Origin of the sequence: Paenibacillus sp. 1001270B_150601_E10, assembly GCF_015558675.1 — a bacterium.
GTDB lineage: Bacteria > Bacillota > Bacilli > Paenibacillales > Paenibacillaceae > Paenibacillus_B.
In genome coordinates, this window is the sequence record NZ_JADMOL010000004.1 from 355,828 (window position 1) to 413,498 (window position 57,671).

The window sequence follows — 57,671 nt, forward strand, 5'->3', positions numbered from 1 at the left end:
AAAGTAAATGGAAATACAGTCATTCAAGGAAATAGCAGCCCTAAGCTCAAGCTTATTCATTCGCAATTGCAGGAACTGGTGCTAGAACAAGGAAACAAACTTGCTCATATTATCGCTGAAGGGTCTTCAGTCATTAAGCAGGTGAAGGTTCAGTCATCTGCTAAGCTGGAGGAAGTTAATGTAACGGATGATGGATTCAAGGATGTCCAACTAACGGAGGGGCTGCCGGAGTCGTCTAAAGTTACACTAAGCGGCAGCTTTGAGCAATTGGGAGTGACAGTTCGTCACATTCAACTATTGTTATCAAGCGGTAGCATTGCAAGCATGAAGGTGGATAAGAAAGGGGAAGGATTGCAGCTAACGCTTGAAGCGAATACAAAGCTCGCTTACCTTGCATTGGAAGCGGCAATTCGCGCCTATGGAGAAGGCATCATTAAGGCTGCGGAAGCCTCCCAAGCGATCAAACTTGCTTCCTCTTTTAACAAGCAGCCTGAAAAGTTTGTGATCAAAGATACTGGCGGAGGTGCTCCAGGTCCGTCTACAGGAGGGCAGCCTTCGGGTCCATCTGATCAAGATCTTGCGAATCGTGTCAGTACAAAGATTGAAGCATTGCCTGAACTCTCAGCCTTAACAATAGCGGACGCAGCTGCTGTTCGCGAAGCTGAGCAGGCTTTTCAGAAGCTGACGAAAGGTCAGCAGGAGAGAGTGAGCAAGGAGAATCAGCAGAAGCTTGCTGACGCTGTCGCCAAGATAGCGGAATTGATTGCGGCACAGGAAGCAGACCAGAAAGCCGCAAGTGCAGCAGCTGCGCTTATTCAGAAACTGCCCGAGCTCGATCAGCTATTATTAGAAGATGAAGCCCAAGTACTAGCTGCGAACGAGGCTTATCTTGCTTTGACAGATGCTCAGAAGGCTTGGGTAGAAGAGCCTTTAAAGAAAAAGCTGCAGGATGCGATGACTCGTATACAGGAAATAAAAGCGGATCAGCAGGCAGCTGATGAGGTTAGCTCTCTAATAGAGAAGCTTCCTAGTAAAGATCAAGTGAAGATAACGGATGAGCCCGTAATTAACGAGGCGAACGAGGCTTATAATAAGCTAACTGAGGCTCAGAAAGCTAGAGTAAGTACGAGCAACCAAGCTAAGCTTAAGGAAGTGCTCCAGCGATTAACAGCGATCAAAGAAGATTTAAGAAGGGTCGCAGAGGTCGAGGCCATGATTGCGGTACTTCCAGAACCAGCGGATATTACGCTGGCTGATGAGCCACAAGTGAAGGGCGCAGAAGTAGCTTTAGCCGCATTGACAGCGGAACAAGCGGCTATGATGGATCTTGTGCTTAAAGCCAAATTAGACGCTGCTCGTGTCCGAATTGTAGAGTGGCAAGGGCATAAAGCAGAAGCAGATAAGGTTATCAAGCTTATTCAGGAGCTTCCGGAACTGGCGTCGATTAAGCTTAGCGATGAGGAACAGGTGAATGGTGCCAAGGCGGCTTTTGAAGCATTGACGTTAGAACAACAGTCTTTCGTGAATGCGACTTATCAGCAGAAACTTCAGGATGCAGTTGATCGTATTTTAAAATGGAAAAATGATAAGATTCAGGCAGATGCTGTCTCAGCCTTGATTCTTGGCCTTCCTGAAGTAAATGACGTAACCCTGGAAGACGCCAACGACGTGGATGCTGCTAACGGTGCGTTTCATCTGTTGACAGTAGAGCAGAAGTCGCTTGTTCTTGAGGTACATCAAGCTAAGCTTACGGCTCTAGTGAATGAGATTCGTGACTGGAGAGCGAATAAACATATTGCAGACGGGGTTGCAGCTCAGCTTGAGGCGCTTCCTGCTGATATCAAGCTTGAACATGAGAAGGATGTTGCTGCTGCACGTGATGCTTATGCTGCCTTGACAGCAAGACAAAAAGCTCTTGTCCATCCAGCGTCTGTTGCGAAATTGGAAGCAGCTCTTTCACGAATCAACCAGTGGCAGCAGGATAAGGTTGTGGCAGACGGAATGACAGCTCGAATCAAGGCTCTACCTGATCCTTCAGTTATCGTGATTGAAGATGAAGCATCAGTGAACGAGGTCAAAGCTGCTTTCGATCAATTAACGCCAGATCAGCAATCTCTTGTTCAGCCATCTGAACAGAACAAGCTCAACGCGCTGATGAATTGGATATCGAAGTACTATGATGATAAAGCCAAAGCTGAGGCGGTATCGGCACTTATTCAGGACCTGCCAGCTCCTGAAGCGCTTGTGTTATCGGACGGCGTACGGGTTGATGCTGCGGAAGCTGCCTTTAACCAATTAACAGCAGACCAACAGCAGCTCGTATCTGATACCCATCAGCAGAAGCTTCAGGCAGCAACTGCGGCAATAAAGCTGTGGCGCGAGGATGAAGCGACGGCTAATCTCGTCATTGCAAAAATTGCGGCCATTCCAGATGAACTCAAGCCTCAGGATGAAGCCGCCATACTGGAAGCTAAGGCGGAGTATGATGCATTAACCATTCGGCAGAAGTCTCTTGTAACGAATGCATCCAAGCTGAATCATGCGATCATTCAGATCGAAGTCGTGAAGGAGAATCATGCAAAGGCAGAGCAAGTAACTGCCTTGATTCAGTTATTGCCTGATCCGACTGCACTTACTGTTGGAGACAAAGCGAAGGTTGATGAAGCGGAAACTGCCTTCCAAGCGTTGAACGATAATCAAAAGGCACTGGTCAGCACCGATGATCAAAGGAAACTTAACGATGCGGTAGCGAAAATAAAGGAACTGACCGTTCCTTACGCTATCACAAGTCTTGCTGTCACCAATCTTCATTTTGAAAACACGTATGCCACACAAGCCAAAGGTGAGAGCAAGGCGATTACGACAACCGAATTTTCAAAGAATCCTTTGCATTTTACGGTTAGTGACGGAACTCATACGATACCGATCAACTTGAACTGGGATATTCCTTTGAATGGATTTACCAAGGCGCAGGTCGTAGGCTCGGCAGTAGAGAGCTATATACAGGATTATTTTTATAGAATTGGTCAATTAGAGACTCGAACCCTTGCGGCCTATTCCTTTAGCGGTGATACCTTCTTTATCTCGACCTTTAGCACGGGGGCTAATGCTGCTGTACGGCTAGGCGGCAATTATCAAGCGCTATTCGATAATCATGAATTTGTTGGAACCGATGCTGTAACACGAAGTCGTTCCTTTACCGTAAGCGATGGGACGAAGACGGCTTCCATTGTTCTAAACCGAACATTCTCTTCCCTGACTGAACTTGTGTCTTATATCAATACAAGACTGCAGTCCGCTGCGGTCCCTGCTACTGCTGAAATGGTGGATGATACCCACTTCATGCTGAAGGCAAACGCCATAGGTGTAAAGCTCACCGTTGACGGCGCGAACAAGAATGAGTTTTTTGGTAATTAACGATAGATGAATAGACTGCAATCTTTGAATCTATCGAACCAAGACCGTCTCTTACTATAAGAGCGGTCTTTTTTATGTATATCCGTGGTAGTAACCAACTTATAAAGGCAAGGCACGAATGACAACTTCGTAGTGATTTCCGCGTTTAATGGGTATAGAGTAGTGAACGAAATGCAGTGATAGGCAGGAGGAAGTTGAAAGATATGAACGGATTAATAGGGAAAAAGAAAGGCATTGCCATTACTGCCTTAGCAGCAACAATGGCACTTACGAATGTGATTGGATCGCCCATGGTACAAGCGGCTCCGAGCGGTTTTAGCGAACAGCATATCGCCACAGGCTTTGATTTGTTGTCTAAGCACTATACAGGCAAAGGGGTCAAGGTGGCCGTTATTGATACAGGTATTGATATGGATCACCCTCTTTTTAAGGGCAATATCAAGAAGGCTTATGATTACCTTGAAAATGATGAAGTGCCTCAGGATGAGAAAGGGCACGGAACACATGTCTCGGGCATTATCATGCAGCAGGCTCCTGATGCGGATTTGCTTATTTATCGCGTGTTAAAAGGTGTTCATAACGAAACGGGATATACGCCGCTAGTGGTGAAAGCAATCAAGCAAGCTGTTGCAGACGGTGCACAAGTAATCAATCTATCACTAGGCGCAGACATCGATGCTCCTGACGAGCCTGTTGCCCAAGCGGTTGCTGAAGCAGTCAAGCAGGGGGTTGTCGTTGTGAAATCAGCTGGGAACACCGGGGATACATGGTCAATCTCTTCACCGGGCTATGGGCAAGATCCGATTGTCGTAGGAGCAACTTCCCAGGCAAGAGAAGATGTTATGTTGATTGGGGGAGACACAAAGCTTTCATTATCCCCATTATATGGAGCGAAAATGTTCCCGACATCTGGAGACGCGTCTGTCATCTATGCCAGCAAGGTGACCCCAGAGGGATTGAAGAATCCGAAGTATCGGGGGAAAAATGTTATGGTGGAGCTTAGCGATTCCGACATGACCGTAGATGAATGGTATGAAGTGGCAATGAATGAAGGTTTAAGCGGCATTATATTTGCCCTGCCTTACATTGGACTAGAGGGTTCGACGATGCAGGTAATTACGAAGCATCCTGAGCGCATGATTCCAGGGGCAGTTATACCATTGTCCGATGCGAAAAAGTTCAAAGCCAACTCTGCAACAGCATGGAAATGGGGGCGTGCAGCGGTAGAGGAACGTATGGCGAATCTAAGCTCTCATGGCCCAGCTGCAGGAACGTGGCAGCTGAAGCCAGATCTTGTGGCTCCGGGAATTCACATTTATAGCTCAAAGCCGGGTGAGCAAATGTACAGCCTGAATAGTGGTACGAGCATGGCTGCTCCTCAAGTAACGGCAGCGGCTGCTCTTCTGCTTGAAGCTCATCCGGATTGGACGCCTAGCATGATGAAGTCAGCACTGATGCAGCGTGCCAATCAACTTGTGAATGAAAAAGGAGAGCCTTATGATCGTACGGTTCAAGGCGCTGGAAGCGTAAATGTAGAGGCCGCATTGAAGGCGACGACGTTTATCGCTCCTGCGAGTTTATCATTCGGACTTGTGCAGCACGGCTCTAAGCAAGAGCAAGTCTCTAGAACGGAGGTGCTGGAGCTTAAGAATACATCCTCTGAAACCGTTGTTTATGAGCTCGGAGTGGACGGGAATTCAGACATAAGCAAGTTGAATCTCGATCTTCCGAAGCAGATCACAGCTAAGCCTAATCAAACCGTGAAGATCCCTGTGACTTGGATGATCGATCAAGCGAAGCCGGGGATATGGACAGGTACTATTGAGATCAAAGGGAATAAGCAACTGCTGAGAGTTCCTGTCGTGCTTGTTAATCAAGATGACACCTATCCTTTAGCCATGGGCTTGAATATCGGCAATAGAATGTATGCACCAAATGGGGATCAGGAACGAAGAACTTCTATTATTGATTATTACTTGACGGTTCCCTCGAAGCGCGTGTTGATTACGGCGACTCGTTTGGATAAGGAGCCCAAGGCTTTGGCGGATAAGACCTATGTGCTGTTGAATCAAGCTGATCATCAACAAGGATTATTCCAGTATGACTTTAAAGGGAAAGACCTGAATGGCAACGTGCTGCCGGACGGAAACTACAGTATAAAGGTGAAGAGCTTTGCAGAGCAGCGCCAGACAGTGCTTGAAGGTGAAAGCTTATATTTGGATACCAAAGCCCCCGTTATTACTAGTATCGATCAAAGCAAGCTCAATAAGGGGCGGATTTATGGCAAGCTTAAGGATCATATTATTCAGAACTACACTACAAGTATATCAATCAAGAAAGAATGGGAACGGCATCTGAAGGATGATTATCCACTGATTACGGTGCAGTGGCGGACTCAGGAAAGCGAAGAGTGGCATAGAGTACGTGTCAATGAGGAAGAAGGGCAATTCTTTGCTGATTTGCGTTCAGCAGACCTGACAAAAGGAGAGCATAAACTAACGCTTCGTGTACAGGATGCCTTTGGCAACCAAGTGGAATATATCATAAAGGCGATGCTGCCATAATCATTATTATTCATATAAGATAGGAGCCGCTAGATAGGGAATACTTTCGCTATCTAGCGGCTCTTTTTATCCATCGATAAAACAGCTGCAGAATCATCTGCAGCCGTCATATTTTTTATTGTGGTTTATAGTCATGTCTGACGTCGGTATATCTCTACCCAGTGCGCAATTCTAGCTTTTCTCGAACCCTTGCCGGAACTTTGTCGAGTTCAATAACATCGTATCGTCCCACAGTATGATTCCCATTCTTGTCCTTAGATCCTTTAACGAGAACAAGAAGCAATGAGTCTGGCTTTAAGCTCTTGCTCGTGCTAAATGAGATTGGTCTGGCATTGCCAGTCACGTCATAGGCAACAAGATAGTAATGATATCGGGAGTCTTTTGTTCCTCGCACCATCTCTGGGGGCTGTTGGCTGTCTGCTGTAACGCGGACATACATTTTTTTCGTACCCCAGCTTTTATTCATGTTGAATAAATCCATATCGGGTGTAACGATGACATAGATCAATACAAATGCCACAAACAGAATGGCGATGCCGGAAGCTAAAGATTTTTTCATGGTTCCACCTTTAATCCTAGTAGTGTTACCTTCATTATATAGCTCAAGGCAGGGAAAGCCACATAGTTTATGGTGACATAAAGCTTACGTTTTTGTAAGGTTCTGTTAATGAGTTGAAAAACACCGTTTTTATTCAGATGAACGACTTTTATGAGTATGCATTAAAACATGCTCATGCCAACCCCGATTCCGTAAGGAATGAGCCATAGAACCCATACAACGATACTAAATCGATGGAAGTTGTGCTGTGCATTCGCAGAGCCTTTCCATTTGACAATCGCTGCCCATACAGCATGAATAAGCATCAGAATAAGAGCGGCTGCTCCTGTTGCGGCATGAATGGCGTTGTTGCCACTGCCTGCGGCAATAGCGCTCATTAAGCTTGTTCCAGTTGTATCGCAAATTAGACCAAGCAGAAAGAAGGCTAAGTGTTTAGGTTGAAGCGTGCCGGAACGCTTTTCTCCCCATACGCCGATGGTGTAAAAGACAAGCGCCAAATTAATAAAGATTACCGCAGCTGCTAGCATGATGATCACTCCCTGTTGATATACTTGAAATGTCTGCTGTATCTTTGTGATATTTGTATCATAGGACTTCAATGTGAATGGAGTATGAACGGCTATCCCTTTCACTTACGAAAAGGGCAGCTGGTGCAAACCTCTCATCATGCTTTTTATTCCGTGTTTTTTTTATGATAAACTGTTTAATAGTTAGATGTACTTATATGTTTGTACTCGTGAGAAGAGACAAGAGAGGAGTGAGTCAGGTTTGGCATTCGTAAGCATTATCGATGAATACAAAAGGTACCAAATGGGGGAGACGACCATTGTCGCCAATGATGGGATTAACCTGGAGATAGAAAAAGGAGAATTTGCGATCATTGTTGGGCCAAGTGGCGCGGGAAAGTCGACTGTATTGAACATTCTGGGTGGCATGGATACCGCTGACGAGGGTAAGGTATTGGTTGACGGCGTGGATATTGCGAGCTTTACGAATAAGGAGCTCATCGGCTATCGTCGGAATGATGTAGGCTTTGTGTTCCAATTCTATAACCTTGTACCGAATTTGACGACTAAAGAAAACGTGGAGCTGGCTTCTCAGATCTCCCCTCATGCCCTTGATGCGGAGCAAGTGCTTCGTGATGTAGGGCTCGGCGAGCGTCTGAATAACTTCCCTGCACAGCTGTCTGGCGGTGAACAGCAGCGCGTTGCGATCGCAAGAGCGCTTGCAAAGCGGCCGAAGCTCTTGCTGTGTGACGAACCAACAGGGGCGTTGGATTACAACACGGGCAAGCAGGTGCTCAAACTGCTGCAGGACACCTGCCGCAAGACGGGGACAACCGTTATTGTCATTACACATAACTCTGCGATTGCACCAATGGCAGATCGGGTGATCGAGATTAATAACGCCAAAGTTCGTAAGATGGTGATCAATCCGAATCCAATATCTGTGGACGAGATCGAATGGTAAGGGGATCATAGCCTTGAAGAAAAAAGCATTATGGCAAGATATTTTCCGGGAAATATGGCGAACAAAAGCAAGATTCCTGTCGATCTTTTCGATCATTATGCTTGGTGTCGGATTCTTCGCAGGGATTAAGGCTACAGGGCCGGATATGCTTGATACGGCCAAACATTACTACAAAGATTATCAATTAATGGATGTCAAGGTTCTGTCATCCTATGGCCTTAACGATAAGGATATGGAGATTCTGAACACGATCCCCAATGTATCCAAGGTTCAGCCTGGATACAGTGCAGATGCATTTCTCGGAAACACGGGTGTTATAGCAAAGGTATTATCCTACGATCCAAGCGATTCACTGAATCAGTATGTGCTTGTCGAGGGAAGAATGCCTCAGGCATCCGGCGAGATGGTGATGGATGCGAGTGATCGCGGCAGCAGCTTCAAGATCGGAGATACGATCACATTAACGAATCCAGATCCAGAAGCGGAACTGGAGGATTCTTTTCATACACTCGAATATAAAATTGTAGGTACCGTAAAGAGCCCGCAATTCATTAGCAGCATGGGCCGCGGAACAAGCCGTATTGGCAAAGGAACAGCTGATGTATTTGCCGTTGTTTCGAAGGAAGACTTTAACCTTTCTGTATATACAGAAGCGTATCTTGCGTTCAAAGATACGGAGGCTCTGGATCCTTACACCGCTGCCTACGATGATCGAGTAGAGCAGCACACGAAGGCCATCGAGCAGGCTTTCGAGAAGCGCCCAGAAGAGCGCCTCGAGGAGGTTCGCAAGGAAGGCCAAGAGAAGCTTGATGATGCTAGAAGCCAGGTAGCGGATGGCAAGAAGCAGCTTCAGGATGCAGGGCAGAAGCTGGCTGATGCCAAAGCAAAGCTTGAGGATGGTGAGCGCAGCTACCAGGAAGGCGCAGATAAGCTTCAGATCGAGCTGGCTAATGGCCAGGCGAAGCTTGATCAAGCTAAGAAAGATATCGATCAAGGGAAGCAGGAGCTTGAAGCGAACCGCAAGAAGCTGACGGATGGGCAGGCCCAGCTTGAGGCCGGCGAGAAGCAGCTGGCACAACAGAAGCAGGAGCTTGAGCCCAAGCTTGCCGAAGGCAAAAAGCTGGCTGCATCCTTGAAGCAGGTATCGGCGCTGCCGCCTGATTCCATTCCAGAAGAACAGCGGCAGGCGCTCATTAGCGGCGCACAGGCTGCAGATGCTAAGCTTGGCCAAGCTGCTGCTGGATTCATGGCAGGGACAGTTGACGGGAATACGCTGAACCAAGCGGCTTCCCAGTTCGAGCAAGGTCTGAATCAGGCTTCTAAGCAGCTGCAAGCCGCAGAGCAGGAGCTAGGCAAGCAGAAGCAGCAGCTTCAAGCAGGCTTGTCGCAGTTGGTGGCGGCTGAGAAGAAGCTTGCTTCTGGTGAAGCGGAATGGAAGAAAGGTACCACGGAGCTTGCAAAGGCGAAGCAGGAAGGCGAATCCAAGCTTGCCGAAGCAAAAGCAGAGCTTGATAAGGGGAAAGCCGATTATGAAGAAGGCTTAAATACGTATAAGCAGGAAAAAGAAAAGGCAGAAAAGGATATCGCGGAAGGGGAAAAAGACATTGCGGAAGGTCAAAAGGAGCTTGATAAGCTTGAGCTTCCAAAGATCTTCGTATTCGACCGCAGTGTGAACCCAGGCTATACGGAATATAGCGATAATGCAGACCGTCTGGCCTCGATTGCGACAGCCTTCCCGGTGTTCTTCTTCCTTATTGCCGCATTGGTCAGCTTGACGACCATGACGCGCATGGTTGAGGAGCAGCGTCTGCAGATCGGAACGATGAAGGCGCTTGGCTACAGCAACAACGATATTATGAAGAAATTCTTAGTATACGCAAGTCTGGCAAGCGTCACAGCGGCTGCCTCCGGCCTGGCAATCGGCTATACGTTCCTTCCAAGAATCATTTATGACGCCTATGGGTCGCTTTATAATCTTCCTCCAGTGCGAATTAATTTCTATATGAGCTACACGTTAATTTCGCTTGGGGTGGCTGTGCTGTGTACGACATTGACCGCGATGATCGCGACCCGCGTGGAGCTTAAGAGCAATGCTTCGGTCCTTATGCGGCCTAGAGCGCCTAAGAGCGGCTCTCGTATTCTGCTGGAGCGCATTACGTTCATCTGGAAGCGGCTTGGCTTTATCGGGAAGGTTACTGCACGGAACCTATTCCGCTACAAGCAGCGGATGTTTATGACCGTGTGCGGGGTTGCAGGCTGTACAGCTCTGATCTTAACAGGCTTCGGCCTTAAGGATTCGATTGGTGATATTGCACCGCTACAATACGGAAAGATCATGAAGTACAATGCCGCAGTAGTCTTCCAAGATGACAGTACGAGCCAAGCTGTAGACGAGTATAACCAGCTTATCCAAGGCACGCCTGAGGTGACTCGAAGCTTGAATGTCGCGCAAGAGGCGATGATTGCGGTTAAGAAGGGCGTTAACAATCAAGACATTCATTTATTTGTACCAGAGTCAGATGAGCACCTTTCGGAGTTTGTCGTTATTAAATCCCGCAGCCAGCAGGAACCTGTCAATCTTCCGGATGACGGTGTCATTGTAACGGAAAAGCTTGCAAAGCTGTTTGACTTGAGTGCTGGAAGTGTGCTTACTGTTCAGGATAATGACGGGGAGAGCCATGAGCTGAAGGTCGCAGGAATCACGGAAAACTATGCGATGCACTATGTATACATGAAACCGCACTATTATGAGTCCATTTTTGGCAAACAACCGGTATTGAACACCCAACTCCTTACTTTTAAACAGGTGGATCAAGCATGGGAGGATCAGTTTGGTGAACAGCTAAATGGGAATAAGCGCGTCGCAATGGTCAGCTTTACAAGCGGGGTAAGCGATGCATTTAACGATACGATGGACAGCATGAATGTCGTTGTTGTGGTACTGATCATTTCTGCTGCTGCACTCGCATTCGTTGTGCTTTACAACCTGACGAATATCAATGTCTCGGAGCGTATTCGTGAGCTTTCTACCATCAAGGTGCTCGGCTTCTACGACAAAGAGGTCACGATGTACATTTACCGTGAGAACATGATCTTAACGGTACTTGGCATCTTTGCGGGCAGCTTCCTTGGCATTCTGCTTCATCGCTTTGTATTGCAGACGGCAGAGCTGGATGCCATGATGTTCAGCCCGACGATTCATGGACTCAGCTACCTCTATGCAGGTCTGCTGACGCTGCTGTTCTCCGGCATTGTGATGGCAACTATGCACGTGAAGCTGAAGAAGATCGATATGATTGAGGCATTAAAATCTGTTGAGTAAGTTCAAGATAAGATGAAACCTATTTATTCTCCTTATAGGACGATAAAAAGTGAAAGTGGCTAGCTCGTGATGAGCAGCCACTTTTTCCTTTAATAAGAAGCTAATCTTAATGGTTGATATTGAATCGTAGTGACTTTACTCTATGAGATCAACAACCACTAGTTAGACAGATTGGCTTCCTTCAGTACATTGCGATATTCTTCCTCCATAGCACGGAGATAGGTCTGGATGTCACTGCTGCCGGTTTGGAAGTCCTTGAATTTGTCTCTGAGAAAAGGATAGAACTTCGACTCTGGATCATGGGAGGTAAAGGCAGGCATCGGCGCATGCTCCATATACAAGCTGGCAAAGCTGTAGGTGCGGTCATCCGTAATCTTGTCTGCACCGAACTGGCCATAGAGTTCTGGCAGATCAAGAACCGTACCAGATGTATTGCGGTGAAGGATCGTCTGCATCTCCTCTGACAGTAAATATTTTAATACGATAAACGCCTCTTCCTTATGCTCGCTGTGCGGACTGATGGTGTAGGAGAAGGGATTGGCAAAGGAGCCGATATTCGGCTTATCCGGCCATGTAGGGATGCTCACGACGTCAAAATCCAGCCCTTCAATCTTGCTATAGGATTCAAAGGCATTGGCGCTCGTAATAAACATTGCGACCTGCTGGTTGCTAAACGTTGCTTCCGATTCAGGCGGGTAATTGCCCGGTATGCTAATGATCTTCTGCATCAGCTCATAGTATTGAGTAAAGGCAGGGTTATTGGCAAAGTTCACTTTCCCTTCAGGATCTACTCCTTGAGCAGACAACTGCATCAGTGGAACAGTCAATTGGAAAGAGTTGAACACCAGCCCGCGATAGGACGTTCCGTCACGCTCGCCGGTTACTTGCTTAGCAAGCTCAACGATCTCATCCCATGTCATACCATCATGCGGATAGTTCACGCCGAATGTATCAAAGATCGCTTTATTATAGAAAACTCCGTTCATGATCTCTTCCACCGGAAGCCCGAGCAATCGATTCTGCCCTTCAGGGTCCCTTGCACGTAGGAAGTCGATCGCACCGCTGCGAATCTTGCTTAGATCTAATTGATGGGACTGAACCAAGTCGTCGAGTGGATAGAGCATATCCACCTTCTTTAGGACGGCGAATCCGCGATGCGCAAGCAGGATGTCAGGTACGATCCCTTGAGCAAAGGTTTCCTGCAGTTCCTTCTCATCTACGACCTGTGGAACCAGCTCCATCGTGACATTCGGAAACTTAGCCTCTACATGGTTTTTCACACGCGAAGCAAAGCTTTCCTCATCCCAAGGGGCCATGAACGTTAGCGTTACAGGCTGATCAATCGTATCCTCATCAGGAGGAGGAGCAGGTTGTTTGTCGGAAGCGTTATCAACTTTGATCTCATCTGAGGTTGGGGAGGGCGTAGATGCGGATTCTGAGCTGGAATCGGGACTTGTGCAAGCTGTGGTAAACAAAAGCATGACGATCAACAAAAATGTTAACCACCTGCTCCTCTTGTTTCTTTGCTTATGCGCTCGCAAGTTGATACAACGGCTCTCTTGCATCCATGCCTTCCTCATCGTATTAATTGATGCCTCCTTTATAAGTTTGAATTAGACATAATGGAAAATTCTGTAGTGCATCGCCGTTCGGGATAAGTATATGATGCCGAATAGGTCCATTCGATGTTATCGATAAAATTGTTAGTCTCAGATGTAATTTCATCAGTGCATCGTGAAAATCGTCAGTCCGAATGAAGAAGTGGAAGTGGTATCTCCTCGTCATTCTTTTACAATGAGGTCAAGTCATTAGTTGCAATATCTTGAACATAAATACGAATGAGCCGGAGGGAAAGAGATGGCGCAAATGCTGAATGAAGAAGGACAAGTGAAGCAGGACGAGGAACGAATGAAGTGGTGGACGGATGCGAAGTTTGGGATGTTTATTCATTGGGGATTGTATGCCATGCCGGGCAAGGGAGAGTGGCATATGTTCGGAGCCAAAATTCCGGTTGAAGAGTATGAAAAGCTTGCTGATCAGTTTAACCCAGCAGCGTTTGATGCGAAGAAGTGGGTGCAAATTGCCAAGCAGACAGGCATGAATTACATCGTCATTACAGCAAAGCATCATGATGGATTCGCGATGTACGATTCGAAGACAGAGCCTTTTAATATTGTTCAGGCGACGCCATATAAGCGTGATCCGATGAAGGAGCTGGCGGAGGCATGCAAGGCTGAAGGAATCAAGCTGTGCTTCTACTATTCCCACGTTATTGATTGGCATCACCCGCACTCAGTCCATAACGCTGCTAATAATACGTGGGATTACAACATGGAAGAAAAGCATTTCCCGACGTATTGGAACGAGCTTGTTAAGCCTCAAATCAAAGAACTGTTAACGGAATACGGGGATATCGGCTTAATCTGGTTCGATACAGCAGGGGGGCTTTCATATGAGGATAGCCTGGATATGGTGAATCATGTTCGAAGCCTGCAGCCGAGCTGCCTGATGAACAGCCGTGTCAGTCACTTTAAAGGTCTTGGCGATTATCAATCCAAGGGAGATAACGAGACTCCGATGTATGGGGAAGATACTAGACCTTGGGAGACGCCGATGACAATGAATGAGACATGGGGCTTCAGTCCGCGAGATCAGCGGTGGAAATCCACAGACTCCTTGATTCGCAAACTCGTTAATATTGTCAGCAAGGGCGGAAATATGCTGCTGAATGTAGGACCCTCACCGGAGGGGAATATTCCACCTCAATCAGTAGAGCGGCTGCAAGAGCTTGGGGAGTGGACGATGAGAAACGCGGAAGCGATATACGGAACGAAGGCTAGCCCATTTCCTTACGAGGTCAACTGGGGGGCGATTACAATGAAGGAAGGTCGACTATTCCTTCACGTTCACAACGAGCATTGGCCTCAAGGAGAGTTCCAGGTAAATGGGATTGCAAGCAAGATCAAGCGTGTCTATCTGCTTGCGGATGCTGAACAGCAACCTCTAGTCTTCACGCAAACGATCTCTGATACTGTTAGTCAACAGGCAATTCTCCGGCTCAACCTTCCGGAGCAGCCAATCGATCGTTCCGTGTCAGTCATTGTGCTTGAGATGGAGGACTCCGTTGAAGTGGATGCCCGAATGGCATTGCTTCCTTCCAATGAGCTGAAGGTCGATATAACGGCTGGGGAAGTAACAGAAGGTCATTCTTTAGGCGAGGAATACCAGGGCACTGAAGGTATTGAAAAAAGGGAAGAGGTAAGAGCGACGGAATGGGAACTTCATTTGGATGAAGCGGGAATCTACGAGGTCCAAATCTACAGCTTCATGCGTCACGATGTAAACTTTAGTGAAGCATATGGTGAAGGAATTCGGCTTACGCTTGCAGGGCAAACACTGCAAATTGTTCCCCGAGCAGACATTGAGGTGTCAGATTCACCGGCTTGCCAGCATCCTTATACGGAGATCATCTCGATGTTGGGGGAGGTGCAGGTCAAGGAACCGGGAACCTATCCGATGATGCTGGTCTCCTCCTTGATTAAAGGACGCAATCCTAAATTCACGGAGATCTGGCAAGCCGATAAGGTGAAGCTGAGAGCGGTGAAGCTTGTAAAACGAGCTTAAAAGCAAAAGAAAGGGATACCCCAGAATCTTGATGGATTCCAAGGTATCCCTTATTAGCGATATGTTGATCTTTAACTTAACGTCTTATTTCAGTTTCCAGAGTGCTGCTACGTATGGAGGCTCCCAACCAGCAAGGGAAGTATGTGGTTGAACGCACTCGTAAGTAACGCCATTGTATGATACTACTGTGCCAGCTGTGTAAGCTACGCCAGCTGCCCATGCTGGAGCTGTGGAAGCTGCAGCTGTTGTTGCACTGATTGCGTTGCTTGCAGCAGATACGTTGCCAGCTGCATCAATTGCTTTTACTGTGAACGTGTAAGAAGTGCTTGCGTTAAGTCCTGTCACTGTGTACTCAAGTGTCGTACCGGATACTGTTGCAACAAGAGTAGATCCGTTGAATACTTGGTAGCCAGTTACGCCAACGTTGTCAGTAGATGCACTCCACATCAGGTTCACGCTAGAAGCTGTAGGCGTTCCCATAACATGAAGACCAGTTGGAGCTGTTGGTGCTTGGTTGTCTACTTGAACTGCAGATGTAGTTACATTAACTGCGTTGCTTGCTGTGGATACGTTGCCAGCAGCGTCAACTGCTTTCACAGTGAACGTATAAGCTGTGTTGGAAGTTAAACCGTTAACCGTATAGCTAAGACCAGGAACAGTAGCAACCAAAGTGCTGCCGTTGTACACGTTGTAGCCCGTTACGCCAACATTGTCAGTAGCTGCATTCCAAGACAAAGCTACGCTTGTGGAAGTGGTGTTGCCAGCTGCAAGACTAGTTGGAGCTGTAGGAGCTTGAGTGTCAGCAGGGTTGCTGCCGCCGAAGTTTACATCAATTACATTATAGAATGCGTTTGCAGTATCCGCTACTTCCCATACCGCAAGGATAACGTGGTAGCCCGTGCGGCCTGATGGAACGTTACAAGTATCGGAGTAGTCTTTTGGAGGCTTAGCGCCATTATAGTCTACAGAGCAGAACGGAGTCAGATCAAAGGAGTTACGGGACAATGGCTCGTTAGGATTCCAGTTAGGCTTAGTCAAATAGTACTTCCAGCTTGCTGTTGCATGGTTTGCAGTCAACGTCCAGTGGAACGTCACTTGGCCAGGGTTGATGTTTACTTTAGACCAACGAGTTGCGGACTGCTCGTCCAATTTAGGGAATGCGCCGCCAGCACTTGCAATCTTGCCATCAGCAGGACCTGCTTGTGGGAAGCCCTTTGGTGCTTCTAAGCTTTGTGGCTCATAAACGATTGCTCCACAATCTGTGTTTTGCCCTGTCTTACAGAGGTAAGCACGGCTTGAAGGACCATCCACATAACCGTGTGCAAGCGCTTTATCGGCAAACAGCATCATACAGATGATTGCAACTGCAGCAGCACCGAATGTTACAAGTGCTTTGTTCAGCATCGTATTGTTAAGACGCAAAGTATTCATATCATTTTCCTCCTCATAATTAGGCGTTCATTTCATAACTCAAGACATATACAAGATGACTTCATAGCAAGTGAAGCGCATGATGTGATATTGCGAGTTGTAAGGCCTGTTCCTTCCGGTAACCACCCACTTTCATACTAGTCTCTATCGTATATTAATACGATTTAATCTTTGGAGAACAAAACGGTAAAAGAAGCGCTTTCACTCTCCGCGTGGTTTATATAAATTCAATTGAACTTATATACGGCTAGTACAAACACAAAAAGTGACACAGGATGTTGGATCTAGAGGTCGGCTTGTCAGAAATATTCGGATATTGTATTCGCTGAGGTGTCGTCATGTAAGCGGTTAAAATCTTAGAGGCGAGCTGTTTCGACTTGCATGCGTGCATGATAGTCCTAATGAAGAGGGAATCGATATAACACAAAAAGTGAACGTTTTCATAATATTGATTGTAAAATGTTCGTGTATATCTTATCGGATGGAAACGAACGAGTAAGATTCATGTAGAAATAGAAATTATACCCTTATATTAAGTCATGTCATGGGAGCGTTGTCAAGACAAAAAAATGAAATTGCGTGATAAAAGTTATAGCGTTCATCACGAAAAGGCGATCCCTCAGGGAGAAATCGCCTTTGTCGCTATCGGGCAGATTGTCTGGTAAAGAGAAGGAGCAGAAAGGATATTACTATGATGGAAAGCGTCCACATCCAAGCTAATGTGGTATTGCCGGAATCAACAGCTACATAGATCGCCGTTGATATCGTTTGCGTCTTGCCAGGTATATTGCCTGCAATCATGATTGTAGCCCCAAATTCCCCAAGGCTTCTTGCAAAAGACAAGATAAAGGCTGTGAGAAAAGAGCGCCAAGCAAGAGGCAGCGCAACATAGTAAAAGAGCTGCATTTCGTTAGCTCCAATAGAGCGCGCGGCAGATAGCAGGTCGGCGTCTATGCTGGAAAAGCCAGTCTTCATTGTTTGATAGCTAAGCGGAAAAGACACAACGATCGCAGCGATAACAGCACTCCACCAGGAGAAGATAAGCGTGGTTGAAAAGAGAAATTCGATCGCTTGTCCGATGAAGCTGTGCTTTCCAAGCATAATGAGCAGCAAGAAGCCAATCACGGTAGGAGGTAGAACGAGCGGAAGCATGAACAAGGTTTCAAGCCATACCTTGCCGCGAAAGCGTTTGTTGTTCATCCACCATGCAACAGCAATGCCCATGGTTGTGGCAAGAACGCTCGATACCGCTGCTACTTGCAAGGATAAGAAGATGGGCTGCCAGAATGTAGCCCCATCTAATCCTGCTCCGTTCATGAGGCCTCCGGTACGGTGAATCCATACTTAGCAAAGATGCTCATCACCTGAGGCGTTTGCAAATACTGATACAGCTGCTCCGTCTCTTGATGATGCTTGCTCGCTTGGATCATGCCGATCGGATAAACAATGGGAGAATGGGCTTGCTCCTCTATTATGAAAGCAATTTTGGCGTCCTTTGCAGACAGGACATCCGTTTTGTATACAAATCCGGCTTGAGCGCTTCCCGTCTCTACGTATTGAAGCACCTGCCTTACATCCTTGGCTTGGACGAACTTGGACTGCAAGGCGTCCCACAGCTTTGCTGCCTCCAAGGACTCTTTGGCATAGGCGCCTGCAGGCACCGTCTCCGGGACACCGATTGCAATCTTGCTCATGGATCCCATATTCAAATCCTGCAGCTGCTTCAGTGATGAATCGTTGTCCTTTGGCACGACAACGACAAGCTCATTGCGCAGCAGCGGCTGCTCGCTGCTTTTTATAAGCCCCTTGTCAACGAGAGCCTTCATGTGGCTTTCTGACGCGGAGATAAAGAGGTCTACTGGAGCGCCTTGTTCAATCTGCCGCTGCAAGGAACCTGAGCCTCCATAGTTGAATTGAAGCTTTATATGGGGATGCTCGTTCTCAAAGGAGGGTTGGATTTCCGCCAGTGCTTGCTGCAAGCTGGCTGCTGCCGATATCGTTAGCTCAATTTGCGCCTGTTTGGATTCAGCAGCCGCAGGTTCCTCTGTTGCTTGCTGCTCGCTAGTAGAGTTACAGGCTGATGCCAGAAGACTTATCATCAGGACGATCAGTAGAGCGCTTAGTCGTTTTATATTGAATCTATTCATTGTGCTGTATCGCTCCTTTAACAAAGATGATTTTTGTCAAAAAGAAATATAGCCATATTATTCCAAATTGACATTAACGAGCAGGCTCATTTATTACGCTGTAGATTGCTTCTTTTTATAGCTCTTGGTCATGAGCGCTTGCTTGATAGACACCTAATAAGCGAAATTCTGCGCTTTTTCCAATCCACGCTTGTCAGAGCCTCTCTGCTTCTTCTGTTCCTTGTGTCCTTGCTTATCGTTCAACGAATGTAGCTTCATTATAGCAATGCCTATTCATTCTGTTATTGACGAACTCCCTATATTTTTAGCCGAGAGTCCCTATGATATCAAATGATTCCAGCATTTGCGAGGAAGAGAATGGAAAAGGGGGTGGCGCTGTCCCTGCCCCGGTCTTTCCTAAACGATATAGGAGGGAAAATACCTAAGATCATAGGCGTTTCCCTAATAGGAATTCCACTCCCGCCCTCTCATAATGAAGGCATAACAATGAACGATGATAGGCCAAATCTTCATTCTTATCATTCTTCAGAGGAGTGATCATAGTTCATGAGAAGGAAAAAAGGACTGCGGTTCTTCAAGCGTGGCGAGTATTATTCCAACCAATGGTCCATGGCTGAAGATAAAAGCAGAGACTGGGAGAAGCTGTATCGCGATCGCTGGTCGCATGACAAAGTGGTACGTACGACGCACGGGGTAAACTGCACGGGCTCCTGCAGCTGGAAGGTATTTGTGAAGAACGGCATGATTACATGGGAGAATCAGCAGATTGATTATCCGACCTGTGGACCGGATATGCCGGAATTCGAGCCGCGCGGATGCCCTCGCGGAGCATCATTCTCGTGGTATGAATATAGTCCGCTTCGGGTGAAATACCCCTATATGCGCGGGAAGCTGCTGCGCCTGTGGCGCGCGGCGTTAACAGAATACAAGGATCCTGTAGAAGCATGGGCAAGCATTGTTGAAGATCCTGAGAAGGCGAAGTCTTATAAGAAGGCTCGCGGTAAAGGCGGGCACGTTCGCGTAAGCTGGGAGGAAGCGAAGGAGCTGATCTCCGCACAGCTGATCTATACGATCAAGACGTACGGTCCGGACCGAATCGCAGGCTTTACGCCGATTCCGGCGATGTCCATGATTAGCTATGCTTCAGGAGCACGCTTTATCTCGCTGCTTGGAGGCGAGATGCTGAGCTTCTACGACTGGTATGCGGATTTGCCGCCGGCATCACCGCAAATTTGGGGCGAACAGACGGATGTACCGGAGTCGAGTGACTGGTACAATGCGAGCTACCTGATGATGTGGGGATCGAATGTCCCATTGACGCGTACACCTGACGCTCACTTTATGACGGAAGTTCGTTATAAAGGGACAAAGGTCGTGTCTGTTGCACCAGACTATGCGGAGAACGTAAAGTTCGCTGACCATTGGTTAGCCCCAAATCCAGGGACGGATGCAGCTGTTGCACAGGCGATGACCCACGTCATTTTAAGTGAATTTTATTACAAACGCAAGGAACCGATGTTCCTGAAATACGCAAAACAATATACGGATATGCCGTTCCTGATTCTATTGGATGAGCATGAGCAGGGATACAAGGCAGGGCGCTTCCTGCGCGCAAGCGATCTAGGCGATCATTCACAGCATGCGGAATGGAAGCCGGTTCTATATGATGCGAATGCCAATGAGATTACCATTCCGAATGGAACGATGGGGCAGCGTTGGGAAGAGGATAAGAAGTGGAATCTTATTCTGGAGCGTGAGGATGGAACTGCAATCGATCCTGCATTATCAATTGAAGCATTTGGAGCTTGTGAAACACGCATCATGTTCCCTTATTTTGATCAAAACGGCAATGGCGTGTTCGAGCGCAGCATTCCTGCGATGGAAGTAAAGCTTGAAGATGGCTCTACACGTCTTGTGACAACAGTATATGACTTGATGCTTAGCCAATACGGCATTGACCGTGAAGCAGAAGACGAAACAGCGCATTACAGCGATGCAGCGATTCATTACACGCCAGCCTGGCAGGAAAAGATTACGGGAGTCAAGCCATCTGTCGTCGTACAGGTCGCACGCGAATTTGCACAGAACTCTCTTGATTCAGGCGGACGCTCCATGATCATTATGGGCGCTGGTATCAACCACTGGTTCAATAGTGATACCATTTACCGCTCCATCTTGAATCTCGTTATCCTAACCGCATCACAAGGGGTTAACGGCGGCGGCTGGGCGCATTATGTCGGTCAAGAGAAATGCCGTCCGATCGAAGGATGGTCAACGATTGCCTTCGTGAAGGATTGGCAGGGACCGCCGCGTCTTCAGAACGCGACATCCTTCTATTATTTTGCAACAGACCAATGGAAGTATGAGGAGATGGGCGCTGACAGTCTGCAATCGCCGCTTGGCGGAGACATTCGCTATAAGCACCCTGCCGACTACAACGTCATGGCTGCAAGACTTGGCTGGCTGCCGTCTTACCCGCAGTTCAACAAGAGCAGCTTGAAGATGGTGGAAGAGGCGATTCTAGCAGGCCATTCCTCGAATCAGGAGATTATCGCTCATGCACGTGAGGAATGGATATCTGGCAAGACCAAGCTTGCAATCGAGGATCCGGATGCGCCTGAGAACTTCCCGCGCTCGCTCTTTGTATGGCGCTCCAACTTAATCTCAAGCTCTGCGAAGGGGCAGGAGTACTTTATGAAGCATCTTCTTGGTGTTGGTGAAGGCCCGCTTTCGAATCCAAATGAGGAGGAGAAGCCAGAGGAGATCGTGTGGCGAGATGAGGTCGAAGGAAAGCTTGATCTGCTTGTCGCCTTGGACTTTCGGATGACCGCAACGCCAATGTATGCCGATATCGTGCTGCCAGCAGCGACATGGTACGAGAAGACGGATCTGTCCTCTACCGACATGCATCCGTTCGTTCATCCCTTTAATCCAGCGATTGATCCGTTGTGGGAATCTCGTTCGGACTGGGATATTTACCGCTCGATTGCAGAGACCTTCTCGGAGATGGCGAAGACGCATCTGCCAGGCGTATACAAGGATATTGTAACGACACCGCTTGCGCATGATTCCGTGAACGAGATCGCACAGCCATATGGCTTGGTGAAGGATTGGAGCAAGGGAGAAATTGAAGCGATTCCTGGAAAGACGATGCCGAATATGACGATCGTTGAGCGGAATTACACACAAGTATACGACAAGTTTATAACGCTAGGTCCTAATCTAGCGGCTGGGAAGGTCGGCGCTCATGGCGTGAACTTCTCGGTAGCCGAGGAATATGAGGAAATGAAGCAGATCAACGGAATGTATTCAGACGACACGTTGAAAAATGGTCTGCCGAAGCTTCACACCGCTCGTCATGCGGCAGATGCGATTCTGAATCTTTCTTCTGCTACAAATGGACGCGTGTCCCAGCGGGCTTGGGAATCCGCAGAGCAGGATACGGGGGTAGAGCTAAAGGATATCTCCGCTGATCGCGCTGCAGAGCGCATCACGTTCCAAGGCATTACCGCGCAGCCGCGTGAAGTCATCCCGACACCGGTCTTTACGGGATCCAATAAGATGGGCAGACGCTATTCGCCATTTACGACGAATATTGAGCGGCTTATCCCATTCCGTACGCTGACAGGACGCCAGCACTATTACATTGACCATGAAATCTTCCTTCAATTCGGGGAAGCTCTGCCGGTCTTCAAGCCGACGCTGCCGCCTATGGTATTCGGACCTCGCGACAAGCAGATCCGCGGAGGACAGGACAGCCTGGTGCTTCGTTACTTGACGCCGCACGGCAAATGGAACATTCACAGCACATACCAGGATAATCTTCATATGCTGACGCTGTTCAGAGGCGGACCAACGGTATGGATTAGCGATGAGGACGCGAAGGCGCACGATATTGAGGATAACGATTGGCTCGAAGTCTACAACCGCAACGGTGTTGTTACAGCACGCGCCGTCGTCAGTCACCGGATGCCGAAGGGTACGATGTTTATGTATCATGCGCAGGATAAGCACATTAACGTGCCGGGTTCAGAGATTACGAAAGATCGCGGCGGCAGCCACAATGCGCCTACGAAGATCCATCTTAAGCCAACGCAATTGGTGGGCGGCTATGCGCAATTGAGCTACGGCTTCAACTACTATGGCCCGATCGGGAATCAGCGCGACGTATACGTTGCGGTTCGCAAGATGAAGGAGGTGAACTGGCTTGAAAATTAAAGCACAAGTAGCCATGGTGCTTAATCTGGATAAATGCATCGGCTGCCATACATGCAGCGTAACCTGCAAGAGCACGTGGACCAATCGCCCAGGTGCGGAGTATATGTGGTTCAACAACGTTGAAACCAAGCCAGGGATCGGTTATCCGATGCGTTGGGAAGATCAGGAGCAGTACAAGGGCGGCTGGACGCTTAAGAATGGCAAGCTCGAACTGAAGGCGGGAGGCAAGCTGTCGAAGCTGGCATTAGGCAAGCTGTTCTACAATCCGGATATGCCGGAGATGAAGGATTACTATGAGCCATGGAACTACAACTATGAGCACCTGACTCAGGCTGGAGAGAAGAAGCACCAGCCTGTAGCCCGCCCTCATTCGGTAATCACGGGAGACAAGATGAATCTTAAGTGGGGACCGAACTGGGAGGATGACTTGGCAGGCGCACATGTGACCGGACCAAAGGATCCGAACATTGAGAAGATTGAAGAGGATATTCAATTCAACTTCGAGCAGGCGTTCATGACCTACTTGCCGCGCTTGTGCGAGCATTGCTTGAACCCAAGCTGTGTCGCTTCTTGCCCTTCAGGCGCAATGTATAAGCGTGAGGAGGACGGCATCGTCCATGTCGATCAGGATGCCTGCCGCGGCTGGCGCTTCTGCATGACGGGCTGCCCTTATAAAAAAGTATATTACAACTGGAAGACCAACAAAGCGGAGAAATGCACGTTCTGCTTCCCTCGCATCGAGGCTGGCCTGCCTACCGTATGTGCTGAGACTTGTACGGGGCGTATCCGCTATCTAGGCGTGCTTCTATATGACGCTGACCGAGTGCAAGAGGCAGCCTCCATGGAAAATGAGCAGGATCTGTATCAAGCACAGCTAGATTTGTTCTTAGATCCTCATGATCCTGAGGTGATCAAACAGGCGCGCGAAGACGGCATTCAAGAGGAATGGATTGTTGCAGCGCAGAACTCGCCGATCTATAAGCTTGCAATTGAATACAAGCTCGCTTTTCCGCTTCATCCGGAATACCGCACGCTGCCAATGATATGGTATGTACCGCCGCTTAGCCCGATCATGAACTACTTTGAAGGCAAGGATTCCATACAGAATCCAGACCTCATCTTCCCTGCGATTGAGGAGATGCGAACGCCCATTCAATATATCGCGAATATGCTCACAGCAGGCGATATGATATCTGTGAAGGAAGCTCTTCAACGGCTGGCGATGATGCGCTTGTACATGCGAGCGAAGACGATGAACAAGGAATTCGATGAGTCGCGCCTTGCACGTGTAGGCTTAAGTCCAAAGCAGACGGAAGAAATGTATCGTTTGCTGGCTATTGCGAAGGTTGAAGATCGCTATGTGATTCCGACCTCCCATAAGGAGCAGGTCATGATGGACCCATACCGTTCCCAAGGCTCCACTGGCTTTGGCGGCATGGACTGCAGCGGCTGTTCCATCGCAGGAGCCTTCGGCAGCGGTTCGAAGAAGGCGGAAGAAGAGCAATTCTATGGAGGGATCTGGCGTGATTAATCTGGAGAAGCTTCATGCTTATCAACGAGGATTTGGATTCTTTGTGCAGCAGTTGACTTATCCGGAGCAGCTTGACTTCAATCCTACTGGGCTGGAGGAGTACATGGACTCCTCCTACCCTGCTTATAGCTTCATCCTGCAATACTGGGAGCGAATGCAGCATTACAGTTTAGAGCAGCTTCAAGAGCTGTACGTCGAGACATTTGATTTTCAGCGGAAATCCACGCTGTATATGACGTATTTCAAATACGAGGATTCCAAAGAGCGGGGAGCGATGCTAGCAGAGCTCAAATCCATCTATCAGTTGTACGGCCTTGATATGGTCAATGAGGAGCTTCCGGATTATTTGCCGCTTATTCTTGAATTCTTATATGCCGTGGATGGATTAACTGGCGAGCAGGCACAAGGACACTTGGGGAAGGTGATTGCGGTACTGGAGGATGGAACCTACCATCTGGTCAAAGCACTTGAACAATACAAGAGTCCTTATCACCCCTTGCTTATGGGGCTGCGCGAAACATTTAAAGCATGTGTAGTGAAGGAGGATGGGGTTCAATGAATATGCTGGACCAGTTCTTATGGGTAATCTTCCCTTATTTGTGCATAACGGTCTTTATTATTGGACATATCTATCGCTATCGCGTAGATCAAATGAACTGGACGGCTAAATCTAGTGAATTTGTCGAAAAAAAGCAGCTTCGAATTGGAAGCATGATGTTCCATATTGGCGTGCTGCCCGTTATTGCCGGTCATGTAGTTGGACTTGGCATACCGAAGTCATGGATGCATGCGCTAGGCATCAATGATCATATGTACCATATCGGCGCCGTTTATATTGGGAGCTTCTTTGGCATATTGACCTTGCTCGGCATGCTGATCTTGACTTCAAGACGATTCACGAAGAAGAATGTTCGCCGTTTAAGCTCATTTTCGGATCTGGCGGTCAATGTTGCGCTGCTGCTTATCATATTGCTCGGCATATACAGCACGATTGTGACGAATGCCGTAGAGCCAAGCTTTGATTATCGCACGACAATCTCGGTATGGTTCCGACATCTGTTTATCTTCCAGCCAGATGCATCCTATATGCAAGACGTGCCGTTGTCGTTTAAGCTGCATATCTTATCGGGCTTCTTCATTTTTGGCATGTGGCCGTTTACGCGTCTTGTTCATGTGTGGAGTGTTCCATTGCGCTATTTCCGCAGAAGTTATATCTTGTATAGAAAGCAATAGAGAGGTTAGGGAGGAATTGCTCTAACCTTCATGAAGGAGATTTTGCAATGGATCATAAACAGTTTGATTATCAGGGAGCGATCGATCAGCTTAGGGAGCAGTTCAAGCTTGACTTTGCTGCAGTCGCATTAGTCCAGTCCGCAGAGGAGCGCTTTGTGCTGACCTGGCAGTTTGCTTCTGGAAATATCAATGAACGATATAAGCGGATTGTCTTGCAGTCAGGCAAGGGTATTGCAGGGATTGTCTTCAAGACTGGGAAGCCGGAGCTGATTCAAGATGTTCAGGCTGATATTGATGCGCATGAGCTCTTCAATTATCCGATCATCGTTGCAGAGCGACTAGTCAGTCTCGGAGCTGTTCCGCTATGGAGCAATCGAAGGGTTACCGGGGTGGTCTTGGCAGGCTTTCGCGATAACAAGCGTTTGACAACATCCATGTTTGAAGTCTTGCAGGAGGCCATTATAGAGCAATTCGGACCTATTTACGATAAGGAGATGGCGAATCATTGATGCATACGGCAGATGCGAAGTTGACTCACATGCTTATGAAATTGTTCAGCCATAGCAAGGAAGCAATCTTTTTTACGAATCAACAAGGTAAGATTCTTGCCATGAACCCTGCTGCAGAACAAATTATAGAGCCGAACTGGATTGAGGAGCTCTATGAACAAGAAGCCCAGAATGTGTGCCAACTATGCAGAGGCTATACGAACGAAGTGGAGCTCATGTCTTGCATCAATTGCTTCTTGCATCATCCAGAAGAGGATTTCTCCTCCTTTCAGGTGTTTTTAAAGACGAAGGATAAGGGCGTCATCCCTTATGCGGCCAGCTATCATATTATCGATGAAATAGAAGGCGTTCGCGCTTTTATGCTTCGTGATTTAACCAAGCAGTTCAAAACGCAAGAGAAACTCTATCAAACCAATATGCTGAAGTATGTCATCAAGGCACAAGAAGATGAGAGAAAGCGAATATCAAGAGAGCTGCACGATAGTGTGGCGCAGGAATTGCTAAGCCTGCTTGTTGATATGCGGCTCATCAAGTATATGAATGCCGATGAAGAGGTGCTGAACAAGATTCAACAAACAGAAGTCTCCTTGACTAGGCTTCTTGACGATATTCGCCACTTGTCCTTGGAGCTTAGACCCGCCTCGCTCGATGATCTGGGTTTGGAGGCCGCCTTTCGTTCCCATTTCAAATGGATCGAGAAAAACTATGGGCTGCTGGTTCACTTCTCAGCCGAGCTTTCCGCAGCTCGCTACAGCAGCGAGATCGAAACGGTGGTCTACCGAGTATGCCAAGAGGCCGTGCTGAATGCGCTCAAATACGCTGGAACTGACGAGGTCTATGTCCGTTTGTTCGAAGACCAAGGCTGCTTGCAGCTTATGGTGAAGGATGATGGCATTGGCTTCGACCTTAATGATATTGAGATCAAAGGAACAGGCCTTGGACTTTACGGCATGCACGAGCGAGCAGAGCTTGTGAACGGCCAACTCAAAATGGAATCGAAATCTGGCAAGGGAACGACCGTGCATCTGCTGGTCCCGTTGCCAGTAGAAGATGATTAACATACTTGAGAAGGATGCGGAGGACAGAGGCAATGAAGATCGTGATAGCAGATGATCATGCCGTTGTGCGGAGCGGCTTCTCCATGATTCTCAATTACCAGCCGGACATGGAGGTTGTGGCTACCGCAGCGGATGGAATGGAAGCTTATGCAATGGTCGCGAAGCATCAGCCTGATGTGCTGCTGCTCGACTTGAGTATGCCGCCTGGAGAGAGCGGATTGATTGCAACTAGCAAGGTGAGCAGGGATTTCCCGGATACGAAAATCCTGATCTTAACGATGCATGACGATGAAGATTACTTGTTCCATGTGCTCAAAAATGGGGCTTCCGGCTATGTGCTGAAGCATGCTCCGGATGAGGAGCTTGTGTCTGCGATACGAACGGTGTATCAGGGAGGCACCTATATTCATCCGAAGATGGCGACCTCGCTTGTTCGGGAGTGGATGAAGAAGACCGAGGACGCGGGAGACTCCGATCCGTTTCAGATTCTGTCTACTCGCGAGATCGAGATTCTGCCGCTTATTGCGAAGGGGTATGGCAATAAGGAGATTGCGGAGAAGCTGTATATTTCAGTTAAGACGGTAGAGGCTCATAAAGCAAAGATCATGGAGAAGCTGGATCTAAAGAGTCGACCGGAATTAGTGGAATATGCGCTGAAAAAGAAGCTGCTTGATTTTTGACGGTTAACGAAATGATCGAAACGTACATCTAAATATAGAGGCGACTACGGTTCCTGTTTCCAAGCTGTGACGGCTGGGTATGCATGGGATCACGCTCCCTCTATGTCATTTTGTATGGTAAAAATTTATATTTATGTATTTAATTTATAATCTTTGATTCTTCGAGTAAAGGGTGATTGAAACATGATAAAGAAAGCCCAACTGCCTCTTCAAACCTTAAGTTTGGTGCTAGGATTCATGGTATGGGTGATTCTGTCTTCCTTGCTGCCATTTATTCAAGAGGATATTGCCATTCCTGCTGATAAAGTGGCAATCCTTACGGCAATCCCTGTCGTGCTCGGCTCCATCTTACGGATTCCGCTTGGGTACTATACGAATGTGATTGGAGCCCGGTGGGTATTTGCAGTCAGCTTCCTGGTTCTACTGTTCCCTGTCTATTACATCAGTGAAGCTTCTTCGTATACAGATCTAATCATCGGGGGGATCTTCCTCGGGATTGGCGGAGCTGTCTTTTCTGTTGGGGTAACCTCGCTTCCAAAGTATTATCCAAAAGAAAGACATGGCTTCGTTAACGGTGTGTACGGCATGGGGAATATGGGGACTGCAGTAACGACCTTTGCGGCGCCAGTCTTGGCTACTCAGCTTGGCTGGGCAGCGACGGTAAAGCTGTACTTGGTGCTGCTGCTTGTATTTGCCCTGCTCAATATCGTGCTTGGCGACCGTAAAGAGCCTAGAGTGAAGACTCCGCTAATGGAGCAAATCAAAGGCGTATACAAGAATGAGAAGCTGTGGCTGTTCTCCTTCTTCTACTTCATTACGTTCGGCGCATTCGTTGCGTTTACGGTCTTTCTGCCGAACTTCCTTGTTACCAACTTTGGATTGGAAAAGGTGGATGCGGGGACAAGAACGGCGATCTTTATCGCGATTGCAACCTTTGGTCGTCCAACTGGCGGATGGCTCGGGGATATATTCAATGCCTATAAACTGATGATGGGCGTATTTGTAGGACTGACGATTTCCGCAATCATTCTGGCCTTTTCCCCATCGATCGGACTGTACACGGTAGGCTGCTTAGGGGTTGCTGTTAGTGCAGGGCTTGGCAACGGCGTACTTTTCAAGCTCGTGCCGCAATACTTCACGGAGCAGGCGGGAACCGTTAATGGAATCGTATCGATGATGGGCGGTCTTGGGGGCTTTTTCCCTCCGCTGATGCTGTCCTCGATCTATGCGATTACCGGTCAGTATTCCATCGGATTCATGGCATTGTCTCAAGTTTCCTTAGCGAGCGTTATTCTCGTTGTATGGATGTATGTATCGAATAAGCCAACAACAAAGGATAATGGCAAGCATCAACAAGAAGCAAATGGAATGAATGCCTCTCTATCCTAAAATGGAAACCGCGAGGCCAGACTTAAATGGACTCGATAGAAGTCAGCAGATTCCAATAGCGTCAATGGTTCTCCATGTATACGCTAACAAATGGTGGAAAGGGAGATCTTAGCTTATGCTAGGGTCTCTCTTTGCTTTGTCGACTCCAATCATCAAAATAGGGATTTCCCTGCTAGAACAAGGGAGCTTCCCTATTACAAGAGTGAACCGGAGTCGTTACAATACGAGGTAGCGGGATGCGAGATCATGGAGTTCGATGGAAGACAGTCATAGAAGGAACACCATCGCATCAGATGTCAATCACCGTTTACGATTCGATACAGCCTATATATCGATTATAGATAACTTTGTGAAAAGGATCACTGAAAAAGGATAGGGATCTAGCTCGGGGCGGCTTTGCTGCTTGTCCCCATAAGGAGGGTGGATGCATGAATAAGGAATCTCGCTACGCCAAACAAATGCAATTTGAACCCATTGGAAGAGAGGGACAGCAGCGCCTCATGCAGTCGCGAGTTGCCATTATCGGCTGTGGCGCCCTTGGGTCTGCAGCTGCAGAGCTTCTCGTTCGCGCAGGGGTTGGAACGATTCATCTTGCTGACCGGGACTATGTGGAGATGTCGAATCTTCATCGCCAGCAGCTCTTTACCGAGGCTGACGCTGAAGTGATGAATCCCAAGGTTGTCGCTGCTTATGATCGCTTAAAAGCGATCCGCTCTGATGTTGAGGTCATGACTTATGCGGAGCATGTAGACGCCATGCTTATGGAGCAGCTTGCCGCGCAGTGCGATCTTATTATAGACGCCACCGACAACTTTGAAACGAGGCTTCTGATCAATGATGCAGCCTATCGGAAGGGCGTGCCATGGATCTATGGCGCTTGCGTTGGAAGCACAGGCCGTGTATATCCATTTCTGCCTGATGACAAGGAAGCGCCCTGCTTCCGATGCCTGCTGCCAACGCTGCCCTCCGTCAATGCGACGTGCGAAAATGCGGGCATTATTGCGCCGGCTGTTCAAATTACCGCATCCTATCAATGCAGCGAGGCCTTGAAGTGGCTAACCGGAGAGCGCAAGGCAATGAGAAGGAAAATGCTGCATTTCGATGTGTGGAATTCAGGTCAGATGGAGATAGGCATTCTCAGAATGAAGAATGGACAATGCATGACGTGCGGAGAAGTTCCATCCTTTCCTTCACTTTCCAGGGACCAAGCCGACAAGTCCGCAGTCTTATGCGGTCGTAATGCGGTTCAGCTGATGCCTGGGGCGGGGCGAAAGATTACGCTTGAAGAAGCGGAGAAGCTTGCTCAGAAGCTCAAGCTTAAGCATAAACGAACGCCATACTTTATGGAGCTGCACTATGAGGGCAATCGATGGATGCTGTTCGAGCAAGGACGATTGATTATACACGGCATTCAAGATATGGAAGAAGGCCGAAGAGCATTTCATCGGCTATTTGGGTAGAAGCATGGTGCTGTCATGGATTCAACAGCACCACTTCAGACTGATCGTTTAAGGACTCCAGCACGCAGCTAGGGCGACTTCAGCCGACTGTATTTAGCTCGGTAGATTCAGGCTTTTCACAATAAGGACAGAATTAGCAGGGCAGATCCTTGCGGTCATAGTCTCCATTTTTTCCGCCTGACTTGTGCATGAGCATGGTAGGCCCGATCACCATCTCTTTGCCGGCTGCCTTGCACATATCATAGATGGTCAAGGCTGCAACGGAGGCTGCGGTCAGCGCTTCCATCTCAACGCCTGTTCGCCCCGTCGTTTTGACCTCGGCTTCAATGCCGACTTCGTAATGGGCGCGTTCGAGATCAATCATCCATTCAAAACGAATATTAACACCTGTTAAGGCAATCGGATGGCACATCGGGATCATCGTCGAGGTTCCCTTCGCGGCCATAATGCCGGCCACTTGGGCAACGGCGAATACATCACCTTTTTTATTCGTGCCGCTTTCGATCTGCTTGTAAATCGATTCATTCACGGTGATGGAGGATTTGGCGATGGCGGTTCTTGTCGTTTCCTGCTTGTCGGATACGTCCACCATCTTCGCTCTGCCTTGCTCGTTAAAGTGAGTTAATTCAGACATGGCTCACACTCCTTGCTGTTCATGTCCCATAGTATATCACGGAAGAAGAAGGGAGACACAACCGATGAAACTTAATCGCACACCGATCTCTGTATCTGAAGCGATGAACAAGATTATGGATCGAGTCACGGTGATGGAGCAAGAGTCCGTTCCCATCCACGACGCTCAGAATCGCATATTGGCAGAGCCGATACACGCGAGTCATGATGTGCCATTGTTCGATCGCGCTGCTTTTGATGGCTACGCTGTTCGATCCCTTGATACGGAAGGCGCTTCCGGAGAACAGCGCCGCACGTTTCGCATCGTTGGCCAGGTTGGTGCTGGCCAGGTGTGGGAGGGCAGCCTGCATGCAGGCGAAGCGGTACGCATTATGACCGGGGCTAAGCTCCCCGCTGACGCAGATGCGGTGGTCATGCTTGAACAAGCCGTGGAGCATGACGGCGCATTTAAGATTCGTAAACCATTTGAGCAGCATGAACATGTTTCTTTGCAAGGGGAAGAAGTAAAGGAAGGCGGGCTGCTGCTTAAGCCCGGCACGTTCATTCATCCAGGGGTAATCGCAGTGCTTGCGACGTTTGGCGTTTCAGAGGTGAAGGTGGCAAGACGCCCTTTAGTCGGCATTCTATGCACGGGCACAGAACTGCTTCAAGTCGATGAGGAGCTTGTTCCAGGCAAGATTCGAAACAGCAACGGTCCGATGATCACGGCTCAGCTTGCGCGTCTTGGCATTCCAAGCCGTTACTATGGCATGGTTGCGGATAATCTTGAGTGTTGTCTAGGCAGTGTCACGCAGGCTTTGGAAGAGTGCGACCTCGTGATCACGACAGGCGGTGTCTCGGTGGGCGATTATGATTATTTACCTGAGATCTATCATGAACTTGGGGCTGAGGTATTGTTCAATAAGGTGGCAATGAGACCAGGCAGTGTGACGACAGCTTCCATCTTGGGTCAAAAGCTGCTCTTTGGCTTGTCTGGCAACCCATCAGCTTGCTTCACTGGATTCGAACTGTTTGCGCGCCCAGCGCTGTTGAAGATGATGGGAGCTGAAAAACCATTCCTTCCATATGCCAAAGCATATCTTGAAGAAGACTTCCCGAAGCCGAATCCGTTCATGCGCTTCGTGCGCGCTGTCTATGAGTCGACACCGATTGGGGCGAAGGTTAGACCGGCGGGCTTTAACAAGTCCAACGCCGTTACCTCGATTGCGAACGCGAATGCGATCCTCATCCTGCCGGGAGGAACGCGTGGATACACAGCAGGCAGAGAAGTGGACGTGCTGCTTCTTGGTGCTGAAGAGGGGGTTAACCGATGGATGCTATAAAGGTACTGCAAGTTGTTGGCTATAAAGACAGCGGCAAGACGACCTTGATAGAAAAGTGGATAGAAGGCCTATCGAAGGCCAACTATCTTGCATCTGTTGTAAAGCATCACGGTCATGGCAGTCCTCTTGCGCTCCCCCCAGCGAATACGGACAGCACACGACACTTCCATGCCGGAGCGCTAAGCTCGATAGCGGCTGGAGGAGGCAGCATGGTGTTGCAAATGAGAGGAGAGCCGACTTTTACTCGTTTGCTCCAGCTCGCCTCCCTTTCGGAGCCCGATATTATTTTCGTGGAAGGCTACAAACAAGAAGACGAGCCGAAGGTAGTTATAGTAAGATGGCTAGAGGAATGGGACACGCTGAGGAAGCTCGACAACATACAATTGGTTCTGACTTATGACCAAGTGGAGATTCCGGAGCGGCATATTCAAGTCATCCTACTGAATGATGAAGCGTCCATTCAAGAATGGATTATTGCATATATAAAGGGTGAAGCAGATGAAGCAGTATGAGATCGTCGAGCATCCGATTGATACGGATGCTTATGTGAAGCAGGTGCTGCATCCAGGAGCGGGTGCCGTCACGGTATTTACCGGACATGTTAGAGAATGGACCCATGGCATCCGTACATTATACTTGGCTTATGAAGCCTATGTACCGATGGCGGAGAAGAAGCTGAAGCAGATTGGCGAAGAGATTGAGAGCCGCTGGCCAGGAACGCGAACTGCGATTGCCCATCGGATCGGGGAACTGCAAATTAGCGATATTGCGGTCGTGATCGCCGTATCCTCACCGCACCGCAAGGCAGCCTATGAAGCGAACGAATATGCGATAGAACGAATAAAGGAAATGGTACCGATCTGGAAAAAGGAGATTTGGGAAAACGGAGAGGAATGGGTCGGAACCCAGCATAAAAAGCCGTCAGGAGGAGAGCAATGATACGCATTTATTATTTTGCCGCTCTAAAAGATGTTGTCGGCATGTCAGAGGAGAAGCTGGAGCTAGAAGATTGTACAGTCCATGCGTTGAAGGAGCATCTGGTGAAGCGCTATCCGGCACTTGCAGCCGCTACTTACTTTGTAGCCGTCAATGAAGAGTATGCAACAGAAGATGATCAGATTCATTCCGGGGATGTCGTCGCGCTTATTCCTCCTGTCAGCGGAGGATAATCAATGTGGACGGAATCATAGGAATTGTACTCGCTGGCGGGATGTCGAGCCGCTTTGGCTCCCCAAAGGCACTAGCCAAGCTTCAAGGAAAGCTCTATTATGAGCTTGCTTGTGAAGCCATGTCAGCGATCGCAGAACGCATCGTCATCGTAAGCAGACCTGAGTTCCGTTCACAGCTTCAAGGGAATGCCGATGTGATCGAGGATGATCCTGACTTTGCTGGCTGCGGGCCGCTTGCAGGGATCTATTCCGTCATGGAGCGATACCCTGCACAGCTGTATGCGGTTCTACCCTGCGACATGCCTTATCTGACCGGTGACGTGCTTGAAGCATTAGCAGCTTCGTATAAAGGAGAGGATGTCCTTGCAGTCTCATTTGCAGGTAAGGATCATCCTTTGGTCGGACTGTATGCATCTACGATGATGGAGCCGATACAGACGGCTTTGAAGCAGGAGAGATATGCGGTCATGAAGCTGCTCCAGACCGTGAATACCAGATTCGTTAAGGGCGAGGAGATCCTACCCGATCAAGAACAGGGAATGTGGACATTTAAAAATATAAACGTTCCGTTGGAATAGACGGTGGGTTCGTTTACATTCAAAGAAAGGAAGCGTGGGCTTATGACAGCAGGATGGATGTATGATCAATGGCAGCGCCCCATGCGCGATCTTCGTATCTCAGTTACGGATCGCTGTAATTTTCGATGCACCTATTGCATGCCGAAGGAGATCTTTGGCGATGACTATGCCTTCCTGCCAAAGCATAAGCTGCTCACTTTTGAAGAGATCACAAGAGTGGCAAGGCTTTGTGCTTCCATGGGCGTGAAGAAGATTCGTCTCACAGGCGGTGAACCGCTGCTGCGTCCACACTTGGACGAATTGGTTCGCATGCTTCTTCAGATTGAAGGCATCGAGGATATCGGCCTTACAACGAATGGACTTCTTTTACGATCACAAGGCGAAGCTTTATATGAAGCGGGGCTTCGAAGAATAAATGTAAGCCTGGATGCTCTCGATCCTGATCGTTTTGCCAAACTGAACGGCAGAGGAATCACTCCAGATGTGATCTTGTCCAATATCGAGTGGGCACAGTCGCTTGGATTTAAGATCAAGGTAAATATGGTTGTACAAAAGCATGTCAATGAAGATGACATCCTGCCTATGGCCGCACATTTGAAAGAGAAGGGCATTACACTGTGCTTTATCGAATTTATGGATGTAGGCAATGACAATGGCTGGAGTATGGAAAAAGTCATTACTAAGCGTGAGCTTTATGAGATGCTAAACACGGTATATGAGCTTGAGCCTGTAGATGCAGACTACTTTGGCGAAGTGTCGAAACGCTATCGCTATAAAGGCAGTCATACGGAAGTTGGCTTTATTAGTTCCGTGTCGGAAACCTTCTGCTCGTCATGCACCAGAGCTCGTTTATCCTGCGATGGGAGCCTGTACACCTGTTTGTTTGCTTCGGAAGGGCATGATTTGAAGGAAATGCTTCGCGGCGATGCTGGCGATCAAGAACTGCTCGAAGCCATTCGAGCGATATGGGAGAAGCGAACGGATCGATACTCGGATGAACGGTCACTACTTACGCAATCCCGCAAAAAGATCAATATGTCCTATATCGGAGGGTAGATATGACAGTTGTTAAGAAAAGTCTTTATCTCCTCTCACAAGAAGAAGCCTCCAAGCTGACAAGAATCTGAACCACATGATTCCGTGTCAAGCCGGAGGCTTCATTTGTCATTTCCTACAAAGGCGGTTAAGACGCTGTTACTTTAGGAGCCAAAGAGCTGGTGTCGTAGCAGGTTCCCAGCCTACAAGCGACGTATGCGCCTGGCGGCACTCATACGTGTTGCCGTTATAAGTGACCTTTGTTCCAGCAGCATAGGATACGCCTGGTGCCCAAGCAGCAATAGCAGGAGGAGCAGCCGTTGTCGCATTCACAGCGCTGCTTGCTGCGGACACATTGCCAGCGGCGTCAACTGCTTTAACCGTGAACGTATAGGAAGTGCTGGCTGTAAGTCCTGTTACATTGTATTCCAGCGTGCTTCCAGATACCGTTGCAACAAGCGTGCTGCCGCGGAAGATCTGATAGCCAGTAACCCCAACGTTGTCAGTGGATGCGCTCCACATCAGGTTCACGCTAGTGGAAGTAGGCGTGCCCATGACATGAAGACCTGTAGGAGCAGAAGGCGCCTCCGTATCCACGACAGGAACAGGTGTATTGACGACAACTGCATTGCTGTTAGGAGATGTGTTGCCTGCTGCATCAACAGCACGAACCGTAAAGGTATAAGAAGTATTACCGGTTAAACCTGTAGCCGTATAATTAAGCGTCGATCCGCTAACGGAAGCGATTTCTGTGCCATTTCTGTACACCTTGTAGCCTGTTACCCCGACATTGTCCGTTGCAGCGTTCCATGAGAGAGCTGCTGTTGTAGACGTGACGTTGGAGCTTGCAAGACCTGTAGGAGCTGTTGGTGCTTGGTTATCAACAGGATTGCTGCCTCCGAAGTTAACATCAATCACATTGTAGAAGGCATTTGCGGTATCCGCGATTTCCCATACAGCAAGAATGACATGGTAGCCAGTACGAGCAGGAACGTTACAGTTGTCAGAATACGAGAATGGAGGACGTTTTCCGTTGTAGTCGACGGAACAGAATGGAGTAAGATCGAAGGAGTCGCGAGTCAATGCTGCATTAGGATTCCAATTCGGCTTCGTAATATAGTACTTCCAGCTAGTTGTTGCATGAGCGGCAGTCAGTGTCCAGTGGAATGTAATCGGTCCGCTTGAAATGTTTACTTTGGACCAGCGAGTAGCGGATTGCTCATCAAGCTTAGGGAAAATACCGCCTGCACTTGCAATTTTGCCGTCTGCAGGACCGGCTTGCGGGAATCCTTTTGGAGCTTCCAAGCTTTGCGGTTCGTAAATAATCGCGCCGCAATCAGAGTTGGCGCCTGTTTTACACAAATAAGCGCGGCTTCCAGGGGAGTCAATATAGCCATGGGCAAGTGCTTTGTCGGCGAACAAGAACATACAGAACATTGTGATGAGCGTTACGCCACTTGCTAAGAGCAGCTTGGTCAACCAAGGATGTTGCAAACGCAGTTCATACATAATCACAGCCTCCTTTGATTTTGGGAATCGGGTTCCCGGCTTCAAACATGACTAGCAGAGATCCAAAAGTCAGGCAAGCTCCTTTCCTCGAGAGAAATGAACAGTAAATAAGATTTACTGCTTCGAGAGACTAACTCTACCCTACGCTCCTTTCTATAAGATATTTATATAAACTCATAAAGAGCTTATATACGAAAAAGGAAGACGACAACATACAGAAGGTATCGCAGGTGGTGAGTTGAGAACTTAGGCGGCTTTTGCGTGCTAGCTCTTGTAGAGGACGTTGAGGAGAGATGAAAGAGTATTGAACTTGACTCTATCATATATGAAAATGTGAAAGTTATGTGAACGAAATATTTTTTCGCACATTGCGCGGATAATAGTTTTGCTTTATTAGAGCGTTTATCATTTCTTACTACGAGTCACGGATAAGCGCTTTTCTTTGATGAGTAAGGTAAAGGCTTTAATTTTTGTGAAGAAGGGAAGCACTAACCTCAATAATCTAACTCCCATCCAACATGCCTCCAAATCAAGATATCATTCCTTTTTAGAAACGACATGTACACATCATTCCTCATCAAAAATAGTTCATGGCTCATAAAGAGTATGCAGCTAAGGAAGGGACGATTACCTAGGATTCACGATAGCTATTGCTTCGTCATTGTTCAAGTGCCTTTTGGAAATTGGAACGACGTTCCGTTCCGCCAAACTCAATATATGCAGCCCATGCTTGTCCTCATTCAATCGAACATCAAAAGAAAAACAAGCTAAGTGCTGGTTAGAGCACTTAGCTTTTTTCGATCATGATGGAGCAAAAAGGTGAGGGTCTGAACTTGTCAACTTGAGGGAGAGGGTCGCTTAATCGGAATAGGCTCTAGCCGCAAAGCTCTCTGGACCTATGCGAGTAAGCTTAGCATGCTTGCTGTGCTCTGGAGAGGAGACGAAGGCTTGATAAATGATAAAGTCTGTATTAGGCGGGAGATAGTCAACACCATTTGAGGAGATGGGAGCTCGATATACTGTATGGTTTCCTTTTGTGCTTGGTGCTGGGATGGATTGTTCCGTTTGAAATACAAGTACAGCATCTGCTCCTTCTCCGCGATATACGCTAATCAATACGGAAGCGGAGCGAACAAAGCTGTATTGCAGCGTATAGTTGAACTCAACGCGAAGGTTTGGACCTGCGCTGCTTGTGTCAAGACCAAGCGTAGCGAACATTTCGGGTGTGCTCGTAATTGGAATATCCAGTACACCTAATTCATTTTCAGCTTGTGATACCTGCTCATCCACTAATTTGGCCATAGGGGGATCATCCTCCTTTCTTAATAATGGCAGTATATGAACTTACAAGTAATTAGCCTGTATATCAGGCTATACGGGCGCAAAGTTACACGAATGCCCTAATTAGGTTGTGGAATAAAGTTGTGGAATAAATAGGAATCGTGTATGGATTGTAAATGTGATTCAGATCATAGTTCTCATGGGTACTTATTCGTAAACTAAAAATCAAGTAAGTACTTGCTTGATTAAAGAGAGGAGGATGAGCATGAAACTGACAACGAGGGACAAAATAATGTCAGCTGCTCTTGAACATATGGCGCTTCACGGTTTTAAGGGAACGACTACGAAGTGCATTGCCAAACAGGCTTCAGTGAATGAAGCAACCATATTTAAGCATTTTAAGGGGAAAGATGAACTGATTCATGAGGCGCTTGAACAGCAGATGAACCTGGTCAAGACAGAGGTCGATACCTTTTTTCACACCGATCATGAGAATATTCAGGAGCTGCTGTTAGCGAAGATTGATTTCATTAATCATATTTACGAAAGCCATAAAGACTTTTTCTTAGTGACCATTAAAGAACAAGGCAGCAAAGAGCTCGAATTCATGTATCCGTCGATATTCGAATATATCACGGAGGAGTTGGAGAAAGAGCTTGCAAAGATGGCGGATGACTCGATCTCAGAGGAAGAGCTTCAGGCCATCGCGATGATTGCGAACAGCGTGCTTCTGACCATCATTTTGGAAAAAATGAAAGCCGAGTGCTACGGACATCCAATCCGATTGGATATTAAGAAGGAACTGCTCGTTGAGATGTTGATTCGACTTTGGGGACAATAGAAATCATTAAAGAGAGGTGCATTTGATGAAATGGATGGAGAGAACACTGGAGGATATCTTTAAGGCGCTTAAGACAAATAGAGAGAATGGCCTTAGCAGTAAGCAGGCGGCAGAGGTGCTGCAGCAGAAGGGTTACAATGAGTTCGAAGAAGAGAAAAAGGAGAGCATTGGAGCCAAGCTTCTGCATCAATTGTCTGAGGTAACAACCATCATCTTGTTGGCAGCCGCGTTGATTTCGACGTATCTTGCGATCACAGAAGGACACGGCTTTGCAGAACCGCTCGTCATCATCGCCATTGTAGCCTTGAACGCTGTGCTCGGAATAAGACAAGAGCTTAGTGCAGAGAAGGCGCTCGATGCGCTTAAAAATATGAATACGCCAGCGGCAAAGGTTGTGCGAGATGGAATTCTGCAGCCGATCACCTCGAAGGAGCTTGTACCTGGCGATATTATCGTGGTAGAGGCAGGAGATATGATACCTGCAGATGCCCGTCTTATAGAGAGTTCCAATCTGCTCGTTGAGGAGTCAGCCTTGACGGGTGAGAGTGTTCCATCCGAGAAAAATGCACAGGCAGAAGTAAAAGAGTCCGATCCGCTTGGAGATCGCGTCAATATGCTCTTCTCCGGCTGCTTGGTTACGAATGGCCGCGGCAGAGCGGTAGTCGTTGCAACAGGGATGGAGACAGAGATGGGGAAGATTGCCTCACTTCTCAACAACACGAAAAAATCAAAGACACCGCTTCAGCAGCGACTGATCGAGCTTGGCAAGAAGCTGAGCGTCGTAGCGGTCGTATCTGGTGCCATCATCTTTGGCATTGGTCTTCTCCATGGAGAGACGATGATGGAGATGCTGATGACGGCGGTATCCTTGGCTGTAGCAGCTGTTCCTGAGACCCTGCCGGTTATTGTAACCGTTACGCTGGCGTTTGGGATTCAAAACATGGTTCGCAAGAATGCGATCATCCGCCGCATTCCAGCGGTCGAGGCGTTAGGCAGCGCGTCTGTTATCTGCTCGGACAAGACGGGTACGCTGACGCAGAACCAGATGACAATTAAGCAGGTTTGGGCAGTGTCTCAAGAGCCGAAGGCAGAAACAGAAGTCTTTAATGATAAAGAAACAGAGCTCATCACCATGTTCAGTTTGGCGAGCAATGCATCGATCGAGCTTAATAATGGTGAAGAAACCATCATAGGGGATCCAACGGAGACCGCAATTATTCGCTTGCTTCAGCAAAAAGGATTTAAGAAGTCTGAGCTCGAGGCGCAGTATCCTCGCGTACATGAGCTTCCCTTCGATTCCTCACGCAAGCTGATGACGACGGTTCATCGCACAGAGGACGGATATCTCTCCATCACGAAGGGCGCCTTTGACCGCATTCCGCTAGACCCTCATGCATCTTGCACAAATGAGCATCAGGAGCGGGCAAATGAGGTGCACGACCAGTTTGCTGAGCAGGCACTGCGAGTTCTAGCTCTAGGCTACAAGCATTATGAGGAGCTTCCAGAGCAGCTGGATGCAGCGGAGCTGGAGCAGGGCCTTCGCTTTGCAGGATTGGTCGGGATGATCGATCCTCCGCGTCTGGAGAGCAAGGCTGCGGTACAGGCCGCAAAGGATGCGGGCATCAAGACGGTCATGATTACAGGTGACCATATGGCGACAGCATCAGCTATTGCACGCGAGATCGGCATTCTGGAAGAAGGGGACCTTGCCATCTCAGGTGCTGAGCTTGAGCGCATGTCTGATGAGGAGTTAAAGCAAAAGGTACGTCAAATCTCGGTATATGGCCGCGTCTCCCCCGAGGATAAGATCCGCATTGTTCAAGCGTGGCAGGCAAACGGCGAGGTTGTCGCCATGACAGGTGACGGCGTCAATGATGCCCCAGCCTTGAAAGCGGCGGATGTCGGTACGGCCATGGGCATCACCGGAACCGATGTTGCAAAGAGTGCTTCCGATATGGTGCTTACAGATGATAACTTTGCAACGATTGTAGATGCGGTAGCAGAAGGCAGACGTGTATACGAGAATATTCGCAAGACGCTTTACTTCTTGCTCAGCTGTAACTTTTCTGAGATTATGATCATGATTATTGCGGTAGCGCTCGGCTGGGGACTTCCGGTTATTGCGATACAGTTGCTCTTGATCAACGTTGTTGCGGATGGTATTCCGGGCTTCTGCTTGAGCCGTGAGGAGATGGAGCCGGATGCGATGCGGCAGAAGCCGATTCCTAAGAACGCAGGCATCTTCTCTAACGGATTAGGCAAGAAGATTGCATTCCAAGCTGCTTTGTACACCGTATTGACCTTGCTTGGCTTCTATGTAGGTAAGTTTGTTCATATCTCCGATAGCGTCATGGCTTCTCATGAAGTTGGACAAACGATGGCTTTTGTTATCCTGGGCTGGTCCTCAGTTGTTCATATCTTCAACGTTAGAAGCAACACGCAATCGATCTTTACGATTGGCTTTATGTCCAATCGCCCGTTGTTCTGGTGTGCAATGCTTTCCATCGGAATCGTGTTCGCCATTGCCATTATTCCGGTCTTCATGGAGATCTTCCAGTTGGTCTCCCTTAGCTTCACGCACTGGACAATTGTTACGATTCTTTCCATCGTACCGCTTATCGTGGTGGAGTTTGCAAAGCTTCGCACACGCCAGAAGCTAAGAGCAGAAGGCCAAATGAGCTAATCCAAGCGATGGGTTAAAAATTGATTAGACATGGCCGCTTCTCGAATACTGTTCTCGGGAGCGGTCTTGTTGCGTATAAGGTCATCTAAAGATATAGGGGCAAACAAGATAAAGATATCGTTAAGTGCAATCACGATGCATAAGGAATATTAGGATGAACACACTAACGTTATCCTTCTAAAAGGGAAGGGGAGAAGGCGCGAGGCCAGAACCTGCGCCAATCCTGAAATGCCGTGTTACTCCTCTGCGAGTTCTCGGAACGATTTCACTTTACCGTGAGGATGCGGAGTCTGCTTGCGGATTTTGTTTGCATTTTCACGACGATTTTTCGGAATAGACATGAGTCATTCCCCCTTTGGCATTTTGCTTCGGGCGCGTTTTAATTTGGCCATCAACCGCGCTTCGAAGTGGTTTTAGGATAGGCTATGATCGCTTCGCCTATCCGTGTATAAGTTTGGAGTTTCATTTTGAAATATCTATTCATTTTTTTGAGCATCGAAAGATGCTTTTTCATTTGGAATGCTATATAATGAACCCGTGTTCACGCGTCTATATGATGCGTAAACGGCATGAACCGATCATGCGCCCTTCACGAGAGGAGAGGATATGATGGAGTACATAGCGAACCCAAAGCGTTACGAGACGATGGTTTACAATCGTTGTGGACAATCGGGCTTGAAGCTTCCCGCCATTACGCTTGGTCTATGGCACAACTTTGGAGGTGTGGATCCATATGAGAATGGCCGCGCCATGGTGCACCGTGCGTTCGATCTAGGGATTACGCACTTCGATCTTGCGAATAACTATGGTCCTCCACCAGGATCAGCCGAAGAGATGTTTGGGAAGGTACTGGCAACTGATTTCCGGCCATATCGAGATCAGCTCGTGATCTCTACGAAGGCTGGATACTACATGTGGGAAGGTCCATATGGGGAATGGGGCTCGAAGAAGTATTTGGTCTCAAGCCTTGATCAAAGCTTGAAGCGCATGGGCCTTGATTACGTCGATATTTTCTATCATCATCGTCCAGATCCAGAAACTCCGCTTGAAGAAACGATGGACGCACTTGCACATATTGTTCGTTCTGGAAAAGCACTCTATGTTGGGGTGTCCAATTATAATGCGGAACAAACCGCACAAGCTGCACAGATTCTTAAAAATATGGGCGTTCGCATGCTCATTCATCAACCTTCGTACTCGATGCTGAACCGTTGGGTGGAGCGAGATGGCCTGCTGGATGTGCTTGAGGAGCATGGCGCTGGATGTATTGCGTTTTCACCGTTGCAGCAGGGCTTGTTGACCGGCCGCTATTTGAACGGTATTCCTGAGGATTCAAGAGCACATAAAGTAACGGGATTCCTGCAGACGAAGGATGTAAATGAAGAAACGCTGCATAAGGTACGGCAGCTTTATACGATTGCCCAACGTCGAGGCCAGTCCTTATCTCAATTGGCACTTGCTTGGGTGCTGCGCAAAGGACGTGTTACATCTGCATTGATCGGGGCAAGTCGTGTCAGCCAAATCGAGGAGAATGTAAAGGCAATTGACAATCTCCGATTCGATGAAGAAGAGCTGCAGGAGATAGATCAGATTCTAAATGCTTAACTTTCAGAACCTGTGAAGCATCATTCAGATGCCCACAGGTTTTTTACATGATTTCATGGCTGCTTAACTGTCTTTGGTATTCGGATGGGTTTGCAGGAATATTACATTTGCACTAACGTTTTGTACTTTTTGGCAAAGTCCTTTTGGTTTACTATAATACAAGATGGAAGAAACTAAAACCTGATGAGAAATGGGGTTTATCAATGAGCATTTTGGAAAGACAGTTGGACCGAGCACAATTAGATGCAGAGAAAATGACGCCTCGTCAGGAAAGACAGCAAGGCTGCATTCCGATGTGGGTTGCAGATATGGATTTCCCTGCCGCTGAGCCGATTCGTGCTGCATTGCTAAAACGGATGGAGCAGCCGACCTATGGCTATACGGGCAAAACAAATCGTTATTATGATGCTGTTACCGGCTGGATGAAGCGTCGTCATGGCTGGGATACGAAGGCGGAATGGATCACAACAACGCCTGGTGTCGTTACGGCAATGGGTTTTGCTGTACGTTCGGTTATTCAGCCGGGAGAAAAGGTGGTGTATCAGCCTCCTGTCTATCCTCCATTCAAGCGCATGATTGAAAAGAACGGGGGCATTGCTGTTCCAAGCCCATTGAAGCTTCAGGATGGAGCATTCCATATGGACATGAAGGATCTTGAAGCGAAACTCAGTGATCCTGAGGTAAAGCTGTTCTTCTTATGCAATCCTCATAATCCTGTAGGGCGTGTATGGACGCGTCAGGAGCTGACTCAGATCGGCGAGCTTTGCCTCAAGCATGGCGTCACGATCTTCTCTGATGATATTCATCACGATCTTGTTCTTAGCGGACATGCCTATACACCGATTGCATCACTATCACCCGCTATTTCCAATATTACGATTACCGCTACTTCGCCTTCAAAAACGTTTAGCATTCCTGGCTTTAAGATGGGGAACATCTTCATCGAATCAAAAGAGCTAAGAGGCAAATTCCGCACCATTGTGGAAAATACGGGCGTATCCGATCTAGATATCGGCGCGATTGAGGCGACGATTGCAGCTTACAACGACAGCGAAGCCTGGTTTGACGAGGTACTGCAATATATTGAAGACAATAACAAGCTTGTCGACTCGTTTATTGCGGAGCGGCTTCCTGAACTAAAGACCTTTGCTTTGGAAGGCACCTATTTGAAGTGGATTGATTGCCGCTCCTTGAATATGGACGGAAGGGCTCTTGAGAGCTTTATGCTGGAGCAGGCTAAGATCTGGTTTAGTGAGGGCTACACCTTTGGAGAAGAAGGTGCGGGCTTTGAGCGCATGAACCTAGGAACCCAGCGTAACAATGTCGAAGAAACCTTGGCGCGTTTGGAACAAGCTCTCCAAGCGAGAGCGTAATTGGCTGCATGACCTGACTCTATCCCGGGCAAGTTATACTCGGGAGGTGAAGTCTTATGGCAGGCCGTAACAATCGTCCGAAGAACCGTGGACCGGCAAGCTCTCCATCCAGCCTTGAGCAGTTTGGAGACAATGCTTCTCCAAGTCCTAGAGGAAAGGCTCATCGACAAGCAAACGATCGAGCATAAGGTTGAATCTAGCAATCTAATTCTATCCTTCTATAACTGAATCATGGCCTTTTATCCAAGGGAAGCGGTGCATGCCGCTTCTTTCTTTTGTGCCTTTGTTGATGGGGGCGAGGATGAAGTATAATGAAAGAATAGAAGAGACGAGCGTCTTTCGTCATTCCCTATTCAACATATAGACAAGGAGAGCATCATGAAGAAATGGTTTTGGATCGCCTTTATCCTTATTATCGCAGGTATCGGTATTTTCTTGTATGCAACTACGCCTGAGAAGTATACGATCAACGATTCCATGACTGATATTGAGGCGGTAATGGAAGAACGTCTTGAAACTCCGATTGAGATTCGAGAGCATGTGAAGAGCGGTGATCGTTTGTTTGTATTATTCGAAACGGACAAGACGCTTGGCATGGGTGAATTTAGCCAGGGGAAAAACGGAAAGTATGCAGTAGAAGTTATAGGGCACGGCAGCAAGCCAATCCGACAATCGATTATTGAGACGAATGAAGGACTATACTTAATGATCGCAGGCAAAAATGAGAACAAGCTTGCGCGAATGGATGCGAAGATTGAGCATCTTAATTACGATATTTCGATTGATGCCAATAAGCCGTATTTTCTAACGCTAACTCCGATCAATGGCACGCAGCGTGCAGAAGCAACGAGCTTAAGCTTCTATGACGAGAACGGCAAAGCGATCGATTTGAAGTATTAAGCAAGATAATGTATACAGATGAACACTAGAGCACTCTAGAAGAGGGTGTTCTTTTTGTTATTTCAATTTTGAATCATCGTCATAAAAATTACATGAATGCGCAACGCTTCGCTTCCTTTTTTTGTATAAGATGATAGAGAGTCATAACTAGGGGAGGCGCTAATCGTATATGATATCTAATCGAGATAAGGAAACGAAAGCTGGCGATTCGTCGGATGCGCGCACCGAGGCTTCCAAGCAAACCTATTATAGTGCGAGACATCACGAAAAGGCCATGGATAGCATTGTCGATGAATTTGCCAAAAAGGGTGGGTTCGATGATCTTCCGGGGAAGGGTAAGCCGCTAAAGCTTCAGGAGGGAGACGTCCTGGGCCACGTCATGAAGGAAGCCAATGTATTGCCTCCTTGGCTAGAGCTTCGAAAAGAAATCGTCAATGAAATGAGTCTGCTGCTTGCAAGGCAGCGAGAGGTGGGAGCTTCTATACATGAGCAGGAATTGGATGCGTTAAATGAGAAGATTCGCAAATTCAATCGGCATGTTCCAAGCTCGCTTTTGCAGAAGGGGCTGGTGTCAGCTTCAAACCTAGAACAGCAGTATGAGAAATGGCTATAGGAATAGGAATGAGGCTTTCTATTGGACCGACGGAATTTATGGGCTATGTAAAAACAAACCGCACTAGCTCTTATAGGCTAGTGCGGATACGGTAAGGAGACGAAGAAAAGATTAGCGGCGACCGCTGCGCTTCTTGCTTGTTTTCGCTTGCACTTTGCCGCGGCTTTTTGTTTTTGCACGAGCTTTGCCCTTGCCGCGTACGCCACAGCCACAATCTACATCTGTTTCGCTATAAACACAGACATGCTTTGGCACCGGAACGGTATGATGCTGATTGACGATATTAACCGGATGCACGATCGGCTGAGTGGCTGTGTGATAGAAGTTCTTGTAGACGGTTTGTGCAGGAGCAACAATTGGGTTAAGCTGGTCCGGCATGCCTGTTGCAGCGGGGCTCACCATGCTTGGCGCCATGTTAGGACCCATATTGCCTCCCATGCTGTAAGGGCTGATTGCGCTTGGGCCCATGTTGGCACCGCCTTTAGAAGCAGGGCTCACGCTTGATGGATACATTGCATTGCTTCCCATTGCCCCCATGCTACCCATGGATGTATTTGGCATATTGGAATTACGCTTCATGAATCACAACTCCTTTATTCGGGATTACTATACAGTACGCATCCTGCTCCTTGGCTGCTTGTTTATTAGTCTACTTTTCTTTCAAATATGGGATAATGCTCATGAAGCATACTAGAGTGCATTGGAGACAATTGAGATTCATAGAAGTGTCAAGAAATTGGCCTAGTTCCAAATATTCAAATTTCGATTTGTTCTTTTAGGATAAAAGAATTAAATCGCTTTAACTAAACAGGAAAAGATGTTCATATGAGCAAATAGGGACATAGAACTGCATCATCTATATTTTATCGGAATTGTCGAATAAATAACGAAAAATATCAGAAAATGCTGATCGTTTGTATGTCTTGGGTCATATGTTACATCGTTTAGCTTTAAACGTTTTATAAATGAATATATGAACATGCATGATAGATGTTTAGGTATCTTGCACCTTATCAGATTCTCTCAATATTCATTATGATGGAAAAAACTCCTACTCTTTCCCCTTACTGCAGAAGGAGAGGAAGAGGAGTTTAGGCGTCATATACGCTATATATGTTATAGGGAGGAAACGATAACAAATGAAATGGCGAGCACCTAACATGAAATGGCTGCAATCGACCAAGACGCTGGTTGCTTTTGGCGTCATGGCACTCGGAGCAGCGGGTACCCTGGCATTCGCGGATACCGCATCCGCACACGGCTACATAGAAGCGCCTGCAAGCCGTGCATATCTATGCAAATTGCAGCAAAATACAGGCTGTGGAGCAGTTCAGTATGAGCCGCAAAGCGTAGAGACAAAAGGCAACTTCCCAGATGCTGGTCCAGCAGACGGCAAGCTTGCAAGTGGCGGCATCTTCCTAGAGCTTGACGAGCAAACGCCTACTCGCTGGAAGAAAGTTGATATGAACACCGGCAAAAATACGTTTACTTGGTATTTGACTGCGCCACACAGCACGAAAGAATGGAAGTACTATATTACGAAAAAAGATTGGGATCCAAATCAGCCGCTGAAGCGCTCTGATCTTGAGCTGATCGCGAAGTTTGAAGATGGCGGCAAGAAGCCAGCCAACCGCACATCCCATGACATTACAATCCCAGCTGACCGTACGGGCTATCATGTACTGCTTGGCGTATGGGAAATTGCTGATACTGGCAATGCCTTCTATCAAGTTGTAGACCTTAACCTCCGCAATGGTGGACAAGTTCAGCCACCTTCTGTACCGACTCAACTCCTTTCTCCATCCCAAACGGATAAGAGCATTACCCTAAGCTGGTTGCCTTCTTCCGCATCCCAAGGAATCAAGCATTATGAAATCAACCGCAATGGAAGCAAGGTAGGCACTTCGACGACTCCTACGTACACAGACAATGGCCTTCTGCCATCTACTGCGTATACGTACACGGTTGTTGCTGTAGATCAAGCAGGCAATCGTTCTCAAGCAAGTGCACCGCTTAGCGTGTCAACGAAGGCAACTGTAGCGGACAATGAAGCGCCATCTGTGCCGACAGATGTAGTAGGCCATCCGATGGAGAAGAGCATTCATTTAATGTGGAAAGCATCCACCGACAATGTTGGTGTTGTGAAATATGATATTTACCGTAACAATCAGCTCGTAGGTTCTTCCGCTACGAACTCCTATATGGATGAAGGTCTGACTCCTGCAACAAGCTACAGCTATACCATTGTAGCAGTGGATGGAGCAGGCAATCGTTCCGCGAAAAGCAGCGCAGTGAGCGTAAAGACGAAGGAAGAAGAGGCGCCAAGCGAATATCCAGCTTGGGATAGCAGCAAAGTGTACACATTGGGCAATCGTGTTGTATACGGCGGCTTGGTTTATGAAGCAAAATGGTGGACACAGGGCAACCAGCCAAACAAGTCTGATGCTTGGAAGCTTGTAAGCGAAGTAACGTTAGATTGGACTAGCGACAGCGTCTACGTTAGCGGCGATGTCGTTACCTTTGAAGGGAAGAAGTATCAAGCGAAGTGGTGGACAAAAGGCGAGCAGCCTGGCGTGTCCAGCGTATGGATGCTTGTTTCTTAATTGAATCTCATGTTTGACGATTAAACCCCTAATCTTTTAGAAGCCCAGTGCCGTTTGGCGCTGGGCTTCCTTGTGCAGGAACGAGACTATATTAAGTGTGTAGAGTCCGTTACATGTGTTTCAGTGGAGTCAGCCTCATATGCTGCAAGCAGTGAGACCCTAGTTTGAGTTCTTCATGAGAAGCTATAGACAAAACATATATATTTTAATTTGGTATGTAGGGATATAGCTTATGGGCTTACAATAATAGAATAGAGACCTGAATTTACCGCAATTTTGAGGTGGTTTTACCTTGTAATAGCGCCTTGAACAGTGATCTCGGAGTTGTTTATGCATTACCACACAAGTTAATCAAGCTCATAGAATGGAGGACATAGTTCATGGCAATCATACAAAACATTGAAATGCTGATCCAAGAAGCGCAGCGCTCCAAGGTAAAGTATCTATTCTTCTGGGGACACACTCCCAAAGATCATACGATAGTCGATAAAGCCTGCTTCAGCCAATGGTATCCTGCTGCTTTTATAGAAGATAACATTACTTATCACACGGCAGAGCATTATATGATGGCAAAGAAGGCCGAGTTATTTCAGGATATCGCTATCCGCGATCAGATCGTAGAGCAATCCCATCCGAATCAAGCGAAGGCATTGGGACGCAAGGTGCGCTATTTTGATGAAAAAGTATGGGATGAGCATAAGTTTGCTATTGTTCAGCAAGGTAACCTGTTAAAGTTCAGTCAACATGCCCCGCTGATGGAGTATCTTCTTCAGACAGGAGATCGTATTCTCGTAGAAGCAAGTCCGTATGATAAAGTGTGGGGGATCGGGATGGCTCAGGATCATCCTCATGCGGAACAGCCCGCTCGTTGGCGTGGGGAGAATTTGTTAGGATTTGCATTGATGGCCGTAAGAGAGCAGTTGAGAAAGTCATCAATCTCATTGTTGTAGGAATAGGATAGAAGCTGCTGATTCTTAAATGACTCGGCAGCTTTTTATATGAGGCACACTATTTTTGATCCATATACGCATTGTGATAAAATTTAATTTAGCTTCACAGAAAGGGAGGCTGGAACGATGAACCCTATTCCAGATCATTTGGCGCCGAATCTTAACATTCTCTTTGTTGGCTACAACCCGAGTCTACGCTCTGGCGAGACAGGCCATCACTATGCCAACCCTAGAAATCGGTTCTGGACGATTCTGCATCGTGCAGATATCACACCTAGATTATTCCGTGCAGATGAAGATCAGGATTTGCTTGAATTGGGGTATGGCTTCACGAATATCGTAGCACGGCCAACTCGGACAGCAGCAGAGATCTCGGTAGCGGAATATGCGGAAGGAAGAGAGCTCTTGCGAGCCAAAGTGGAGAAGTATCGTCCTAAGGTGGTATGTTTCGTTGGAAAAGGCGTCTATGAAGCCTTTAGCGGCAAAAAGCAGGTGGAGTGGGGGTATCAAGCGGAGCCCATTGTTGAAGGGGTTCGAGCCTTTGTTGCACCATCCTCGAGCGGTCTCGTTCGGATGAAGCTGGAGGAGATTGTAGAAATTTTTAAAGGGATCCATGAAGCTTGATATGGAAGTGAAATCATTCTATTCCACAAAATAGAAATATGCTATGATAGTCGTAGTTTGCTGAGGGAGGGGAAAGTTTGGCGAAGTTTGCCTTGTTTAGTCTGCTGTGGTTCCTGCTCGGAAATCCATTTGTAGCGATTATTGTATTGCTCATTATTGCGTATGTATTGGATCGCCGCTTTATCGGGATATCCCCAAGTCTGATTCGGCCGATCAAGAGAAGACAGCGGATCGGGAAGCTGAAGCAGGAGCTTAGCATAAGCCCGCACAATCTGTCTGCAAAGCAGGAGCTTGGACACCTTCTTATCGAATCAAAGCGTTATCGGGAGGCGCGTGAGGTGCTGGAGCCGATTCGGGATCGGATGGACCAGTCGGCTGAGTATTTGGACGACCTTGGGACAGCCTATTTGCATACAGGAGATAGTTCCTTAGGGGAGGCCGCAATACGGGAAGCATTAGAGTTGAACCCGAGGGTGAAGTACGGCGAGCCTTATTTGCGACTGGCGGCTCTGTATTCTGCAGCCGACAAGACGAAGGCGCTGCATGAGTTGAATGAGTTGAAGCTGCTTAACTCCTCCTCCTGCGAGGTTTATTATCGCATGGGAATTCTTTATGCGCAGATGGACCGGAAGACCGAGGCAAAGGCAGCATGGCAGGAAGCCGTTCGGGTATACCAAGGGTTACCGAAGTATCTGCGCCGCAAGGAGCGGGGCTGGATGATCCGGAGCCGTTATAAGAGCATGGGATCATGACGATGAACATCTTAACGGACGGTTCTACCTGTAGAGAAAGGTGACAGCTGCAAGTGTAAAGCTGCCGGACAACAGGCATTTTGTATGTATGAACAGGTTTATAGGGTGCTTCAAGAGGTTCTTGAGCGTTTGGATACGCGCATTCCGGTGCGTTCAAGCGTGAAGGACCTCTTTTCTATGAGGAAAACAGCGCTCTTGATTAATAATCATTCTCCACAATTGATCATCAAAACGTAAAATTTGCTTAAAAATTTCACTAAAATCGTTATCCACATCACAGGCAGCGAAGGCCACTCAGCGTTATACTAATATGCCGGGAGTTTGGAGAGCCTGTCCATCTTTTCTATCTCAATTGATGGAGGGCATACAGGGTGAAGGACATATCTTTCAGCCGAAATCACCAGCTTCTCGGGGGAATGTCGGCAGAGCGTGCAGCATGCCTTGGATCGCGAGCCCGCTCGCAGCATGCTCAAGCACGTATAACATAAGCGAGGGTGAAACCATGCAGATTATAAAAAGAGATGGTCGAACAGCAGAATTCGATAATCAAAAGATTGTGAACGCCGTTAGCAAGGCGATGGTCGCAATCCGTATGGAGGACGATGGACAGCTTGCCCGTCATGTGGCAGATGCCGTCGAGCATAAGCTGCTTAAGCAGAAGGAAGCAACGGTTGAAGCGATTCAGGAGCTTGTGGAGCTTGAGCTGATGAAGTCGAAGAATAAGGAACTCGCGAAGGCTTATATTCGTTATCGCCATGAGCGGAATGAATTCAGACATAAGATTAACAGCATCGATAAGAAGATCAGCGAGCTTGTTCAAATGGACGAGACCGTGACGAACGAGAACGGCAACAAGGATGCGAATGTGTTCAACACGAAGCGGGATTTGCTTGCTGGTGTAGTCGCGAAGGATTATGCGCTTCGTAAAATGCTGCCCAAGCACATTGTGGATGCGCATGTGAGCGGAGATCTTCATTTTCATGACTTGGATTACTCGCCTTTCTTCTCCATGTACAACTGTATGCTGATAGATTTTAAAGGCATGCTGGAGAATGGCTTTACCATTGGCAACGCGGATGTAGAGACGCCGAAGTCAATCTCTACTGCGACGGCACTCGTCTCGCAGATCGTGGCGAATGTGTCCTCGAACATCTATGGGGGGACATCCTTCAATCGTGCGGACGAGGTGCTGGAGCCTTATGCGGAGAAGTCGTATATCAAGCATCTGACCGAGTCGAAGCTATGGATCGAGGATGATTCGAAGCAGGATGAATACGCCCGCAAGATGACCAAGAAAGAGATCTATGATTCCATGCAGGCATTGGAATATGAGATCAATACGCTATACAACTCGAATGGACAAACGCCATTTTTGACCATTAACTTCGGTCTTGGAACGTCTTGGTACTGCCGTGAGATTCAGAAGAGCATGATGCAGATACGCATCGATGGACTTGGTCGCGGCAAGAAGACGGCGGTATTCCCTAAGCTGGTGTTCACGCTGAAGCGAGGCGTTAACCTTGAGCCCCAGGATCCAAACTATGATATAAAGCAGTTGGCGCTCGAATGCGCAACGAAGCGCATGTACCCAGATATTTTGAGCTATGACAAGATTGTAGAGATCACAGGCGACTTTAAAGCACCTATGGGCTGCCGTTCTTTCCTGTCTTCCTACCAGGAGAATGGCGAATACATTACAGACGGACGCAACAATTTGGGCGTGGTGACGCTGAATCTGCCGCGTATCGCGATAGCATCTGGCGGAGATCAGGAGACGTTCTGGAAGCTTCTGCAGGATAAGCTCGAGCTCTCTCATGAGGCATTGGAGTACCGAATCTCGACACTCGAGAAGGCACATCCGCAGAATGCGCCGATTCTGTATCAGTATGGAGCAACCGGCAAACGTCTTGATGTCGATGATCGAGTGATGGATATCTTCGAAAATGGTCGTGCGACCGTATCTTTAGGCTATATTGGCCTTCATGAAGTTGTAACGGTATTTTTCGGCAACGACTGGCAGCAGAATCCAGAGGCGAAGGCGTTCAGCATCCAAGTGCTGTCCACGATGAAGGATGCCGTGAATGCTTGGAAGGATGAATCCGGCTTTGCCTACGGGTTGTACGGTACGCCATCCGAATCCTTGACAGACCGCTTCTGTCGTCTCGATAAAGCGAAGTTTGGCTCGATTGAACATATTACGGATAAAGATTATTATACGAACTCCTTCCATTACGATGTTCGGAAAAGTCCAGATCCATTTGAGAAAATTGATTTTGAGAAGGATTATCCGTTTTACTCGTCTGGCGGATTCATTCATTATGTTGAATTCCCGTCACTGATCAACAATCCGAAGGGGCTTGAAGCAGTATGGGATTATGCTTATGACCGTGTTGGATATTTCGGAACCAATACGCCGATTGACCGCTGCTATGAGTGCAGCTACGAAGGAGAGTTTGAATCGACGGAAATTGGTTTCCAATGCCCGAATTGCGGCAACAACAACCCTCAAACCTCTTCTTGCGTTAGACGACTATGCGGATATTTGGGTTCTGTCATTCAGCGTCCGGTGATCAAGGGGCGCCGCCTTGAAATTCAAAGCCGCAAGAAGCATATGTAAGCGGGGCTTTTAAGATGCATGTTGCGGATTATAAGAAGTTTGACCTGTTAAATGGGATCGGGATGCGATGCAGCCTGTTTGTGAGCGGTTGTCCTCATCACTGCAAGGGCTGCTTTAACGCTCCTGCCTGGAATTACAATTATGGCAGTGTGTATACGAAGGAGCTTGAGGATCAGATCATTCAGGATCTGAATGCACCGGATATTCGAATGAGCGGATTGTCCCTGCTCGGTGGCGAGCCCTTCGCCAATGTGGAGGGGCTTCTTCCTCTGTTGGACCGTGTGAAGCGGGAATGCAAGGACAAAGACGTCTGGTGCTGGACAGGCTATACCTTCGATGAAATTATGGCTTGTGAGACCAAACGGTCCATGATCGGCTATATCGATGTGTTAATCGATGGCAAGTTTGTCTTGGAAGAGCGTGACCTTACGCTGCGGTTTCGTGGCTCGCGCAATCAGCGTATTTTGGATGTGCAAAAGAGCCTTGCAGTGGGAGAAGCGATGGTTTGGGAAGGGTAAATAAAAATATTAATATGATACTGCAAGCCGAAGACGCTGTTGACAATAACAACGGTGTCTTCGGTTTTTTTATTTCTGGAAAGGCATCCAAAAAAATAGCGCGGGGCGGATCTGTTTTATAAGTAGTTATGATTCAACAAATGTTCACTAAATAATTAATTCATTCCATTGAATTCATCGTGAAACGCTATACGGCTTCATGCTGCTGAGGGGGACGGGTCACGAACAACAAGGATTGGAAGATTGAGGTATAGGGCAGGCTGTGCTATGATAAGAATAATAAAGGGACTCGTGCTGGTAACACGAATCCCCACAACTGCCGCTTCAAAGGCGGTGGCTATACGGAAGGTACTCAAGAATGAGCCGTTATCCTAGGTCAAGGGCGGCTCATTTCCTTTTATGGAAGGACAGAATCAAGACGACAAATGTCCCGAAGGAAAGCATCAGTGTTAACGCCTCGTATACTGTCATGCTATCACCTCCTTTCGGAGATCATAGCAACCGCCCTTGAAAGCCGATTCAGTTGTGTTACTATCATACCATAATTTGCTAGAGTAAACACCGTAGAAGATTTACGTTTGAAAACCATTCCAATATCGCCTTTGGCCATATAGTTGCTAAGGGTTCATGGAAGAGAGAAGGGGGATCCCCTTCTTTTCTTGTTTTAATGATGAAATGACCGCCTCTAACTCCTCTAACTGCCATCGCCTTCCCGGCAACCCGCACCATTTCCCTGATTAGAATCAAGACCAACCGCTTTGGCCGTATAAATTAGCGTGCAACGGTCATATGTTCGCTCATATGTCCGTCCTCTACCGCTTGCCCAACTACCCCGGCAGCGGCTTTTTTTGCTGCATCTGAGCATGCATGCCCTTGCTGCTTCATGGACCTTAAACCATTCATGCCTGACCTGATAATTCATAAGAATCTTTTTTAATCTTAGGTTTACAATATTAGTAAAAAGTGATATCATAAAAATATCAAAACAATATAAAGGAGTGGGGTAAATGTTTAAAGAGAAGGAGTGTTCCCGAATTAATGGTTTTCTAGGGCTGTTGCTGATCGTTATCTTGACAGCGGGCGGTGTGTTAGCCATTTTAGTCCAACAGACGATTCCTGTTATCATCGGTGCTTTTTTAATTGCGGTAGCAGTGCTTTTATTAACAGGGTTAACGGTGGTGCAGCCGAATCAAGCGAATGTGATCACTTTCTTTGGTAAGTATTTAGGCGTTATTCGCGAGAGTGGCTTCTATATGACGGTTCCATGGTCTGCTCGTAAGAAAGTATCGCTTCGCGTCCGCAACTTCAACAGTGCGAAGCTGAAGGTTAATGATGTCGACGGCAACCCAATCGAGATCGCAGCTGTGGTCGTGTTCTCCGTAGTTGATTCCGCAAAGGCGTTGTTCGAAGTAGATGAGTACGAAACTTTCGTCGAAATTCAAAGCGAGACCGCACTTCGCCATGTGGCAAGCAAGTATCCGTATGACGGTGCGGAAGGAGCAGGCTTCTCTCTTCGCAGCAATGCAGAGGAGATCGCGATGGAGCTTAGCGATGAGCTTCAGAATCGCCTTGGCGTAGCGGGTGTGCAGGTTATCGAGTCCCGATTGACTCACCTTGCGTACTCTACAGAAATTGCAAGTGCGATGCTTCAGCGTCAGCAGGCTACAGCGATCATTTCTGCGCGAGAGAAGATCGTGGAAGGTGCCGTATCCATGGTACAGCTTGCTATTCAGCGCTTAGAGGCTGAAGGTGCTGTTGAATTGGATGAAGAACGCAAGGCTGCTATGATTAATAACCTGCTAGTTGCTGTCGTGTCAGACCGCTCTGCCCAGCCGGTCATTAACACGAGCACTCTATACTAATGGGAGTCTCCATTCACGATGGCAGGTAAAAAGAAGAGCTTCCCTCTGCGCCTTGACCCGATGTTGTATGAGGCTTTGGAGCGCTGGGCAGCGGACGAATTCCGAAGCGTGAATGGTCATATTGAATTTTTGCTCCGGGAAGCTCTGCGAGATGCAGGGCGACTCCCTTCACCGAAGTCTAGGGACAGCAGGAAGGAGGAGTAATCGATGTCATCATCCACAGCATCGAAGCGTTGGGAGCCGAAGAGCACGCGATTGCTTCGCCAGTATGCACATGAGGCGGGAGGAACCTTTCATTCCGCCTCCTTAAAAGGATTTAAATACACTCCCCAAGCTGCTAAGGTTAATCTTAGCCATGGGAGAGGGGAGCTTAAAGTTAGAGTCGTAGACTCGGGCGATCATGGTTCAAGCGGTAGTCAGGAATACGTCGTGGTCACCTATGACTTTCGACCAAGACGAAAGCTGAAGTTTTACCTTGTCTCCAAGAAACAGCTAGCGCTGCATGCGTTTGATCGTGACTACCGTGAAACGACGATGCCCAATCATCTGCTCGCGAAGGTGTTCAAGGCTGGAGCCAGCCATCCAAGCATTCTGCGAGCCATCCTGAAGTACGAACCGTTTGCAGATGATCTGCTCGTGCACCCGTTCTCGGATATTCGTTTAAAGATTAAAGGGAACATGGCGACGCTTACGTATAAAGAATCCGCGAAAAAGCCGGATGTTGAGATGATTCAAGATAAGGTCGACGTTGTGAAACACCTAATAGAGGCACTGTATGAACAAAGCGTCGTATACGAGGGAACCCATTAGTACGTGGGAATGAGCCGAAGTCAAAGAAGAGGCATTGCAAACAGCAACCGCCTCTTCTTAAAAAACTTATTATTTGAACTTGTCAGGGAACTGTTTGATAATGCCCTGAGTCAAAATATCCGCGAACATAATCATGTGGTCTTCCCCTTTATCAGAGGCAAGGATTTCTGCTTTCCAGTCTTTTTTCAGTCGAGCCGTAACTTGTTCGGTGATGAATGTTAAGTGAGCATGCAGCATATCCTGAAGTTCTTTTTGCGACCAATTTGGATTGGCGCTGCTTAGGAACTTGGCGATATCATCCGCATTGCGGAACCATTCTTTGTTGTACTTATCAAGATCAGCTTGATTGCCGCTCTTTGCCGCATCCACTACTTTGCCAGCAAGAAGGATATGCTCTCTTAGCAATTCAGCTAGCTGATTGCCTGCTGCCTCGCCGTAATAAGGTTTGATGGCATTCCCGATATCCTGTTGGTTACGCAGCAGTCTTTCTAAGACATCCTGCTGATCTTCTAATCCAGCAATAGCACTAACGATATAGTTATGGGTCCAGATCGTATGATCTATCCATAACTTGCGAAGGTCGTCATGAAGCTTAACCATAGCCGGACTAATGGCATTTGCGGAGTGGGTTTCTTTGGCGGCGGCTTGTGTACTTACTGGCATAACGCCAACGATTAGAAACGTAAACATTAATAGGGACAGCATCCCTTTTTTCATGAATTTCAGCTCCTCTGAAATGGTAGTGAAATAGCCCGTTTTATTATGGGCAGAGGCCTAGCTA

The 57,671-nt window shown here is 47.7% G+C and carries 50 protein-coding genes (1 of these 50 running past the window's edge); 36 read left to right on the forward strand and 14 right to left on the reverse strand.

The features are described 5' to 3' along the window. Positions 1-3,417, forward strand: the 3' portion of a protein-coding gene (locus I2H74_RS12840; protein WP_195574353.1) for an S-layer homology domain-containing protein. Its footprint begins 807 nt before the window's first position; 3,417 of the gene's 4,224 nt are visible here — the last part of the coding sequence; its start codon lies beyond the left edge, outside the window; its stop codon occupies positions 3,415-3,417. A 203-nt stretch (positions 3,418-3,620) separates the two neighbouring features. Beyond that, on the forward strand, positions 3,621-5,981 hold the full coding sequence (locus tag I2H74_RS12845) for a S8 family serine peptidase (protein WP_195574354.1): 2,361 nt from the start codon (positions 3,621-3,623) through the stop codon (positions 5,979-5,981). Positions 5,982-6,135: 154 nt separating this feature from the next. Here the strand turns inward: I2H74_RS12845 and I2H74_RS12850 are convergent, their stop codons facing one another. Next, entirely contained in the window at positions 6,136-6,540 is a 405-nt protein-coding gene (locus tag I2H74_RS12850) for a YxeA family protein (protein ID WP_195574355.1), read from the reverse strand. Positions 6,541-6,701: 161 nt separating this feature from the next. Further along, positions 6,702-7,067 (reverse strand): HsmA family protein, encoded by a 366-nt coding sequence (locus I2H74_RS12855; protein WP_195574356.1) that lies wholly within the window; start codon positions 7,065-7,067, stop codon positions 6,702-6,704. Between the two features lie 283 nt (positions 7,068-7,350). Here I2H74_RS12855 and I2H74_RS12860 point away from each other — a divergent pair, with 283 nt between their 5' ends. Together I2H74_RS12860 and I2H74_RS12865 are read left to right on the forward strand one after the other, a co-directional pair. Next, positions 7,351-8,010, forward strand: a complete 660-nt coding sequence (locus I2H74_RS12860; RefSeq protein WP_420707448.1) for an ABC transporter ATP-binding protein — start codon at positions 7,351-7,353, stop codon at positions 8,008-8,010. Between the two features lie 13 nt (positions 8,011-8,023). Further along, complete coding sequence (locus I2H74_RS12865; RefSeq protein ID WP_229106614.1) at positions 8,024-11,332, forward strand: FtsX-like permease family protein; 3,309 nt, start codon at positions 8,024-8,026, stop codon at positions 11,330-11,332. 158 nt (positions 11,333-11,490) lie between these two features. Here I2H74_RS12865 and I2H74_RS12870 read toward each other — a convergent pair whose 3' ends face one another. Further along, complete coding sequence (locus I2H74_RS12870) at positions 11,491-12,825, reverse strand: ABC transporter substrate-binding protein (RefSeq protein WP_229106615.1); 1,335 nt, start codon at positions 12,823-12,825, stop codon at positions 11,491-11,493. A 364-nt stretch (positions 12,826-13,189) separates the two neighbouring features. On the opposite strand from I2H74_RS12870, the gene I2H74_RS12875 reads away from it, so the two are divergent. Continuing rightward, positions 13,190-14,956 carry an alpha-L-fucosidase gene (locus I2H74_RS12875; protein WP_229106616.1) on the forward strand — a complete coding sequence of 589 codons (1,767 nt, stop codon included), beginning with the start codon at positions 13,190-13,192 and terminating at the stop codon, positions 14,954-14,956. Between the two features lie 84 nt (positions 14,957-15,040). On the opposite strand, the gene I2H74_RS12880 is transcribed toward I2H74_RS12875, so the two are convergent. The 3 genes from I2H74_RS12880 to modA form a co-directional block, all read right to left on the reverse strand. Continuing rightward, complete coding sequence (locus I2H74_RS12880; RefSeq protein WP_195574359.1) at positions 15,041-16,387, reverse strand: lytic polysaccharide monooxygenase; 1,347 nt, start codon at positions 16,385-16,387, stop codon at positions 15,041-15,043. Between the two features lie 642 nt (positions 16,388-17,029). After that, on the reverse strand, positions 17,030-17,704 hold the full coding sequence (gene modB / locus I2H74_RS12885) for a molybdate ABC transporter permease subunit (protein ID WP_195574360.1): 675 nt from the start codon (positions 17,702-17,704) through the stop codon (positions 17,030-17,032). Next, positions 17,701-18,534: a molybdate ABC transporter substrate-binding protein gene (gene modA, locus I2H74_RS12890; protein ID WP_195574361.1), complete on the reverse strand. Its 834-nt coding sequence runs from the start codon at positions 18,532-18,534 to the stop codon at positions 17,701-17,703. The genes modB and modA overlap by 4 nt, the downstream gene beginning before the upstream one ends. Before the next feature lie 546 nt (positions 18,535-19,080). Between modA and I2H74_RS12895 the strand changes: the two genes are divergently transcribed. The 9 genes from I2H74_RS12895 (at position 19,081) to I2H74_RS12935 (ending at position 30,612) form a co-directional block, all read left to right on the forward strand. Beyond that, the gene (locus I2H74_RS12895; protein ID WP_195574362.1) at positions 19,081-22,752 is read left to right on the forward strand and encodes a nitrate reductase subunit alpha; all 3,672 of its coding nucleotides are present in this window, start codon (positions 19,081-19,083) and stop codon (positions 22,750-22,752) included. Beyond that, positions 22,742-24,283 carry a nitrate reductase subunit beta gene (narH, locus tag I2H74_RS12900; protein WP_195574363.1) on the forward strand — a complete coding sequence of 514 codons (1,542 nt, stop codon included), beginning with the start codon at positions 22,742-22,744 and terminating at the stop codon, positions 24,281-24,283. Before I2H74_RS12895 ends, narH begins: the two co-directional genes overlap by 11 nt. Next, positions 24,276-24,842 (forward strand): nitrate reductase molybdenum cofactor assembly chaperone, encoded by a 567-nt coding sequence (narJ, locus tag I2H74_RS12905; RefSeq protein WP_195574364.1) that lies wholly within the window; start codon positions 24,276-24,278, stop codon positions 24,840-24,842. The genes narH and narJ overlap by 8 nt, the downstream gene beginning before the upstream one ends. Further along, the gene (gene narI, locus I2H74_RS12910; RefSeq protein WP_195574365.1) at positions 24,839-25,516 is read left to right on the forward strand and encodes a respiratory nitrate reductase subunit gamma; all 678 of its coding nucleotides are present in this window, start codon (positions 24,839-24,841) and stop codon (positions 25,514-25,516) included. The genes narJ and narI overlap by 4 nt, the downstream gene beginning before the upstream one ends. Before the next feature lie 47 nt (positions 25,517-25,563). Beyond that, positions 25,564-26,025 carry a GAF domain-containing protein gene (locus I2H74_RS12915; protein ID WP_195574366.1) on the forward strand — a complete coding sequence of 154 codons (462 nt, stop codon included), beginning with the start codon at positions 25,564-25,566 and terminating at the stop codon, positions 26,023-26,025. Beyond that, a complete protein-coding gene (locus I2H74_RS12920) occupies positions 26,025-27,083 on the forward strand; it encodes a sensor histidine kinase (protein WP_195574453.1) in 1,059 nt (352 codons plus the stop codon). The genes I2H74_RS12915 and I2H74_RS12920 overlap by 1 nt, the downstream gene beginning before the upstream one ends. A 32-nt stretch (positions 27,084-27,115) precedes the next feature. Further along, complete coding sequence (locus tag I2H74_RS12925) at positions 27,116-27,763, forward strand: response regulator (RefSeq protein WP_195574367.1); 648 nt, start codon at positions 27,116-27,118, stop codon at positions 27,761-27,763. Positions 27,764-27,946: 183 nt separating this feature from the next. After that, positions 27,947-29,152: a nitrate/nitrite transporter gene (locus I2H74_RS12930; protein ID WP_195574368.1), complete on the forward strand. Its 1,206-nt coding sequence runs from the start codon at positions 27,947-27,949 to the stop codon at positions 29,150-29,152. A gap of 428 nt (positions 29,153-29,580) precedes the next feature. Then, positions 29,581-30,612: a ThiF family adenylyltransferase gene (locus I2H74_RS12935; RefSeq protein ID WP_195574369.1), complete on the forward strand. Its 1,032-nt coding sequence runs from the start codon at positions 29,581-29,583 to the stop codon at positions 30,610-30,612. 133 nt (positions 30,613-30,745) lie between these two features. On the opposite strand, the gene moaC is transcribed toward I2H74_RS12935, so the two are convergent. Then, positions 30,746-31,246, reverse strand: coding sequence for a cyclic pyranopterin monophosphate synthase MoaC (gene moaC / locus I2H74_RS12940; RefSeq protein WP_195574370.1), 501 nt, complete (start codon positions 31,244-31,246; stop codon positions 30,746-30,748). 64 nt (positions 31,247-31,310) lie between these two features. Here moaC and glp point away from each other — a divergent pair, with 64 nt between their 5' ends. Genes glp through moaA form a run of 6 tightly spaced genes read left to right on the forward strand, consistent with a single transcriptional unit; the run spans position 31,311 to position 35,370 of the window. Continuing rightward, entirely contained in the window at positions 31,311-32,567 is a 1,257-nt protein-coding gene (gene glp / locus I2H74_RS12945) for a gephyrin-like molybdotransferase Glp (protein WP_195574371.1), read from the forward strand. Further along, entirely contained in the window at positions 32,555-33,079 is a 525-nt protein-coding gene (gene mobB / locus I2H74_RS12950) for a molybdopterin-guanine dinucleotide biosynthesis protein B (protein WP_195574372.1), read from the forward strand. The genes glp and mobB overlap by 13 nt, the downstream gene beginning before the upstream one ends. After that, complete coding sequence (locus I2H74_RS12955) at positions 33,066-33,506, forward strand: molybdenum cofactor biosynthesis protein MoaE (RefSeq protein WP_195574373.1); 441 nt, start codon at positions 33,066-33,068, stop codon at positions 33,504-33,506. Before mobB ends, I2H74_RS12955 begins: the two co-directional genes overlap by 14 nt. Then, on the forward strand, positions 33,503-33,736 hold the full coding sequence (gene moaD / locus I2H74_RS12960; RefSeq protein ID WP_195574374.1) for a molybdopterin converting factor subunit 1: 234 nt from the start codon (positions 33,503-33,505) through the stop codon (positions 33,734-33,736). The genes I2H74_RS12955 and moaD overlap by 4 nt, the downstream gene beginning before the upstream one ends. 5 nt (positions 33,737-33,741) lie before the next feature. Then, the gene (locus I2H74_RS12965) at positions 33,742-34,314 is read left to right on the forward strand and encodes a molybdenum cofactor guanylyltransferase (protein ID WP_195574375.1); all 573 of its coding nucleotides are present in this window, start codon (positions 33,742-33,744) and stop codon (positions 34,312-34,314) included. A gap of 42 nt (positions 34,315-34,356) precedes the next feature. Continuing rightward, positions 34,357-35,370, forward strand: coding sequence for a GTP 3',8-cyclase MoaA (gene moaA / locus I2H74_RS12970; RefSeq protein WP_195574376.1), 1,014 nt, complete (start codon positions 34,357-34,359; stop codon positions 35,368-35,370). Positions 35,371-35,508: 138 nt separating this feature from the next. Here the strand turns inward: moaA and I2H74_RS12975 are convergent, their stop codons facing one another. Together I2H74_RS12975 and I2H74_RS12980 are read right to left on the reverse strand one after the other, a co-directional pair. Further along, positions 35,509-36,858, reverse strand: a complete 1,350-nt coding sequence (locus tag I2H74_RS12975) for a lytic polysaccharide monooxygenase (protein ID WP_195574377.1) — start codon at positions 36,856-36,858, stop codon at positions 35,509-35,511. 858 nt (positions 36,859-37,716) lie between these two features. Continuing rightward, positions 37,717-38,160, reverse strand: coding sequence for a hypothetical protein (locus I2H74_RS12980; RefSeq protein ID WP_195574378.1), 444 nt, complete (start codon positions 38,158-38,160; stop codon positions 37,717-37,719). Between the two features lie 244 nt (positions 38,161-38,404). On the opposite strand from I2H74_RS12980, the gene I2H74_RS12985 reads away from it, so the two are divergent. Next, positions 38,405-38,980, forward strand: a complete 576-nt coding sequence (locus I2H74_RS12985) for a TetR/AcrR family transcriptional regulator (RefSeq protein WP_195574379.1) — start codon at positions 38,405-38,407, stop codon at positions 38,978-38,980. A 25-nt stretch (positions 38,981-39,005) separates the two neighbouring features. Next, on the forward strand, positions 39,006-41,663 hold the full coding sequence (locus I2H74_RS12990) for a cation-translocating P-type ATPase (protein ID WP_195574380.1): 2,658 nt from the start codon (positions 39,006-39,008) through the stop codon (positions 41,661-41,663). 236 nt (positions 41,664-41,899) lie between these two features. Here the strand turns inward: I2H74_RS12990 and I2H74_RS24625 are convergent, their stop codons facing one another. Continuing rightward, positions 41,900-42,004, reverse strand: a complete 105-nt coding sequence (locus I2H74_RS24625; RefSeq protein ID WP_229106618.1) for a DUF6254 family protein — start codon at positions 42,002-42,004, stop codon at positions 41,900-41,902. Between the two features lie 268 nt (positions 42,005-42,272). On the opposite strand from I2H74_RS24625, the gene mgrA reads away from it, so the two are divergent. The 5 genes from mgrA (at position 42,273) to I2H74_RS13015 (ending at position 46,154) form a co-directional block, all read left to right on the forward strand. Then, the gene (mgrA, locus tag I2H74_RS13000; protein WP_195574454.1) at positions 42,273-43,268 is read left to right on the forward strand and encodes an L-glyceraldehyde 3-phosphate reductase; all 996 of its coding nucleotides are present in this window, start codon (positions 42,273-42,275) and stop codon (positions 43,266-43,268) included. Positions 43,269-43,471: 203 nt separating this feature from the next. Further along, positions 43,472-44,641 carry a MalY/PatB family protein gene (locus I2H74_RS13005; RefSeq protein WP_195574382.1) on the forward strand — a complete coding sequence of 390 codons (1,170 nt, stop codon included), beginning with the start codon at positions 43,472-43,474 and terminating at the stop codon, positions 44,639-44,641. Between the two features lie 56 nt (positions 44,642-44,697). Further along, positions 44,698-44,829, forward strand: a complete 132-nt coding sequence (locus I2H74_RS25015; protein WP_267490735.1) for a hypothetical protein — start codon at positions 44,698-44,700, stop codon at positions 44,827-44,829. A gap of 190 nt (positions 44,830-45,019) precedes the next feature. Beyond that, positions 45,020-45,541: a hypothetical protein gene (locus I2H74_RS13010; RefSeq protein WP_195574383.1), complete on the forward strand. Its 522-nt coding sequence runs from the start codon at positions 45,020-45,022 to the stop codon at positions 45,539-45,541. Positions 45,542-45,710: 169 nt separating this feature from the next. Further along, the gene (locus I2H74_RS13015; protein WP_195574384.1) at positions 45,711-46,154 is read left to right on the forward strand and encodes a DUF1992 domain-containing protein; all 444 of its coding nucleotides are present in this window, start codon (positions 45,711-45,713) and stop codon (positions 46,152-46,154) included. Between the two features lie 111 nt (positions 46,155-46,265). Here the strand turns inward: I2H74_RS13015 and I2H74_RS13020 are convergent, their stop codons facing one another. After that, the gene (locus I2H74_RS13020; RefSeq protein WP_195574385.1) at positions 46,266-46,733 is read right to left on the reverse strand and encodes a hypothetical protein; all 468 of its coding nucleotides are present in this window, start codon (positions 46,731-46,733) and stop codon (positions 46,266-46,268) included. A 560-nt stretch (positions 46,734-47,293) separates the two neighbouring features. Here I2H74_RS13020 and I2H74_RS13025 point away from each other — a divergent pair. The 6 genes from I2H74_RS13025 (at position 47,294) to nrdG (ending at position 54,218) form a co-directional block, all read left to right on the forward strand. Then, the gene (locus I2H74_RS13025) at positions 47,294-48,757 is read left to right on the forward strand and encodes a lytic polysaccharide monooxygenase (protein ID WP_229106619.1); all 1,464 of its coding nucleotides are present in this window, start codon (positions 47,294-47,296) and stop codon (positions 48,755-48,757) included. A gap of 380 nt (positions 48,758-49,137) precedes the next feature. Further along, complete coding sequence (locus I2H74_RS13030; protein WP_195574386.1) at positions 49,138-49,707, forward strand: NADAR family protein; 570 nt, start codon at positions 49,138-49,140, stop codon at positions 49,705-49,707. A gap of 126 nt (positions 49,708-49,833) precedes the next feature. Then, complete coding sequence (locus I2H74_RS13035) at positions 49,834-50,331, forward strand: mismatch-specific DNA-glycosylase (RefSeq protein WP_195574387.1); 498 nt, start codon at positions 49,834-49,836, stop codon at positions 50,329-50,331. Between the two features lie 77 nt (positions 50,332-50,408). After that, positions 50,409-51,083, forward strand: coding sequence for a tetratricopeptide repeat protein (locus I2H74_RS13040; protein WP_195574388.1), 675 nt, complete (start codon positions 50,409-50,411; stop codon positions 51,081-51,083). A 502-nt stretch (positions 51,084-51,585) separates the two neighbouring features. After that, positions 51,586-53,700: an anaerobic ribonucleoside-triphosphate reductase gene (gene nrdD / locus I2H74_RS13045; RefSeq protein WP_229106620.1), complete on the forward strand. Its 2,115-nt coding sequence runs from the start codon at positions 51,586-51,588 to the stop codon at positions 53,698-53,700. 14 nt (positions 53,701-53,714) lie between these two features. Further along, positions 53,715-54,218 (forward strand): anaerobic ribonucleoside-triphosphate reductase activating protein, encoded by a 504-nt coding sequence (gene nrdG, locus I2H74_RS13050; protein ID WP_195574389.1) that lies wholly within the window; start codon positions 53,715-53,717, stop codon positions 54,216-54,218. Positions 54,219-54,605: 387 nt separating this feature from the next. Here nrdG and I2H74_RS25295 read toward each other — a convergent pair whose 3' ends face one another. Both I2H74_RS25295 and I2H74_RS25020 read right to left on the reverse strand, forming a co-directional pair. Further along, positions 54,606-54,689: a putative holin-like toxin gene (locus I2H74_RS25295; protein ID WP_169027617.1), complete on the reverse strand. Its 84-nt coding sequence runs from the start codon at positions 54,687-54,689 to the stop codon at positions 54,606-54,608. A 300-nt stretch (positions 54,690-54,989) separates the two neighbouring features. Continuing rightward, on the reverse strand, positions 54,990-55,121 hold the full coding sequence (locus tag I2H74_RS25020) for a hypothetical protein (protein WP_267490736.1): 132 nt from the start codon (positions 55,119-55,121) through the stop codon (positions 54,990-54,992). 104 nt (positions 55,122-55,225) lie between these two features. Here I2H74_RS25020 and I2H74_RS13060 point away from each other — a divergent pair, with 104 nt between their 5' ends. The 3 genes from I2H74_RS13060 to I2H74_RS13070 are packed head-to-tail and all read left to right on the forward strand — an operon-like array spanning position 55,226 to position 56,890. Further along, the gene (locus I2H74_RS13060) at positions 55,226-56,080 is read left to right on the forward strand and encodes an SPFH domain-containing protein (RefSeq protein ID WP_195574390.1); all 855 of its coding nucleotides are present in this window, start codon (positions 55,226-55,228) and stop codon (positions 56,078-56,080) included. A gap of 18 nt (positions 56,081-56,098) precedes the next feature. Then, positions 56,099-56,284 (forward strand): toxin-antitoxin system HicB family antitoxin, encoded by a 186-nt coding sequence (locus I2H74_RS13065; protein WP_195574391.1) that lies wholly within the window; start codon positions 56,099-56,101, stop codon positions 56,282-56,284. A gap of 3 nt (positions 56,285-56,287) precedes the next feature. After that, positions 56,288-56,890, forward strand: coding sequence for a hypothetical protein (locus I2H74_RS13070; RefSeq protein ID WP_195574392.1), 603 nt, complete (start codon positions 56,288-56,290; stop codon positions 56,888-56,890). Positions 56,891-56,959: 69 nt separating this feature from the next. On the opposite strand, the gene I2H74_RS13075 is transcribed toward I2H74_RS13070, so the two are convergent. After that, entirely contained in the window at positions 56,960-57,607 is a 648-nt protein-coding gene (locus tag I2H74_RS13075; RefSeq protein WP_195574393.1) for a glycosyltransferase, read from the reverse strand. Between the last annotated feature and the right edge of the window lie 64 nt (positions 57,608-57,671).

Coding starts and splice junctions, on each gene's coding strand:
- I2H74_RS12875 (WP_229106616.1), top strand. CDS start 13,190: ATGGCGCAAATGCTGAATGAAGAAGGACAAGTGAAGCAGGACGAGGAA.
- I2H74_RS25015 (WP_267490735.1), top strand. CDS start 44,698: ATGGCAGGCCGTAACAATCGTCCGAAGAACCGTGGACCGGCAAGCTCT.
- I2H74_RS13005 (WP_195574382.1), top strand. CDS start 43,472: ATGAGCATTTTGGAAAGACAGTTGGACCGAGCACAATTAGATGCAGAG.
- I2H74_RS13010 (WP_195574383.1), top strand. CDS start 45,020: ATGAAGAAATGGTTTTGGATCGCCTTTATCCTTATTATCGCAGGTATC.
- nrdD (WP_229106620.1), top strand. CDS start 51,586: ATGCAGATTATAAAAAGAGATGGTCGAACAGCAGAATTCGATAATCAA.
- I2H74_RS24625 (WP_229106618.1), bottom strand. CDS start 42,004: ATGTCTATTCCGAAAAATCGTCGTGAAAATGCAAACAAAATCCGCAAG.
- I2H74_RS25020 (WP_267490736.1), bottom strand. CDS start 55,121: ATGAATGGTTTAAGGTCCATGAAGCAGCAAGGGCATGCATGCTCAGAT.
- mobB (WP_195574372.1), top strand. CDS start 32,555: ATGGATGCTATAAAGGTACTGCAAGTTGTTGGCTATAAAGACAGCGGC.
- I2H74_RS13020 (WP_195574385.1), bottom strand. CDS start 46,733: ATGAAGCGTAATTCCAATATGCCAAATACATCCATGGGTAGCATGGGG.
- I2H74_RS13065 (WP_195574391.1), top strand. CDS start 56,099: ATGGCAGGTAAAAAGAAGAGCTTCCCTCTGCGCCTTGACCCGATGTTG.
- moaC (WP_195574370.1), bottom strand. CDS start 31,246: ATGTCTGAATTAACTCACTTTAACGAGCAAGGCAGAGCGAAGATGGTG.
- glp (WP_195574371.1), top strand. CDS start 31,311: ATGAAACTTAATCGCACACCGATCTCTGTATCTGAAGCGATGAACAAG.
- moaA (WP_195574376.1), top strand. CDS start 34,357: ATGACAGCAGGATGGATGTATGATCAATGGCAGCGCCCCATGCGCGAT.
- mgrA (WP_195574454.1), top strand. CDS start 42,273: ATGGAGTACATAGCGAACCCAAAGCGTTACGAGACGATGGTTTACAAT.
- I2H74_RS12855 (WP_195574356.1), bottom strand. CDS start 7,067: ATGCTAGCAGCTGCGGTAATCTTTATTAATTTGGCGCTTGTCTTTTAC.
- I2H74_RS12955 (WP_195574373.1), top strand. CDS start 33,066: ATGAAGCAGTATGAGATCGTCGAGCATCCGATTGATACGGATGCTTAT.
- I2H74_RS25295 (WP_169027617.1), bottom strand. CDS start 54,689: ATGACAGTATACGAGGCGTTAACACTGATGCTTTCCTTCGGGACATTT.
- I2H74_RS12860 (WP_420707448.1), top strand. CDS start 7,351: ATGGGGGAGACGACCATTGTCGCCAATGATGGGATTAACCTGGAGATA.
- I2H74_RS13075 (WP_195574393.1), bottom strand. CDS start 57,607: ATGAAAAAAGGGATGCTGTCCCTATTAATGTTTACGTTTCTAATCGTT.
- I2H74_RS12935 (WP_195574369.1), top strand. CDS start 29,581: ATGAATAAGGAATCTCGCTACGCCAAACAAATGCAATTTGAACCCATT.
- I2H74_RS12850 (WP_195574355.1), bottom strand. CDS start 6,540: ATGAAAAAATCTTTAGCTTCCGGCATCGCCATTCTGTTTGTGGCATTT.
- I2H74_RS13070 (WP_195574392.1), top strand. CDS start 56,288: ATGTCATCATCCACAGCATCGAAGCGTTGGGAGCCGAAGAGCACGCGA.
- I2H74_RS13015 (WP_195574384.1), top strand. CDS start 45,711: ATGATATCTAATCGAGATAAGGAAACGAAAGCTGGCGATTCGTCGGAT.
- I2H74_RS12920 (WP_195574453.1), top strand. CDS start 26,025: ATGCATACGGCAGATGCGAAGTTGACTCACATGCTTATGAAATTGTTC.
- I2H74_RS13035 (WP_195574387.1), top strand. CDS start 49,834: ATGAACCCTATTCCAGATCATTTGGCGCCGAATCTTAACATTCTCTTT.
- I2H74_RS12930 (WP_195574368.1), top strand. CDS start 27,947: ATGATAAAGAAAGCCCAACTGCCTCTTCAAACCTTAAGTTTGGTGCTA.
- nrdG (WP_195574389.1), top strand. CDS start 53,715: ATGCATGTTGCGGATTATAAGAAGTTTGACCTGTTAAATGGGATCGGG.
- modA (WP_195574361.1), bottom strand. CDS start 18,534: ATGAATAGATTCAATATAAAACGACTAAGCGCTCTACTGATCGTCCTG.
- modB (WP_195574360.1), bottom strand. CDS start 17,704: ATGAACGGAGCAGGATTAGATGGGGCTACATTCTGGCAGCCCATCTTC.
- I2H74_RS12975 (WP_195574377.1), bottom strand. CDS start 36,858: ATGTATGAACTGCGTTTGCAACATCCTTGGTTGACCAAGCTGCTCTTA.
- I2H74_RS12845 (WP_195574354.1), top strand. CDS start 3,621: ATGAACGGATTAATAGGGAAAAAGAAAGGCATTGCCATTACTGCCTTA.
- I2H74_RS12925 (WP_195574367.1), top strand. CDS start 27,116: ATGAAGATCGTGATAGCAGATGATCATGCCGTTGTGCGGAGCGGCTTC.
- I2H74_RS12895 (WP_195574362.1), top strand. CDS start 19,081: ATGAGAAGGAAAAAAGGACTGCGGTTCTTCAAGCGTGGCGAGTATTAT.
- I2H74_RS13025 (WP_229106619.1), top strand. CDS start 47,294: ATGAAATGGCGAGCACCTAACATGAAATGGCTGCAATCGACCAAGACG.
- I2H74_RS12985 (WP_195574379.1), top strand. CDS start 38,405: ATGAAACTGACAACGAGGGACAAAATAATGTCAGCTGCTCTTGAACAT.
- I2H74_RS12980 (WP_195574378.1), bottom strand. CDS start 38,160: ATGGCCAAATTAGTGGATGAGCAGGTATCACAAGCTGAAAATGAATTA.
- I2H74_RS12990 (WP_195574380.1), top strand. CDS start 39,006: ATGAAATGGATGGAGAGAACACTGGAGGATATCTTTAAGGCGCTTAAG.
- narI (WP_195574365.1), top strand. CDS start 24,839: ATGAATATGCTGGACCAGTTCTTATGGGTAATCTTCCCTTATTTGTGC.
- I2H74_RS13060 (WP_195574390.1), top strand. CDS start 55,226: ATGTTTAAAGAGAAGGAGTGTTCCCGAATTAATGGTTTTCTAGGGCTG.
- I2H74_RS12915 (WP_195574366.1), top strand. CDS start 25,564: ATGGATCATAAACAGTTTGATTATCAGGGAGCGATCGATCAGCTTAGG.
- I2H74_RS13030 (WP_195574386.1), top strand. CDS start 49,138: ATGGCAATCATACAAAACATTGAAATGCTGATCCAAGAAGCGCAGCGC.
- I2H74_RS12880 (WP_195574359.1), bottom strand. CDS start 16,387: ATGAATACTTTGCGTCTTAACAATACGATGCTGAACAAAGCACTTGTA.
- moaD (WP_195574374.1), top strand. CDS start 33,503: ATGATACGCATTTATTATTTTGCCGCTCTAAAAGATGTTGTCGGCATG.